Source organism: Streptomyces inusitatus (assembly GCF_014651115.1).
GTDB lineage: Bacteria > Actinomycetota > Actinomycetes > Streptomycetales > Streptomycetaceae > Streptomyces > Streptomyces amakusaensis.
Window position 1 is genome coordinate 308,519 of the sequence record NZ_BMWG01000003.1, and the last position, 57,283, is coordinate 365,801.

The 57,283-nt window shown below is 70.7% G+C and carries 48 protein-coding genes and 1 pseudogene (1 of these 49 only partly in view); 27 read left to right on the forward strand and 22 right to left on the reverse strand.

Going from position 1 to position 57,283, the window contains the following annotated elements; genetic code table 11:
- The first annotated feature begins 80 nt into the window (after positions 1-80).
- Positions 81-284 carry a DUF397 domain-containing protein gene (locus IE247_RS08860; RefSeq protein ID WP_190122399.1) on the forward strand — a complete coding sequence of 68 codons (204 nt, stop codon included), beginning with the start codon at positions 81-83 and terminating at the stop codon, positions 282-284.
- Between the two features lie 130 nt (positions 285-414).
- On the opposite strand, the gene IE247_RS08865 is transcribed toward IE247_RS08860, so the two are convergent.
- From IE247_RS08865 to IE247_RS08880, 4 genes are all read right to left on the reverse strand, one after another.
- The gene (locus tag IE247_RS08865; protein WP_190122400.1) at positions 415-3,021 is read right to left on the reverse strand and encodes an NACHT domain-containing protein; all 2,607 of its coding nucleotides are present in this window, start codon (positions 3,019-3,021) and stop codon (positions 415-417) included.
- A 66-nt stretch (positions 3,022-3,087) separates the two neighbouring features.
- A complete protein-coding gene (locus IE247_RS08870; RefSeq protein ID WP_190122401.1) occupies positions 3,088-4,203 on the reverse strand; it encodes an ADP-ribosylglycohydrolase family protein in 1,116 nt (371 codons plus the stop codon).
- Positions 4,204-4,383: 180 nt separating this feature from the next.
- On the reverse strand, positions 4,384-4,950 hold the full coding sequence (locus IE247_RS08875; RefSeq protein WP_190122402.1) for a hypothetical protein: 567 nt from the start codon (positions 4,948-4,950) through the stop codon (positions 4,384-4,386).
- A 350-nt stretch (positions 4,951-5,300) separates the two neighbouring features.
- Positions 5,301-7,883, reverse strand: coding sequence for a bifunctional FO biosynthesis protein CofGH (locus IE247_RS08880; RefSeq protein ID WP_190122403.1), 2,583 nt, complete (start codon positions 7,881-7,883; stop codon positions 5,301-5,303).
- Positions 7,884-8,025: 142 nt separating this feature from the next.
- Here IE247_RS08880 and IE247_RS08885 point away from each other — a divergent pair, with 142 nt between their 5' ends.
- Genes IE247_RS08885 through IE247_RS08895 form a run of 3 tightly spaced genes read left to right on the forward strand, consistent with a single transcriptional unit; the run spans position 8,026 to position 13,868 of the window.
- Entirely contained in the window at positions 8,026-8,523 is a 498-nt protein-coding gene (locus tag IE247_RS08885; protein WP_190122404.1) for an SseB family protein, read from the forward strand.
- Entirely contained in the window at positions 8,520-9,146 is a 627-nt protein-coding gene (locus IE247_RS08890) for a hypothetical protein (protein ID WP_190122405.1), read from the forward strand. The genes IE247_RS08885 and IE247_RS08890 overlap by 4 nt, the downstream gene beginning before the upstream one ends.
- A 30-nt stretch (positions 9,147-9,176) precedes the next feature.
- The gene (locus IE247_RS08895; RefSeq protein ID WP_190122406.1) at positions 9,177-13,868 is read left to right on the forward strand and encodes a putative T7SS-secreted protein; all 4,692 of its coding nucleotides are present in this window, start codon (positions 9,177-9,179) and stop codon (positions 13,866-13,868) included.
- 2 nt (positions 13,869-13,870) lie between these two features.
- Here IE247_RS08895 and IE247_RS08900 read toward each other — a convergent pair whose 3' ends face one another.
- The 3 genes from IE247_RS08900 to IE247_RS08910 all read right to left on the reverse strand — a co-directional run bounded on the left by IE247_RS08900 (position 13,871) and on the right by IE247_RS08910 (position 15,949).
- Positions 13,871-14,866, reverse strand: coding sequence for a DUF6000 family protein (locus tag IE247_RS08900; protein ID WP_190122407.1), 996 nt, complete (start codon positions 14,864-14,866; stop codon positions 13,871-13,873).
- A 187-nt stretch (positions 14,867-15,053) separates the two neighbouring features.
- Positions 15,054-15,467: a hypothetical protein gene (locus tag IE247_RS08905; protein WP_190122408.1), complete on the reverse strand. Its 414-nt coding sequence runs from the start codon at positions 15,465-15,467 to the stop codon at positions 15,054-15,056.
- A 47-nt stretch (positions 15,468-15,514) separates the two neighbouring features.
- Positions 15,515-15,949, reverse strand: a complete 435-nt coding sequence (locus IE247_RS08910; RefSeq protein ID WP_190122409.1) for an ATP-binding protein — start codon at positions 15,947-15,949, stop codon at positions 15,515-15,517.
- 137 nt (positions 15,950-16,086) lie between these two features.
- Between IE247_RS08910 and IE247_RS08915 the strand changes: the two genes are divergently transcribed.
- From IE247_RS08915 to IE247_RS08940, 6 genes are all read left to right on the forward strand, one after another.
- Entirely contained in the window at positions 16,087-16,953 is an 867-nt protein-coding gene (locus tag IE247_RS08915) for a helix-turn-helix domain-containing protein (protein WP_190122410.1), read from the forward strand.
- Positions 16,950-17,201 carry a DUF397 domain-containing protein gene (locus IE247_RS08920; RefSeq protein ID WP_190122411.1) on the forward strand — a complete coding sequence of 84 codons (252 nt, stop codon included), beginning with the start codon at positions 16,950-16,952 and terminating at the stop codon, positions 17,199-17,201. Before IE247_RS08915 ends, IE247_RS08920 begins: the two co-directional genes overlap by 4 nt.
- A 92-nt stretch (positions 17,202-17,293) precedes the next feature.
- Positions 17,294-17,884 (forward strand): GNAT family N-acetyltransferase, encoded by a 591-nt coding sequence (locus IE247_RS08925; RefSeq protein WP_190122412.1) that lies wholly within the window; start codon positions 17,294-17,296, stop codon positions 17,882-17,884.
- Positions 17,885-18,014: 130 nt separating this feature from the next.
- Complete coding sequence (locus IE247_RS08930; RefSeq protein WP_190122413.1) at positions 18,015-18,401, forward strand: VOC family protein; 387 nt, start codon at positions 18,015-18,017, stop codon at positions 18,399-18,401.
- A gap of 3 nt (positions 18,402-18,404) precedes the next feature.
- On the forward strand, positions 18,405-19,040 hold the full coding sequence (locus IE247_RS08935; RefSeq protein ID WP_190122414.1) for a DJ-1/PfpI family protein: 636 nt from the start codon (positions 18,405-18,407) through the stop codon (positions 19,038-19,040).
- A gap of 174 nt (positions 19,041-19,214) precedes the next feature.
- A complete protein-coding gene (locus tag IE247_RS08940) occupies positions 19,215-21,515 on the forward strand; it encodes an ATP-binding protein (RefSeq protein ID WP_190122415.1) in 2,301 nt (766 codons plus the stop codon).
- 53 nt (positions 21,516-21,568) lie between these two features.
- On the opposite strand, the gene IE247_RS08945 is transcribed toward IE247_RS08940, so the two are convergent.
- Positions 21,569-22,171, reverse strand: coding sequence for a hypothetical protein (locus IE247_RS08945; RefSeq protein WP_229868892.1), 603 nt, complete (start codon positions 22,169-22,171; stop codon positions 21,569-21,571).
- A gap of 340 nt (positions 22,172-22,511) precedes the next feature.
- Here IE247_RS08945 and IE247_RS08950 point away from each other — a divergent pair, with 340 nt between their 5' ends.
- From IE247_RS08950 to IE247_RS08965, 4 genes are all read left to right on the forward strand, one after another.
- Positions 22,512-22,730, forward strand: coding sequence for a hypothetical protein (locus tag IE247_RS08950; RefSeq protein WP_190122416.1), 219 nt, complete (start codon positions 22,512-22,514; stop codon positions 22,728-22,730).
- A 176-nt stretch (positions 22,731-22,906) separates the two neighbouring features.
- On the forward strand, positions 22,907-24,262 hold the full coding sequence (locus tag IE247_RS08955; protein WP_190122417.1) for an FG-GAP and VCBS repeat-containing protein: 1,356 nt from the start codon (positions 22,907-22,909) through the stop codon (positions 24,260-24,262).
- A gap of 105 nt (positions 24,263-24,367) precedes the next feature.
- Positions 24,368-25,765, forward strand: coding sequence for an FG-GAP and VCBS repeat-containing protein (locus IE247_RS08960; RefSeq protein WP_190122418.1), 1,398 nt, complete (start codon positions 24,368-24,370; stop codon positions 25,763-25,765).
- Between the two features lie 185 nt (positions 25,766-25,950).
- Complete coding sequence (locus IE247_RS08965) at positions 25,951-27,318, forward strand: FG-GAP repeat domain-containing protein (protein WP_190122419.1); 1,368 nt, start codon at positions 25,951-25,953, stop codon at positions 27,316-27,318.
- A gap of 22 nt (positions 27,319-27,340) precedes the next feature.
- On the opposite strand, the gene IE247_RS08970 is transcribed toward IE247_RS08965, so the two are convergent.
- Complete coding sequence (locus IE247_RS08970) at positions 27,341-28,135, reverse strand: alpha/beta fold hydrolase (protein WP_190122420.1); 795 nt, start codon at positions 28,133-28,135, stop codon at positions 27,341-27,343.
- 155 nt (positions 28,136-28,290) lie between these two features.
- Here IE247_RS08970 and IE247_RS08975 point away from each other — a divergent pair, with 155 nt between their 5' ends.
- Positions 28,291-29,280 carry an ArsR/SmtB family transcription factor gene (locus tag IE247_RS08975; RefSeq protein WP_190122421.1) on the forward strand — a complete coding sequence of 330 codons (990 nt, stop codon included), beginning with the start codon at positions 28,291-28,293 and terminating at the stop codon, positions 29,278-29,280.
- An 11-nt stretch (positions 29,281-29,291) separates the two neighbouring features.
- Here the strand turns inward: IE247_RS08975 and IE247_RS08980 are convergent, their stop codons facing one another.
- The gene (locus IE247_RS08980) at positions 29,292-30,119 is read right to left on the reverse strand and encodes a TIGR03619 family F420-dependent LLM class oxidoreductase (protein ID WP_190122422.1); all 828 of its coding nucleotides are present in this window, start codon (positions 30,117-30,119) and stop codon (positions 29,292-29,294) included.
- Between the two features lie 144 nt (positions 30,120-30,263).
- On the opposite strand from IE247_RS08980, the gene IE247_RS08985 reads away from it, so the two are divergent.
- A complete protein-coding gene (locus IE247_RS08985) occupies positions 30,264-31,787 on the forward strand; it encodes a CehA/McbA family metallohydrolase (RefSeq protein WP_373305527.1) in 1,524 nt (507 codons plus the stop codon).
- Here IE247_RS08985 and IE247_RS08990 read toward each other — a convergent pair.
- The 9 genes from IE247_RS08990 to IE247_RS09030 all read right to left on the reverse strand — a co-directional run bounded on the left by IE247_RS08990 (position 31,762) and on the right by IE247_RS09030 (position 41,870).
- Positions 31,762-32,109 carry an imine reductase family protein gene (locus IE247_RS08990; protein ID WP_308433211.1) on the reverse strand — a complete coding sequence of 116 codons (348 nt, stop codon included), beginning with the start codon at positions 32,107-32,109 and terminating at the stop codon, positions 31,762-31,764. The two genes, IE247_RS08985 and IE247_RS08990, sit on opposite strands and share 26 nt — an antisense overlap.
- 159 nt (positions 32,110-32,268) lie before the next feature.
- A complete protein-coding gene (locus tag IE247_RS08995) occupies positions 32,269-33,831 on the reverse strand; it encodes an APC family permease (protein WP_190122424.1) in 1,563 nt (520 codons plus the stop codon).
- A 336-nt stretch (positions 33,832-34,167) separates the two neighbouring features.
- Entirely contained in the window at positions 34,168-35,628 is a 1,461-nt protein-coding gene (locus tag IE247_RS09000) for an aldehyde dehydrogenase family protein (RefSeq protein ID WP_190122552.1), read from the reverse strand.
- A gap of 2 nt (positions 35,629-35,630) precedes the next feature.
- Entirely contained in the window at positions 35,631-37,373 is a 1,743-nt protein-coding gene (locus tag IE247_RS09005) for an N-acyl-D-amino-acid deacylase family protein (RefSeq protein WP_190122425.1), read from the reverse strand.
- A 65-nt stretch (positions 37,374-37,438) separates the two neighbouring features.
- Positions 37,439-38,554: an LLM class flavin-dependent oxidoreductase gene (locus tag IE247_RS09010; protein WP_190122426.1), complete on the reverse strand. Its 1,116-nt coding sequence runs from the start codon at positions 38,552-38,554 to the stop codon at positions 37,439-37,441.
- Positions 38,555-38,687: 133 nt separating this feature from the next.
- Positions 38,688-39,470, reverse strand: a complete 783-nt coding sequence (locus IE247_RS09015; RefSeq protein WP_190122427.1) for an SDR family NAD(P)-dependent oxidoreductase — start codon at positions 39,468-39,470, stop codon at positions 38,688-38,690.
- A 42-nt stretch (positions 39,471-39,512) separates the two neighbouring features.
- Complete coding sequence (locus IE247_RS09020) at positions 39,513-40,475, reverse strand: LLM class F420-dependent oxidoreductase (RefSeq protein ID WP_190122428.1); 963 nt, start codon at positions 40,473-40,475, stop codon at positions 39,513-39,515.
- Positions 40,476-40,760: 285 nt separating this feature from the next.
- Positions 40,761-41,348, reverse strand: coding sequence for a pentapeptide repeat-containing protein (locus IE247_RS09025; RefSeq protein ID WP_229868915.1), 588 nt, complete (start codon positions 41,346-41,348; stop codon positions 40,761-40,763).
- 135 nt (positions 41,349-41,483) lie between these two features.
- On the reverse strand, positions 41,484-41,870 hold the full coding sequence (locus IE247_RS09030) for a hypothetical protein (RefSeq protein WP_190122430.1): 387 nt from the start codon (positions 41,868-41,870) through the stop codon (positions 41,484-41,486).
- Positions 41,871-42,135: 265 nt separating this feature from the next.
- Here IE247_RS09030 and IE247_RS09035 point away from each other — a divergent pair, with 265 nt between their 5' ends.
- Complete coding sequence (locus IE247_RS09035) at positions 42,136-43,032, forward strand: glycosyltransferase family 2 protein (protein WP_190122431.1); 897 nt, start codon at positions 42,136-42,138, stop codon at positions 43,030-43,032.
- 8 nt (positions 43,033-43,040) lie between these two features.
- Here IE247_RS09035 and IE247_RS09040 read toward each other — a convergent pair whose 3' ends face one another.
- A complete protein-coding gene (locus IE247_RS09040) occupies positions 43,041-44,258 on the reverse strand; it encodes an amidohydrolase family protein (protein WP_190122432.1) in 1,218 nt (405 codons plus the stop codon).
- 544 nt (positions 44,259-44,802) lie between these two features.
- Here IE247_RS09040 and IE247_RS09045 point away from each other — a divergent pair.
- From IE247_RS09045 to IE247_RS09085, 10 genes and pseudogenes are all read left to right on the forward strand, one after another.
- Positions 44,803-45,600: a polysaccharide deacetylase family protein gene (locus IE247_RS09045; protein WP_190122433.1), complete on the forward strand. Its 798-nt coding sequence runs from the start codon at positions 44,803-44,805 to the stop codon at positions 45,598-45,600.
- 232 nt (positions 45,601-45,832) lie between these two features.
- Complete coding sequence (afsR, locus tag IE247_RS09050) at positions 45,833-48,775, forward strand: SARP-family global regulator AfsR (protein ID WP_190122434.1); 2,943 nt, start codon at positions 45,833-45,835, stop codon at positions 48,773-48,775.
- Positions 48,776-49,249: 474 nt separating this feature from the next.
- Complete coding sequence (locus tag IE247_RS09055) at positions 49,250-49,531, forward strand: hypothetical protein (protein ID WP_190122435.1); 282 nt, start codon at positions 49,250-49,252, stop codon at positions 49,529-49,531.
- 505 nt (positions 49,532-50,036) lie between these two features.
- On the forward strand, positions 50,037-51,626 hold the full coding sequence (locus IE247_RS09060; RefSeq protein WP_190122436.1) for an ATP-binding protein: 1,590 nt from the start codon (positions 50,037-50,039) through the stop codon (positions 51,624-51,626).
- The gene (locus IE247_RS09065; protein ID WP_190122437.1) at positions 51,623-52,054 is read left to right on the forward strand and encodes a roadblock/LC7 domain-containing protein; all 432 of its coding nucleotides are present in this window, start codon (positions 51,623-51,625) and stop codon (positions 52,052-52,054) included. The genes IE247_RS09060 and IE247_RS09065 overlap by 4 nt, the downstream gene beginning before the upstream one ends.
- Positions 52,051-52,203: pseudogene (locus IE247_RS35125) on the forward strand (DUF742 domain-containing protein); the annotation flags it as partial. The gene IE247_RS09065 and the pseudogene IE247_RS35125, both read left to right, overlap by 4 nt.
- 183 nt (positions 52,204-52,386) lie before the next feature.
- Complete coding sequence (locus IE247_RS35130) at positions 52,387-52,581, forward strand: DUF742 domain-containing protein (RefSeq protein WP_444545280.1); 195 nt, start codon at positions 52,387-52,389, stop codon at positions 52,579-52,581.
- Positions 52,556-53,221: a GTP-binding protein gene (locus IE247_RS09075; RefSeq protein WP_229868919.1), complete on the forward strand. Its 666-nt coding sequence runs from the start codon at positions 52,556-52,558 to the stop codon at positions 53,219-53,221. The genes IE247_RS35130 and IE247_RS09075 overlap by 26 nt, the downstream gene beginning before the upstream one ends.
- Positions 53,218-54,474 (forward strand): cytochrome P450 family protein, encoded by a 1,257-nt coding sequence (locus IE247_RS09080; protein ID WP_190122438.1) that lies wholly within the window; start codon positions 53,218-53,220, stop codon positions 54,472-54,474. The genes IE247_RS09075 and IE247_RS09080 overlap by 4 nt, the downstream gene beginning before the upstream one ends.
- Positions 54,471-55,745: a cytochrome P450 family protein gene (locus IE247_RS09085; RefSeq protein WP_190122439.1), complete on the forward strand. Its 1,275-nt coding sequence runs from the start codon at positions 54,471-54,473 to the stop codon at positions 55,743-55,745. Before IE247_RS09080 ends, IE247_RS09085 begins: the two co-directional genes overlap by 4 nt.
- On the opposite strand, the gene IE247_RS09090 is transcribed toward IE247_RS09085, so the two are convergent.
- The gene (locus IE247_RS09090) at positions 55,727-56,446 is read right to left on the reverse strand and encodes a response regulator (protein ID WP_190122440.1); all 720 of its coding nucleotides are present in this window, start codon (positions 56,444-56,446) and stop codon (positions 55,727-55,729) included. The genes IE247_RS09085 and IE247_RS09090 overlap by 19 nt on opposite strands.
- Positions 56,443-57,283, reverse strand: partial view of a sensor histidine kinase gene (locus IE247_RS09095; RefSeq protein ID WP_190122441.1) — the 3' portion only. The gene runs 287 nt beyond the window's last position; 841 of the gene's 1,128 nt are visible here — the last part of the coding sequence; its start codon lies off the right edge, out of view; it ends in the stop codon at positions 56,443-56,445. Before IE247_RS09095 ends, IE247_RS09090 begins: the two co-directional genes overlap by 4 nt.

Below are 57,283 nucleotides of genomic sequence, written 5' to 3' on the forward strand. Positions count from 1 at the left end.
TCGGTTGCGGCGAGTAGCGTCCATCGAGTCAACAAAAACGTTGGCGCAGTTCAGAACCACTCGCCCGAAGCGGAGCAAAAATGGCCATCATTCAGGGAGCCACGGAGACCTGGACCAAGTCCTCGTACTCCGGAGGCAACGGTGCGTGCGTCGAGGTGAAGTCGCCGGTCCGTCAGGCGATTTCGGTCCGGGACTCCAAGGTCCCGGCGGGCCCGAGCATCACCTTCGTCCCCGGCTCGTGGAATGTGTTTGTGAGCCAGATGGACGCGTTCGACCTCGGCTGAGTGCCGCGCCGAACCACCCGGATCCTGTGCGCGGCAGAGCCGGCGCGTCAGCGGATCCGGCGCACCACCTGACAGAGCCCTCTCGACCGGTCCGCCGTCCTGGCCGAGGGGGCTCGGCCATGCCCGGGGGTCAGTTCGCTTCCGGGTAGCGCCTCCGGTCCACGTACCGCTCCGGGACGATCTCGACGGTGATCCCCGGCGGGATCTCCGCTTCGGTCAGCGAATCGTAGGAGAGGGTGAGGGTCCGCAGCCGGGGGAAGGCACGGAGCCACTCGACGGGGCCGACGACGACGGCCCCACGGATCCAGAGATGGGTCAGCCGGTCGGTGTCGCTATTTTCGACCAGGTGCCTGAGGGCATGCGCCCCAGAGATCTGGATCCGCTCACGTCCGCCCATGGCACGCAGGGCCGCCAAGTGGTCGGGGCTGTGGGCGGCGAAGTACAGGTCCGTCTCATCGAGATGGGCGATGATCTCGTCCGCGTACTCCTGGGTGTCGAAGCGGTGCCAGGCCCAGGAGAGCTGTCGGCGCACATCGAGCGACGGATGGTCGCGGAAGCGGGCGAGGAAGGAGAGCGCCCCCTCGGTGCTGATGCGGGACGCGGTGATGACGACGTTCTTGGCCTGCTCCTCCGTCACTTCCCCGGGGCCGGGGAGCAGCCCCAGGACCAGGGGCCCGCCCATCTCGGCGAGGGCCCTGGCCCATGCCCCCTGCGGCGGCGGAATCATCTGCGAGGTGAGGTTCATGACGCGGCTGCGGATGTCCGGGGAGACCTCGGTGGCATGCTCCAGACAGCTCGCGGCCAGCAGGATCCCCCGGATGGATACCAGCTCGTGCTCGTCGACCTCGGCGTCGAAGATCTTCTCGACCTGCCCGATCAGCCCCCGAAGGATCCGCTCCCGCTCCATCGGCCGCCCCAGCGCGACCGCCATCCGCACCACGTCCTCCCACTGGTCCCGCTCCGCGTTCTTCAGCAGCAGCGGGAAGTCCCCCTCCTCGATCAGGGCCTTCGCGCCCAGATAGTCCTGGAAGGTGCGGTGGACGAAGTCGACGCGCCCGGCGGCCGGTTCGCGCAGCAGCCCCGAGCGTTCGAGGAGATGGCGCAGGACGCGCTCCGGCGGGGCCTGGATGTGGGACATGTGGACGAGGGCGCGTTCCAGCTGGGCGAGGGCGTCGGAGCGTTCCATCTCCGCGCTGTCGTTGCGGATCATCCAGTGGGCGAGCTTCTGGAGCAGCAGGATCTGGGTCTCGGAGGAGAGCCTCAGATCATCGCCGGCGAGGACTCCGCGCTCGGTGTCGCGGCGCTCCAGCAGCATGCGCAGCGCCGCGTCGTAGAGGTCTTTGCGGCTGTGCGGGAGGAAGCCGCGCCGTTCGCGGTGGAGGGCGCAGAGCAGCCCGCACATCAGGGGGTTGACCGCGAGGCGGCCGAGGTCGGGGTTGGTGCGTACGGAGGTGAGGAGCCGGTCGGCGAGTTCGGCGTCCGCTGCGGCGGCGGTGTGCCAGCGGCGGACGAAGCGGGTGACGTGGTCGCGGGTCATGGGGGAGAGCGTCAGCTCGGTGAAGCCCAGGTCGGCGAGCCACTCCTCGCCGACGGCGGAGGGGCGGGCGGTGACGACCCAGAGGTTGCCGGGGAAGTCGCCCATGAGGTCGCGCAGCCAGCGGCGGGTCTCCTCGCGTTCGCGCTGCGGGATCTCGTCGATGCCGTCGACCAGGACGAGGGCGCGGCCCGCGCTGAGCACCCGGTCGGCCCATCCTTCGGGCTCCGCGCCCGCGACGGTGCTGCGGACGGCGCGCAGGAAGTCGCCGGGGGTGGGCGGCAGTCCGTCGCGTACGACGCGGCGCAGCGGCAGGACGAACGGGATCCGGCCGATGAGCTGGGTGAGGTGTTCGTCGAACTCCTCGTACCGCTGGCGGGCGGCGGTGACGGCGAGCCACTGCACGAGGGTGGTCTTGCCGGAGCCCGCGCCGCCGCGCAGCAGTACGCGGTCGCGGCCGGCGAGGACGGCTTCGGCGGGCAGCGAGAGGGGTTCGGCGTCGTGGGCGCCGACGGCTTCGAGGGAGACGTAGGCGGTGTCGAGGCGCCATTCGCGGGCCTGGTTGAGGTCGAGGCCGTAGATGGTCAGCTCGCCGTGTTTGCGCGCGATGTGCTCGGCGTACCGCTGCTCGAAGCGGGTGTCCTCGGCGAGCCGGGAGGGGAGGCGTTCGAGGAGTACGTCGAGGTGGGCGACGAGGCGGTCGAGGGTGCGGGTCTGGTCGACCAGGGTGCGGGCGACGAAGGTGGAGCGCCGGGTGAAGAAGTTGAGGATGTGGAGCGAGGCGGTGTGGAGGAGGGGGCCGTAGTAGGGCTCGGCGGCGGCCGACAGGCCGGTGGGGCGGGCGAGCCGGGCGGCGAACTCCTCCGGGCCGAGGCGGACGGCCTGTATGTCGTCCATGTCCACGTCGCCGAGGCTGTGGAGGGCGAGGGTGAGGGCGTCGGTGAGTTCCTCGCGGATCTCGGCGGTCGGGGCCTCGTGGGGGCCGTACGACTGTGCCGCGCGGGTGACCAGTTCGGCGGCGAGCTTGCGGAGGTCCTTCTCGCCGAGGGTGCGCCGCTCGCCCCGGAAGGAGACCAGGGCGGATATCCGTACCGGTCTGTCGACCAGGCCGGCACCGGCGGGCTCCTGCCGGAAGAGCTTCTTGACCAGGGGGCCCATGACGCTGGACGCGAGCCGGGCGGCGAGGGCAGCGGTGGGGTCCATGGCCGTTGATGCTAAACGAACGGCGCGGTTCTTTCGGGTGGTTGCCCCGTGGAAGGGAGCGGGCGGTCAGCCCCGGGGGTAGCGGGCGAGCCAGCCGGGGGCGGCGGCGGTGGGGCTGTGCAGCGCGGGGCCCTGGGTCATCTCCATGGCGAAGTCGTCGGCCAGCTCCAGCAGGGTCGAGCGGCCCTCCAGTTCGGCGAGCCAGGCGGGCGGCAGGGCGGTCTCCCCGTGGAGCGCTCCGAGGAGGGTGCCGGTGGCGGTGCCGGTGATCTGCGAGGGCCCGTCGTGGTTGACGGCGAGGCGCAGGCCGTGCCGGATGTCCTCGCTGACGAGGGCGGAGTAGACGGCGACGGCGAGCGCGTTCTCGGAGTGTCCCTCGCCGCCGAGCCGGCTGACGCGGTCGGCGTCGGGGACTCCCTGGCGTACGGCGTCGAGCGCGTCCGTCAGCGCGTCGGTGACCGGCTGGTGTCCGGGGCGCGCGCCGATGAGGGTGAGGGCGCGGCGGGCGGAGGCGTCCAGGGTCTCGCCCCGGGCGAGGCCGTGGACGATGACGGCGAACGCGCCGGCCGAGAGGAAGGCGGTGGGGTGGCCGTGGGTCTGGGCCGCGCACTCCAGGGCGAGCTGGCAGACGAGCTGCGGTTCCCAGCCGACGAGGAGTCCGAAGGGCGCGGAGCGCGCGAGCGCCCCGGCGTCGCGCGCTTCGGGGTTCTTCGGGCTCTCCAGGGTGCCCATGCGTTCGTCGCCGAGGCCCAGCAGGGTGGCGCGCGGCGGGTCGCGGCGGGTGTACAGCCACTCCTCTCGGGCGAGCCAGCCGTTGTCCGTGCGGCGCTCGTCGGGTCCCCAGTGGTGCTGGGTGGCGGCCCAGCGCAGATAGGCGCGGTGGATGTCGGTGGGCGGGTGCCAGGCTCCGGTGTCGCGGCGCACCTGGGCGCGGATCAGCCCGTCGACGGTGAACAGGATCAGCTGGGTGGCGGCGGTGACGGCTCCCCGGCGGCCGTGGGCGGGCACCAGGTCCACGACGCCCTCGGGGCCGTGCGCTCCGCGTATCCGCTCAAGGCTGAGGGTCGCGACGCCCGCCCCGAAGGCGTCGCCGACGGCTCCGCCGAGCAGTGCGCCGCGCACCCGGGACCGGAAGTCCTGCTGCTCGGCCCGTCCCCAGACGACGGTGGCCGCTGTGCTCACGCTCGCCCTCCCTGGACGTGGAACCTGGTCCGTGTCTCTGGTCCGTACCTCTGGTCCGTACCTCTGCCGGGGCAGCACTGTAATCGAACGGGGGACGCCCGGCCCGGGCGGTGTTCCACAGCCGGGCGAGCGGTGTGGAGCGGGTGGAGAGAGAGTGCGGGGGCGGTGGATTCGGTGTTGTCAGCGGACGACGACGATGTCGCTGCCCTTCACGGTGAAGTCCCAGATCCTCTGGCCGTCCTCGGTGCCCACCCGTATCGCGCCGGTCTGCTTTCCGGGTATCGGCTTGGGGGACGAGCCGTCGACCGCCGCAGAGAAGGCGATGTTGACATTGCCCAGGGCGGAGAAGAAGACGACGTTCTCCACGGACACCCCGTCGGTGCCGGTGGCGGTGAGCGTCCGGGTGGTGACCTTGTGGATGCCGAGTGCGGGTTCCACATTGCCCGGCCACACGGTGAAGGTACGGAGTGCCTTCTCCGTGTGGTCGACCAGCCAGACGCGGTCCTGGCCCAGCGAGTACACGACCCGCTTCCCCTGCCCCGACTCGGCGGGCACGGCCGGCGGCTTCGGCGCGGTCTTGGGCTTCTGCGGCAACGGGGTCGGCCCGGGGCTCCCCACCGGCTTACCGGCGGCGGCGGGGTTCAGCGGAGCCGACTCGCCCGCCTGCACCGCGAGCAGGAGTACGCCCATGAGCGCCGCCGAGGTGAGCCCTGTCACCAACGCCCCGGAAGATATCTGACGGGCCATCGGGCAATTGTCTCCTCAGCGCGCTCCCAGCCCCCCTCGGAGGGCGATGACGCCGAGCAGCTTATCGGCTGATACCCGGGGAGCGGGGGTGCGGGAGCCCTCGCGGGTGCGCGGGAGAGGCCCCCGCGCGCATACGGCGGCCGGACCGGCGGGACGGCATGCCGGGTGCGGCGCCCCGGCATACCCCCGTTGTTCTCGCGTCCCACCGATCCGGAGCCGTTGGTTCCATCATGCGGGGCGGCGGGGGCGGAGCGCGTCATACGAGGGTCGCGGCCGGGAGCGACTTTCGTCTTGTGCCCGCTCCTCGCTCCCGGACGTGGCTCTCGGCCGTGGCTCTCGGCCGGGAGGGGTTACTCGGTGACGATCGGGAGCAGCTGGGGAAGGTGCCCGTCGGAGCCGTGGGCGGCGCGCATGCGCTCCTCGGAGACCTCCCCGTAGAGGGTGGTGCGGGCCTTGGCGGGGCGGCCCGCGAGATCGGCGATGGCGATGAGGTCCTTGATGGAGCGGTAGGAGCCGTAGCGCGAGCCGGCCATCCGGGAGATGGTCTCCTCCATCAGCGTGCCGCCGACGTCATTGGCCCCGGAGCGGAGCATCTCGGCCGCGCCCTCCGCGCCCAGCTTCACCCAACTGGTCTGGATGTTGGTGATGTGCGGGTGGAGCAGGATCCGGGCCATCGCGGTGACCGCGCGATTGTCCCGGACCGTCGGCCCGGGGCGGGCGATGCCCGCGAGATAGACGGGGGCGTTGGTATGGATGAAGGGGAGGGTGACGAACTCGGTGAAGCCGCCCGTCTCCTGCTGGATGCGGGCCAGGGTGCGGAGATGGCCGAGCCAGTGCCGGGGCTGGTCGACATGCCCGTACATCATCGTGGAGGAGGAGCGGATGCCCAGCCGGTGCGCGGTGGTGATGACCTCGATCCAGGTGGCGGTGGGCAGCTTGCCCTTGGTGAGGATCCAGCGGACCTCGTCGTCGAGGATCTCGGCCGCCGTGCCGGGCATGGAGTCGAGACCGGCCTCCTTCGCCGCCGTCAGCCACTCCGCGATGGACAGACCGGTGCGCGAGGCCCCGTTGACCACCTCCATCGGCGAGAAGGCGTGCACATGCATGCCCGGTACGCGCGCCTTCACCGCGCGGGCGATGTCGAAGTACGCCGTGCCCGGGAGGTCCGGGTGGATGCCGCCCTGCATGCACACCTCCACCGCGCCGACGTCCCACGCCTGCTCGGCCCGGTCGGCGACCTGGTCGAGGGAGAGGGTGTAGGCGTCGGCGTCGGTGCGCCGCTGGGCGAAGGCGCAGAAGCGGCAGCCGGTGTAGCAGACATTGGTGAAGTTGATGTTCCGGGTGACGACATAGGTGACGTCGTCGCCGACGACCGACCGGCGCAGCTCGTCCGCGATCCGCGTCAGCGCGTCGAGGGCGGGGCCGTCCGCGTGGAGCAGCGCGAGCGCCTCGTCGTCGCTGAGCCGGGTCGGGTCGTCGGCGGCCTGGCTCAGCGCCTGCCGGACATCGGTGTCGATGCGCTGCGGCACCATCCCCGGCACGGCGGCCTCCCGCAGCGCCTCCCAGTCCCCGTACACCGCGTCGAAGTCGTCCCTGCGGTCGTGCGTGCGGCCCTCGGTGTCGATGGTGCGGTGCAGATCGGTGCGCCCGCTCGCGGTGAAGCTCTCATCGGGCTCCTGCCAGGGCAGCCCCACCGGCATCGCGCCCGCGCGGGCGAGCCCCGTCTCCGGGTCGGCGAGCGCCCGCACATGCGGCAGCAGCCTCGGGTCAAGCCACGGCTCGCCCCGCCGCACGAACTCCGGATAGACGCACAGCCGCTCCTCCAGCCGGAACCCGGCGGCGGCCGAGTGCTCCGCCAGCTCGTCGATCCTGGGCCAGGGGCGCTCGGGGTTCACATGGTCCGGAGTGAGCGGCGAGACCCCGCCCCAGTCGTCGATCCCCGCGCCGATCAGCCGCGCGTACTCCGCGTCCACCAGATTCGGCGGGGCCTGGAGACAGGCCGAGGGCCCCATGATGTGCCGCGCCACGGCGACGGTCGCCACCAGCTCGTCCAGCTCCGCGTCCGGCATACCGCGCATCGCCGTGTCCGGCTTCGCCCGGAAATTCTGAAGGATCAGCTCCTGCACACCGTGGTACGAACGCGAGACCCTCCGCAGCGCGAACAGCGAATCCGCCCGCTCCTCATACGTCTCCCCGATCCCGATCAACAGCCCGCTGGTGAACGGCACCGAGCTGCGCCCCGCGTCCTCCAGCACCCTCAGCCGTACGGCCGGCTCCTTGTCGGGCGAGCCGTAGTGCGGGCCGCCGGGCTCGCTCCACAGCCTGGTCGCCGTGGTCTCCAGCATCATCCCCATCGACGGCGCGACCGGCTTCAGCCGCTGGAAGTCCGTCCAGCTCATGACCCCCGGGTTCAGATGCGGCAGCAGCCCCGTCTCCTCCAGGATCCGGATCGACATCGCCCGCACATACGCGATCGTGTCGTCATACCCCTCCGCCTCCAGCCACTCCCTGGCCTCGGGCCATCTGTCCTCCGGCTTGTCCCCCAGCGTGATGAGCGCTTCCTTGCACCCCATCTCCGCCCCGCGCCGCGCGACCTCGATCACCTCGTCCGGCGACATGAACATCCCGTGCCCGGCCCGGCGCAGCTTCCCCGGCACCGTCGCGAACGTGCAGTAATGACACTTGTCCCGGCACAGCTTCGTCAGCGGAATGAACACACTCTTCGAGTACGTGATCACCCCCGCCCGCCCCGCCGCCTCCAGCCCCGCGTCCCGCACCCGCCCCGCCGACCGACACAGATCCTCCAGATCACTCCCCCGCGCCTGCAACAGCACAGCGGCCTCGGTGACATCGAGCGCCACCCCGTCCCTCGCTCGCTTGAGGGCACGGCGCATCGCGTTCTCGGTAGGGCGCACGGGCATCTGATCCGTCATGAATCGAGCATACGAGCTGCCTCCGACACCTGGCGGTCCCCCACCCGGCGACATGGGGCGCGGACGGCGGGAACCGGCCGGGCCTGCGCCAGGTCGCCGCAATGGGCCTTCCCGTGGAACCCCTCGTGCCACGATGGCCGGCATGACGGACAACGGAGGGACCGTGCCGGAGCCGCGACGGCCATCGCGTCTTACGGAGTTCATCGATCCGCCATATGTTCCAGAGCCACCAGCTCCACCAGACCCGCCGGATCTCCGGGAGAACTCCCTCCGAGATCCGGCGGAGCGGGCGCGGCGGGAGTTCGCCGTGGCACTGGGCGAGTTCCGGCGTACGGCGGTGCTTGTGCCGTTCGACCCGTACGACAGCCTGTGGACGGCGGACCAGGGCGGGGTGCGCTGGATCTGTGCTTTCTCGGACGAGGAGGCTCTCGCACGGTTCGCATCGCTCCAGGGGGACGCCCGGCGACAGTGGACGTACCGAACGATTCTCGGTGCGCGGCTGCTGGACGTGATGGTTCCGATGCTGGGAATACCGGCCGGGGTGGCGCTGGACGCGGGCAGCGACGAGGGCATGCTCTTCCCGCCAGTGGCCGGGATCGTGCCCGACGCTTCGGCTGTCGGCCTTGAGGAGGCTCAGTGAGCGGAAGTGGGGATCTGGTCGCGCCGCCGGAAGCACTGGCGCAGATCGCGAAAGGCATCAATGAGGCACACGCGGAGCTGAAGGACCTTGGGATGATCGGCCAGGCCACGGCGGGCCGCGGCTTCTCGGAACTGGCACTGTCCGGGGTGGATCTGGGCCACGAAGGGCTCGCCGATCAGTTCAGGACTTTCTGCACCCGCTGGGAGTTCGGCGTCCGCACGCTGATGCAGAGGGGGAATGGCTTCGCCGAGAAGGTTGGCCTGTCGGCGGGCGCGTATGCCGAGCAGGAACGGTACGTGAAGGACACCATCAAGATTGGTGTCAACTCCGTCAACGGCAATCCGCATCTGAGCGAGGACGAGGTCAAGGCGAAGGGCTGGGACGAGATCCGGTCCCAAACTCCTTACGACGAAGCCGACTACAGCGCGGAGTCCTTCGAGCAGGCGCACCAGGAAGTGAAGCAGACCTGGAAGGACACGACGTACGACGTCCAGGACAGCCTGAACGACGCGTTGGAGGGTTCCGGGGTGCTCGCCCCGGAGGCTCGCGAGGCTATGGACAAGCAGATGCGGGAGAACCTCGATCCTTCCGAAGCCGCAGTCAAGCAGGCACGTGAAGGATAGGCGTCAAAGTTTCCAGCAGCGGGGGTTCGGATGGGGTTGGGCGACAAGTTCAAGGATGTCGGCGGCGCGATCTATGACGGTGTGCGGGATGGGGTCGACAAGGGCAAGGAGATCGTCGGTGAGGGCGTCGACTACGTCACCGACAAGGCCGGGGCTGCCCTGGAGAAGGTGGGGGCCGAGGACTGGGCGGACTCGGTCGAGGACTGGGGGGATTCCACCGCCTCCTCGCTGGGAGCCGATGTCGATGAGCAGCAGCTCGGGCAGACGAACGAGGCCAATGAGCTGATCCACGGAAGCCCGGGGAAGATCGAGGCCTCCGCGAAAAATCTGCGGGACTTCCAGAGGGCGTTCGACGCCGTGGGAGCGGGCATGCGAAAGCTCGACTCGACCAACTGGAAGGGTGAGGGAGCGAACGCCTTCCGGGACAAGTTCTCCGTCCTCCCGACAGACTGGCTACGGGCCGCCGACGCGTTCGAAGCGGCGGCGAAGGCCCTTGAGTCGTTCGCCAAAACGGTGACCTGGGCGCAGAGCCAGGCTCGCGAGGCGATCACTCTCCACAAGAAGGGCACCGAGACCTCCAAAGACGCGGTGGACGCGTACAACAAGCGCGTTGACGCATACAACGCGGCACGGAACGAGCCCAACCCACCTGCGAAACCAGAACCCTTCACCGACCCGGGGAAGGCGGAGCGCGAGCGCGCGAAGCAGATCCTCAAGGAGGCTCGCCGCCAGCGGGACGACGCAGCCGGCTTGGCGAAAGGGGCGATCTCCGGCGCTCTCGCCCACGCGCCGCAGGAGCCCGAGGGCTGGGACCGGCTGAAGATCGATGGGCTCGATCTCGCGATGGCGCAGAGCACCGAGGTCACGCACGTCGTGGGCGGCGTCGTAAAGGGCACCGCGGGCCTGCTCAACTTCGTCCGCAGCGTGAACCCTCTGGACGCGTACAACCTCACCCACCCCGCCGAGTACTACAAGAACGTCAATATGACCCTCGCGGGTCTGGCCTCGACCGCCGCCAACCCCGACCGGGCTCTGAAGAACGCGTGGGACGCGGCGAAGGGAGATCCGAGCGAGTTCCTGGGGCGGCTGATCCCCGAGATCGTCGGAGCCAAGGGCGCGGGTGTGGTCCGCGGGGCGGTGCGAGCGGGGGCGAAGGGACCCGGGGGCACGGTGCCCAACGCCCGAGGAGCGGTGCAGGACCCGGCAAAGCAGTCGCGGACCAAGAACGCGGTCAAGGAAGACGGCACGGACCCGGTGGACTTGGCGACCGGAGTGATGTTCCTGCCACAGACCGACATCGTTCTGCCGGGAGTACTGCCCCTGGTCTTCCGCCGCCGCGCCGCCTCCGACTACCGGGCGGGCCGCTGGTTCGGGCCCACCTGGACCTCCACCGTCGACCAACGCCTGGAGATCGACTCCGAGGGCATAGTCCTCGTCTGTGACGACGGCCTCCTCCTCGCCTATCCACATCCGGCCCCCGGAGTGCCGGTTCTGCCAAGTCACGGTCCGCGCCGACCACTGGACCGAACTCCGGACGGGGACTACACCGTCACCGACCCCGACACCGGGCGCGTCCACCGCTTCACCACTCGCCACGACGACCTCGCCCTCCTCACCCAGATCGAGGACCGCAACGGCAACTGGATCACCTTCGCGTACGACGACGAGACGGATGCCCCCGTCGAGATCGTCCACCACGGCGGCTACCACCTGACCCTCACTACAGAACAGGGCCGGGTGACCGCCCTCCACCTCGCGAACGCCGGGCAGCGCCTACTGGACTACGGATACACCGACGGCCACCTCACCGAGGTCACCAACTCCTCCGGCCTGCCGCTGCGTTTCAGCTACGACGAGCACGGCCGTATCACTTCCTGGACCGACACCAACGACAGCCGCTACGACTACGTCTACGACGACCAGAACCGCTGCGTCGACGAAGGCGGCACCGCTGGACACCTGGCGGTACGCCTGGAGTACGGCTTCGACCGGGCCACCGGTCTGCGGACCACGACCGTGACCGACACCCGGGGTGCGGTCCGCCGCTACCTGGTCAACGCGGCACACCAGATCGTCGCGGAGACTGACGCACTGGGTGCGGTCACCCGTTATGAGCGCGACCGCTACAACCGCCTGCTCTCCCGAACCGATCCCATGGGGCACACCACCCGGTACACGTACGACGACGCCGGGCGGATGACCGGGGTGATACGACCGGACGGCCGACAGCTGTCCGCCGAGTACAACGAACTGGGGCTCCCTGTCAGGGTGCGCAGCGCCAGTGGGATGCTCACCCGTCAGACATACGACAGCCGGGGCAACCGCACCGCCATCACCGATCCGTCCGGCGCGACGAGGACCTTCACGTACGACGCATCAGGCCACCTCAGCGGGGTGACCGACCCTCTCGGTCACTTCACCCTGCTCCGCTGCGACCGGGCCGGCCTGCCCATCGAAGTCATCGACCCGCTGGGGGCGGTCACCCGGCATGAGCGGGACGCATTCGGCCGCCCCGTCGCGATCACCGACCCTCTCGGCTCGGTCACCCGTATGGAGTGGACACCCGAGGGCCGCATAGCCCGCCGCACCGCGGCGGACGGTACTGAACAGTCATGGGTCTATGACGGCGAGGGCAACTGCGTCAGCAGCACCGACGCCACGGGTGCGGTGACCCGCTTCGAGTACACCCACTTCGACCTCCTGGCCGCCCGCACCGGGCCCGACCAAGTCCGCTACACCTTCGAACACGACGCGGAGTTGCGTCTCACTCAGGTCACCAACCCACAGGGTCTGACCTGGACCTACACCTACGACCCAGCGGGTCGCCTCACCGCAGAGACCGACTTCGACGGCCGCACCCTCACCTACGCCCATGACCCGGCCGGCCGCCTCATCGCCCGCACCGACGCGCTCGGCCAGACCATCCGCTATGAGCGAGATGCTCTGGACCGCATCACCACAAAGGATGCGGACGGCGCGATCAGCACCTTCTCCTATGACATTTTCGACCAACTCGCCGAAGCCACCGGCTCGGACACAGCCCTCACCCGCCTTCGGGACCGGTACGGCCGTCTGATCTCAGAGACCGTCAACGGTCGTACCCTCACCTACGGCTACGACGTCCTCGGCCGACGTGTCTCCCGTACGACTCCGTCAGGTGTGGTCAGCACCTGGGCCTTCGACCCGGCAGGGCGGCGCACCGCTCTCACCGCCTCCGGGCGCACTCTCACTTTCGAACGTGACGCAGCCGGTCGCGAAATCGCCCGCCACATCGGTGACACCCTCACCCTCGCCTCGGCCTTCGACCCCCTGGGCCGTCTCACCGACCAACACCTGACCACCGCCGGCGGCCGCAGCCTTCAGCGCCGGGGTTACACCTACCGCGCCGACGGCCACCTCACCGGCCTGACCGATCAGCTCACCGGCACCCAGACCTTCGATCTGGACACCACAGGCCGTGTCACCGCCGTGCACGCCGCCGGCTGGACCGAGACCTACGCCTATGACGAGGCAGGCAACCAGACCGACGCTTCCTGGCCAATCTCCCATCCCGGGCAAGAAGCAACCGGCCCCCGCGTCTACACCGGCACCACTCTCACTCGCGCCGGAGCCGTGCGCTACCAGTACGACGCCCTCGGCCGCGCCATCATCCGCCGCAAGCCCCGTCTCTCCCGTAAACCCGACACGTGGCATTACACCTGGGACGCCGAGAACCTCACCGCCGTCATTCCTCCCGACGGAACCCAGTGGCGTTACCACTACGACCCCCTCGGCCGCCGCACCGCCAAACAGCACCTCGCCGCCGACGGCCACACCATCCTCGAACAGACCACCTTCACCTGGGACGGTGCCACCCTCTGCGAACAGACCACGACATCGGGCACGCTGCCCAACCCTGTCACCCTCACCTGGGACCATGACGGCCTGCGCCCCCTTGCCCAGACTGAGCGCATAACAGCCGCCGCCGATCCTCAGCAGACGATCGACGAACGTTTCTTTGTAATCGTCACCGATCTCATCGGAACCCCGACAGAGTTGCTCACCGAAGCAGGCGAGTCGGCTTGGCGAAACCAGGCATCACTCTGGGGAATCACAACGTGGAATGTGAATGCGGCAGCATATACACCAATACGATTTCCAGGGCAATATGCCGATCCTGAAACGGGGCTTCATTACAACGTTCATCGTTACTACGACCCAGAGAGTGCGCGATATCTATCGCCCGACCCACTCCGACTTGCACCTGCACCGAACCCATCCACGTATGTGCATAATCCACATGTCGTATCCGATCCGCTGGGCCTCTCACCCTGCCCGAACGGAGGAAGCTGGGACCCTGATGAAGCACCGTACATCTATCGCGGAATAAGTTTTTCCGATGGATCGGCCCCGCAGCATTGGCAGACCATGTACCAGAATGCACTGTCAGGGCGAGCCGAACCTCTTGGCGGCCACTCGGACGTCCAGCGGCATGTAGGAGGCGACGAGGGGACGTGGAGTGTATTCACATCCTGGACAACAGATTTGGAGGACGTCGCACGAGAGTCGAGCCAATACGGAAATGGCCCCGGTGTCGTTCTGCGCATACCCAACGGAGATGGCACTGGGTACTCTCGGGTTCCGGGCGTCTCATACCCTTACGACGAGTCCGAAGTCACTCTCCTGGGTACCGTCCAGGGCGCCGAAATAAGCATCGCGGGGGGCCCTTGGCATCGACCGTGACCCTACCGATCAAGCCGCCCAGAAATCAGGAACTGCCAGACAGCTTCAATGTCCGAGAACATCTCGAAGGAAGGAATCCCGGCACCAATATTACTACCCATTCGAACTACAACCCAGTCGGCTTTTCCTGGACTTGTATTAAAGAGCACCTCACCAGTCACAGGATTGACCGCGACCGACAGTGGCACACTGCTGAACGGATCGCCGACTCGGCCGGTTCCAAACGACTGGAGCAGCATGTCCGTACGGACCCGTTCCGACTCCTGCTGCATGATCTCCCAGTTCTGCGGGAGCGCGTGAGAGCGCCACCCACGAAAGAGGGAAGCAATTGAATCGGGCTCGCATCTCGAAGGTTCGCGATTCAAACTTCCATATCGTTCCGAGAATTCACAAAGAAATGAAATAAGCCGCACTTCGTCAGGATCTCCGCCTGAGCCGGGCAAGCCATCCTCTCCCAAGAATTCTTGAGCATATGAAGTCCGCAGCCTGGAGTCAATAAAGAGAAGCCCACCAAGGGCCCATGATTTCGCATGCCCCCCGGCCCCGGGAGAAGGAGAAGACCTCAGGAAAGCCGAAAGAACAGCCGCGTCTTCATGCTCACCAAATCGACTCAGCGCGAAACAGTACCCCTTGGCCTTCTCGGGGCTTTCATTGAGAAAAAGCAGCTCCCCCACGATGTCGCGAAAATTTGTTCGCAAATCGATCCCTGCCAACCAGGAGCCAATAAGACTTGCCCGCCAGTCCGCCTTCAACAGAGCGATGATCTCCCTGTCCGTGCATTCTGAGGCAGCCTTCGCAAGCGATGCTCCAAATTCCCTCTGCCCAGCCTCGCTCATGTGTCTAATATTCCACCCTCGGAGCTTCATGTACCTCCTGTCCGGCAGCACATAGCGTCGAACAGCGGCGAGGATTTCGGGGTCGTCGTTGGGCATCAACACACGGTCATTCTGACGGACCTGAAGCGCGATGGCCACCACCTCGCCAGTTCCGATAGCCATCGGAGCAGTTATGCAGGAAAACCGGCCACGCATGTCCCCTTCGCCGCCGCCAGGACCCGTACGGGGGCGATGGTCGTGGGCACGCCTTCCTCGTCCGTCTCGCGGCCCGGGCCGAGGCGCTTCGTCTTCCGGAAGGGCTTCATGGCCGGTATGTGTCCGGGATCGGCCGGATTCTTAGGCGCTGCCGTCAGGCGACGCTTGCCCGGCGCTGCCTGCTCTCCGCCATCACCTTGACCACCGAGGAGACGGCGACCGTCGCGGCGATGCTCGCTGCCAGGACGATCGCCACGCCGATCGCGAAGAGCCCGCTGGTGTCGTCCGCCTGCCAGTCGTAGTAGGACGCGGCGGTCAGACCGATGGGGATGCCGACCACAGCGCCGATGTGGTAACGCCGGGTCGCCGCCCAGCACAGCGGCAGCAGCAGGGTCAGCACTAGGCCGATCACCTGCCATGCCTCGTACGGGCCGGTCGAGGAGCCGTCGGGAGCCTCGTCGCGGACCTGGTCCCAGCCGAGCCAGGAGGCCCATACGGCCGCCGTGGCCGCGATGACCGCCAGGGTGATCAGCAGGTGGAAGCCGAAAGTCGTCAGTCGCTGTCGCATGACTCAAGCGTCACGGCTCGCCGGACGGTCGAACAGAGTGCGCATACTCAGTTCTGCCCGAGTACCTGGGCCAGGCCGATGTCCGCCCAGACCGTCTTCCCCACGACTCTCTCCTTGGTTCCCCAGGAGGACGCCAGCACCTCGATCAGAAACAGCCCCCGCCCCGACTCGGCGTCGACCCCCGGATTCCGGGGCACCGGGGCACACTCGGCGCGCGCGTCCGAGACCTCGATGCGCAGGGTGTCGGCGGTACGGGACAGCCGCAGTTCGAACTCCCGCCCCGGGACCTTCGCGTGCGTCACCGCGTTCGCCGCGAGTTCCGCGACGATCTGCGCCGCCGCGTCGGACGGCCCGGTGCCGACAGCGATACCCCAGCCGTCGAGGGCGTGCACGGCGAGCAGTCGCGCCAACTGGGCACATTTGCGGGTGGCGGGGAAGCGCTGGGTGAATTCAACCGTGTGAGTGGGGGTTTGGGGATTCATGTCACAGAGCGTGGCCCCATCCGCATACTGCTGAACAGCAGTGACGCACGACGCTGGGTAGCGGTACGGGTGCGTGCGGTGCGCTGTACGGGATCCCGGCCGTGCCCATCGGGCACGCACACGAAGGCGGTACGGACATGGCAGACGCAGAGCACGAGCGGCGGCCCGAACTCCCGATCGAGCTGGACGGGACGGCTCTCCTCTTCAACACCCTGCGCCTACAGGTGCGGATCCTCCGCACCCTCGCCGGCATGAGCCAGAAGGACCTGGGCAAGGCGCTCAACTACAGCGAGGACCTCGTCTCCTCCGTCGAGCGGGGGGTACGTCCCACCCAGGCGGAGTTCCTCAACCGGGCCGACGTGGTCCTCAACGCGGGCGGGTTGCTCAAGGCAGCGGTGGACGACGTGGAGAAGGCGCTGGCGCAGGCGCGGAAGCGGCACCCGGACTGGTTCAGGGACTTCGCCGACGCGGAGGCGCAGGCGGTTGCGCTGCATGACTACAGCGTGCAGGCGATTCCAGGGCTGCTCCAGACCGAGGAGTACGCTCGGGCCAATTTCTTGCACTGGCGTCCGCTACTGAGCGAGCAGACCATGGAGAAGCGGGTCGCCGACCGAATGGCCCGCCAGGTGATCCTGGAGAAGTGGCCCGCCCCCACCTTCACCTTCCTCCTGGAAGAGGCACTGCTACTGCGGCCCACCGGCGGAAAAGCTGTTCATAAGAAGCAGCTACGGAAGCTGCTGGAAGCAGGACAGAAGCGCAATATCGAGATCCAGGTAATGCCAATCAGCTGCCCGGACCACCCTTCCCTGGATGGCTCGTTCACCCTGCTGACTCCCAAGGGTCGAAAGCAGGTGGCCTATATCGAAACACAGGGCTACCCCAAGCTGATCACCGACCAGGAAGAGGTGCGTGTCTTCAGCGAGCGCTATGGGATTATGCGATCGCGGGCCCTCCGCACCGACGAATCCCTGTCCCTCATCGAGAAGTTGCTGGGAGCACAATGAACGGCGAGCACCTCCACTGGGTCAAGAGCAGCTACAGCAGCGGCTCCGGCGGCAACTGCCTCGAAGTCGCTCTCACCTGGGAGAAGTCCAGCTACAGCGGTGGCTCCGGCGGCGCATGCGTCGAGGTCGCCACCTGCCCCACCCTCATCCACGTACGCGACTCCAAGCAGCCCACCGAGGGCCACCTCACCCTCCCCGCCCCCACCTGGTCCGCCTTCCTCACGTACGCGCGCACCCACACCGTCTGACCCCTCCCACCGCCACCCCACCATCGATCGAGTCCCGGGGTGGCGGACCAAATCCCTTTGCCTGCCGGGACGGCCGCGCGCGATCCTCTGACATGGACCTTCCCCAGCGGGTCATCGAACTCGACGACCTGACACTGCGCCCTTTCCGCCCCGAGACGGACCTCCCGGAACTCTTCCAGGTCATCGAAGAGTCCCTGGAACACCTGCGCCCCTGGATGCCCTGGGTCGCCGAACACAGCCTGGCCAAGACCACCGACTTCCTGGCGGGCCGCGCCGCGCTCTGGGAGAGCGGCGAAGAGTTCACCTACGCGATCGTGCTGAACGGGGCCATCGTCGGCGTCTGCGCACTGCTCCGGCGCGAGGACACCCCGGCCGACGTGCGGGAGATCGGCTACTGGCTCCACCCCGCCGCCACCGGCCGCGGCCTTGCCACCCGTGCCGCCCGCGCCCTGGTCGAACAGGGCTTCCGGCTCCCCGGCATCGACTGCGTCGAGATCGTCCACGACCCCGCCAACCTCCCCAGCGGCGCCGTCCCCACCCGCCTCGGCTTCACCGAACACCTCCGCCGCCCCGCCGAACGCCTCGCCCCGGCCGAGACCGGCGAGGAGCAGATCTGGCGGCTGTCCCGCCGCGTGGAAGCGGCGGATCAGCTCAGCAGCGAGAGAGCGTCCCATGGGACGTGATGGGGCGGCCTGAAGGACTCCGGCCGCAGGATCGGCCCCGTACAGCCGCGGCCACAGACCGCGCCCCTCCTCCTCCCCATGGCGTCAGCGCAGAAAAGGGCGCCGACATCGCCTGCGTACACTGCCGGGCATGGCATGCCGCATCAGTGAACTGGTCATCGACTGTGCCGATCCCGACCTGCTCGCCGCTTTCTGGAGCGAGGTTCTCGGGTACGTCGAACTCGGCCGGGACGAGGACGGAAGCATCGAGATCGGGCCGCCAGGGGTGGGGTTCGGCGGTCCGCTGCCCACGCTGGTGCTGAGTCCCAGCAGCGATCCCAGGCCGCCCGGGAAGCTCCGGCTGCACATCGATGTCAGCGCGACCGACCGCGCCCAGGACGCCGAGCTGGAGCGGCTGCTCGCGCTGGGGGCCAGGGCCGCCGACATCGGGCAGACGGGCGCGGAGAGCTGGCGGGTTCTGCTGGACCCCGAGGGAAATGAATTCTGTCTTCTGCGGAACCGGATCGAGAGGGTTTGACCCATGGACATCGTGATACCGCTCTTCGACCGGTTCGAGCCGCTCGACGCGATCGGACCGTACGAGATTCTCGGGTACGTGCCCGGTGCCACCGTGCGGTTCGTGACGGCCGAACCCGGTCTGGTGCAGGACGTATTGGGCTCCCTGCCGGTGCAGGTGCCGACGCGGTACTCCGAGGTGGAGCGCTGTGACGTTCTGCTGATCCCGGGCGGGGGCAGCTTCCTGACCATGGTGGACGATCCCGATTTCCTCGGCTGGGTGCGCCGGATGCATACGGGGACGCGGTTCACCACCTCGGTCTGCACCGGTTCGCTGGTGCTCGGGGCGGCCGGGGTGCTGGAGGGGCTGACCGCCACGACTCACTGGGACGCGGCCGCGGATCTGGAGTCGTACGGCGCGGTCTACACGTCCGAGCGGGTGGTCCGGCAGGACCGGGTGATCACCTCGGCCGGGGTCTCCTCCGGGATCGACATGGCGATTCAGCTCACGGCCCTGCTCACGGACGAGCCGACGGCCCAGGCGATCCAGCTCTACACGGAGTACGACCCGCAGCCCCCGTTCGACACCGGATCGGTGGCGAAGGCCCCGGCCGAGATCGTCGAATTGGCCCTGGCTCTGGGCCGGGCCGCCACCGCCTGATCTCGCCGACGGGTCCGTCCGACGGCGTGTTCCAGTACCGGGACACGGTCGTCACCAGGCACAATGTCCGTCACACGGACGAGCGCGGGTCCCGGCACAAGCACGCTGTGGTGCATGCCACTTGCGCCGGATCAACGCACCCTCTCCGGGGGCGGACAGCAGGGGAGCCCGAACATGACCCGCCCGATACCCGGGGAGTTCGGGCAGCGTCTGCGCGCCCTGCGTGCTGGTGCCGGGCTGAGTCAGGAGCAGCTCGCCCACAGCGCGGGGCTGAGCGTGCGGGCGCTGGCGAACTTGGAGCGCGGCCGGACCACAGGGCCGCAGCGCCACACTGTTCAGGCCCTGTCCCGTGCGCTGGGGCTGGACGCCGACGAGACCCGGTCGCTGGAGGCGGCGGCCGTACCCGGGCGGGCACGGCGCGGACCGGGGACGGCCGGGGGACCGACCCCGCCGGGGATTCTCTCGCTGCCGCGGGACGCGGGCGACTTCACCGCACGCGGCGCCGCGCTCACCGCCCTGGAGAAGCTGGCCGACGGTGCGGAGCCCGGCCGGCCCGCCGTGGTCGTGGTCGCGGGCGCGCCCGGTCTCGGGAAGACGGCGTTCGCGGTCCACGCGGCCCACCGCCTCGCCGCCCGCTTCCCCGACGGGCAGCTGTATCTGGACCTGCGCGCCATGGACCCCGAGCCCGTCCGGCCGGGCGACGCGCTGGCCCGGCTGCTGGCCGCTCTCGGCGTCGCAGCCCAGACCGTGCCCCAGGCGCTGGAGGACAGGGCCGGGCTCCTCCGCTCCCTCACCGCTGCCCGCCGTCTGCTGCTGATCCTCGACAACGCGGCCGACGAGGAGCAGATACGCCCTCTCCTCCCCGGCTCCGGCACCTGTCTCACCATCGTCACCAGCCGCAACTGCCTCAGCGGGCTCGAAGCCGTCCACCGCGTCGAACTGCCCCTGCTGCGCCGTGAGGAAGCCGTCGAACTGCTCACCAGGATCGTCGGCCCGGAGCGGATCACCCGTGAGACGCAGGCCGCACGCGACCTCGCGGACTCGTGCGGCCGGCTGCCGCTGGCCCTGCGGATCGCCGGGCAGCGCCTCGCCGCCCGGCCAGGGGAATCCCTCGCCAAACTCGCGGCCCTCCTCGACCGCGAGCATCGCCGGCTCGATCTGCTCCAGACCGGCGACCGCCAGGTCCGGTCCGCTTTCGCGCTCTCCTACCGGCAGCTCGACGAGGTCTCCCGCCTCCTCTGGCGACGCTGCGCGCTCGCCGCGGGCCCGGACGTGAGCCCCGAGACCGCCGGGCTCCTCGCAGGCATCCCGCTGCGGGACGCCCAACTCCGCCTGGAACGGCTCTGTGACCGGGGGCTGCTCCACGCGGACCCCGCGGCCGAGCGCTATCGCTTCCACGACCTGCTGAGGCTCTTCGCCGCCGAGCAGGCGTCCGCCGAGGACGATCCGCCGAGCCGGGACGCGGCCCTGGACCGGACCGCCCGCTGGATGCTCGACCGTGCCACCGCGGCGGCCCTCCACTTCGACGCCGAACCCCACAACGGCCCGTCCGGCGACCCCGACCCGGCCACCGCCCCCATCGGCCGCGACCCGGCCCGCGCCTGGCTCGAAGCCGAGCGGGCGCAGTGGCTCGCCGCCCTGCACCACGCCCGTACCACCGGCCGGCACCGGCAGGCCGTCGACGCCGCCCGTGCCATGTACTGGTTCTCCGACCTCACCCAGCACTGGCCCCAGTGGGTCGACGTCTTCCGGTGCGCCGCCGACGCCGCCCGTGCCCTCGGCAGCGGACACGAGGAGGCCACCCACCTCAACAACCTCGCCTGGGCCCACAACCGGTGCGCCCACGATCCCCGCGCCGCCCTCGGAGCCGCCGACGCCGCACTCTCCCTCGCCCGCGCCTGCCAGGACCAGCTTCAGACCGGCTGGGCCCTGGGGCACGGAGCCGGTGCGCTGCGCCGTCTCGGGCGGATGGACGAGGCGATCGCCCGGCTCCGCGCATCAGCCGCCTGTCACCACGACAACCCCACCCCCCAAGGCAGGCTCGCCGAACTGACCTCCCTCAACACCCTCGGTGAAGCCCTGCTCCAGCACGGCCGCCCCGATCGGGCTCTTGAAGCCCACCTCCACAGCCTGGAGATCCACAACAAGGGAATCCCCGGCCAGACACCCCATCTCCTCGCCATCTACCACGGCGTCATCCTGCAACACCTCGGCAACGACTACGCGGCCCTCGAACGATGGCAGGAAGCCGAAGCCGCCCTGCGTACGTCCTGGGACATCCTCGAAGAGCTGGACATACCGGCGTGGCTCGGACCCACCCAGCTCGAACTAGGGCGCGTCCTGCGCCATCTCGACCGCCCCGACGAGGCCCGCACGGCGCTGACCACCGCCCTGCACACCCTCACCGCCCACCACCACCCCCGCCGAGCCGAGGCCGCCGCCGAACTGCGCACCCTCGACAGCGCCCACCGCTGAGCCGGCGGGGGTGGCCCGCGGGCATGAGCCTCCGGGGCTCAGGCCCTATCGCCTCACGTCAGTCCCAGGGAACTGGCCCGATCGTTCATGGCGTGGCCGACGTACGGAGTGCTGGAGGTGTAGAGCTGGCGTGCACCCTGGAAGTAGGGGTCCGAGAACAGTTCGACGTGGCAGCTGTTCGCGGGGATCAGAGAGCTGACGCTGTCGTTCCACGTGCCTCCGAGCTTCTCGATCTCGCCGTCCCACTTCCCGTCGTTCTTGCACCACCTGGGGCCCCAGACCGTGAGGGAGGACCCTTCGTAGTGGGCGTGCTCGTACAGCACGACGCGCACGACACCGCTCGCCGCACGGGAGTGGGCGCCCGCGGTGCCCGCGCGGGCCGGCTCCCGGGAAGGCGCGTTCAGCTTCGCCAGGAACCGCTTGTCCTTGCCGGCCTTCTCCGGCGCGGGCGCGTCCGTGATCCGACCGCCGGTGGCAGCGGCGACACTCTCGCGGAAAGTGTCGTAGCAGGTGACGCTGCCGGTTTCGGCATTCATGGCGCAGTGGGAATCCGGCTTGGTCTCCGGCGCCTGGGCCGCGGCGGCGGGGGACGGCACCAGCAGGACGCTCGCGCACGCGGCGGCCATCAGCCCGGTCACACCTTTTCCGACTCTCACGTTCTTCCTCATCTCCAGCGAAGGGCGGGCGCTCAACCAGCCGCACCAGTAGCCCCGTTCATCCCCCGTCGGGGGGCTTCATCGCCCATCCCAACAGCCGGGCCACAGCCGTCACCAGGCACAACGACCGGCACAAGTACGGTGCGCGGTACTTGTGCCGGACCAGCGCGCCCCCTCCTCCGAGTCCGGACAGCGGCGGCTCCGCGTACTCCTCGTGGCTGATAAGTGGCCCCTTAGTTGCCCCTGTTGCCCCCTGAGTCATTTCTTGCACATAGTCACCTTCCGGAACACGTCGTTACGTTTGCTCCGGCAATCACCCCTCCCGAAATGGAGCCAATTGATGCGACGTCGTCTGCTTTCCCTCGCGGTGCTCGGATCCGCCCTCACCATGGGCTTCGCCGGTACCGCCTCGGCCGCCGCCCCCGCCGCCGCCGCTGTTCCCGCCATTCGCTACGTCAGCCCCCAGGGCTGCATCGACGGAGGCGGCAAGATCACCTTCCACTACATCTTCCTGGGTTGCAGTGGCGGCACGTACGACGGCTACCGCATCGGTGGCTGATCGGCAGCGGTGAGCCGAACGGCCGGGGAGCGCTCTTATTGGGGTAGGTCGCTCCCCGGCCGGACGGTTCGCGGCCCCATCACTCGAATCACGCGAATCGACTCGCGTGATGGGCACAACCGTTGATCAGATTCGCGGGTCTTCTCCTTAGCTTCCGTCCTCATCAGGAGATCCGCATGATCATGCGCAAGAACCTCGGCCTCGTCGTCGCGACGGCCACCGCCGCCGCCCTGACCGGCGGGCTGCTCGGCCTCTCGGCGGGGACAGCCGCCGCCGCGCCCGCGAAGCACGTGGACGACTTCAACGGGGACGGGTACAGGGACTATGTGACCGCGGAGAGGTACGCCTCGGTCACGGTGACGTACGGGACCGCTACCGGGCTCGGCAAGAAGAACACCTTCGACCAGAGCAGCCCCGGCATACCCGGCGCGCTGACCGGCGAGGACGCCTTCGGGGATGTGACGGCGACCGCCGACTTCAACAGCGACGGATACGCGGACCTCGCCGTGAGCGACCCGGTCGAGAAGGTCGGGAAGCACAAGGAGCGGGGGCTGGTCGTGATCGTGTGGGGGTCGAAGGCCGGGCTCGGCTCCAAGGCCACCACCCTCGCCGTCAAGTCGTCCTCCGGGAACCAGGCGTTCGGCCGGTCGCTCGCGGCCGGGGACTTCGACGGGAACGGCAAGCCCGACCTGGCCGTGGCCGACGGCAGGTCCGTCCACATCTACCGGGGCGGGTTCTCCTCCAAGAACGGCGGCACCGGCAAGGTCACCCACCACAAGCCGAACAGCGAGGCGCTGATCGAGACCAGTGAGCTGATCGCCGGGAAGGTCACCAAGGACAAGGCCACCGATCTGTACGTCCTCGGCTCGGGGTACGTGAACAGCGAGGTCGCGAGTACGTGGTTCCTGCGCGGCGGGTCGACGATCAAGGCCGGCAAGCCCAAGACGTACAACACCGCGAACCCCAACTACCTCGCCACCGGGGTCGTCGCCGACTTCGACAAGGACGGCTACGGCGACCTGGCCATCGGCGAGGGCTCGTACAAGGACTACGCCGGGGCCGTGCTCGTGGTGCGCGGCTCGGCGAGCGGGCCCGGCTCCTCGTCCCGGCTCACCCAGGACACCGCCGGGGTCGCCACCAAGATGACCAAGGACGACGCCTTCGGCTACACGGTCTCGGCGGGCGACACCAACCGCGACGGCTACCCGGATCTGGCCGTCGGCACCATGGAGACGATCGGCTCCGCCGAGGGGGCGGGCGGCGCGCACATCCTGCGCGGCGGCAAGAAGGGCCTCACCGGCACCGGATCGCAGTGGTTCACCCGCGCGACCCCGGGCGTTCCCGGCGACCCGCGCGCCATCGAGACGTTCGGGGCCGAGGTCCGGCTCCGCGACCTCGACCGGGACGGAGACGCCGATCTGCTGCTGTCCACCGGCTACCACGAGAAGAGCCTGCTGCTGAAGGGCGGCGCGACCGGCATCGTCACCAAGGCGTTCACCGAGCCGAATATGCGCCCGAACTTCCCGCAGTAAGCACTCTCGTACAACCGTTGATCATCTTCATGAGTCTCTTCTGTATTTGGACCAGTGCGTCCCGGCTACCAGCCGGGACGCACCCAGCAGAAGATCGGCACCCTCATGCGCACACACCTCCGTCTCGGCCTCGCGACGGCCACCGCCGCCGCCCTGACCGGCGGGCTGCTCGGCCTCTCGACGGGGACAGCCGCCGCCGCGCCCGCCAAGCCCGCGCAGACCAAGCCCGCCAAGCCCGCCAAGTACGCGGACGACTTCAACGGCGACGGATACCGCGACTACGCCACCACCGAGAGCGACGACGCGGTCAGGGTCACCTACGGGACCAAGAGCGGCATCGGGACCAAGACGAAGGTGTTCCACCAGAACAGCCCCGGCATCCCCGGCACACGGGATCGCGAGGAGGACATGTTCGGTGAGGCGATGGCGACGGCGGACTTCAACGGGGACGGGTACGCCGACCTCGCGGTGAGCGACCCGACCGAGACGGTGGGCAGCCGGGGCCTGGCGGGACTGGTGACGATCGTGTGGGGGTCGAAGTCCGGTCTCGGCTCCAAGGCCACCGCCCTCCCCCTCGCGAAGCCCTACGCCGACCAGTGGTTCGGCAGCCACCTCGCCACTGGGGACTTCAACGGCGACGGCAGGCCCGACCTCGCCGTCACCGACGCCACATCCGTCCACATCTACCGGGGCGGGTTCTCCTCGAAGAACGGCGGCACCGGCAAGGTCACCCACCACAAGCCGAGCGGCAATGTGCTGAACGAGCCCAGCGGGCTGGTCGCCGGGAAGGTCACCAAGGACAGGGCCACCGATCTGTACGTCCTGGGTGTGGGCGAGCTGAACGCGGACCGCAGCACCTCGGGGAGCTGGTTCCTGCGCGGCGGCTCCACGATCAAGGCCGGCAAGCCCAAGACGTACAACTCCTCCGCGCCGGACTTCGCGCCCGCCGGGGTCATCGCGGACTTCGACAAGGACGGCTACGGCGACCTGGCCGTCGGCGACACCGGGTACAAGGATGAAGCCGGGTCCGTGATCGTGATGCGCGGTACGGCGAACGGCCCCGGCAGCTCCTACCGGCTCACCCAGGACACCCCCGGGATCGCCACCAGGATGAGCATGCGGGACGGCTTCGGGGTTTCGCTCTCGGCCGGCGACACCAACCGGGACGGCTACCCCGACCTCGCGGCCGGCACCATGGAGACCATCGGCTCCGCCGAGTGGGCGGGCGGCGTCCACGTCCTGCGCGGCTCCAAGAAGGGCCTCACCGGCACCGGATCCCAGTGGATCACCCGCGACACCAAGGGCATCCCCGGTAAGCCCTCCGAGGTCGACATGTTCGCCTTCGACATACGACTCCGCGACGACGACCGGGACGGCGACGCCGACCTGTTCGTCTCCACCGGCTACCACGAGAAGACGAGCCTGCTGCTGAAGGCCGGCCCGACCGGCATCACCACAGGATCGCCGCGTGAGCTGAGGATTCGCACGGACTTCCCGCAGTAACGATTCTCCGCCGTGGCCCGCGCACTCCCGGCGGGCCACGGCGGGCCACGGCGGGCCACAACAGCGCGTTCGATATCGCGCGTATCACCCGGATATTTCGTACAACCGTTGATCAGATTCCGGGGTCTCCCTTGTATTCACACCGGCGCGGCCGTGGAAGCGTCCGCACTCAGCAGGGGAACGGCATGCTCACGCGCACACACCTCCGTCTCGGCCTCGCGACGGCCACCGCCGCCGCGCTCACCGGCGGGCTGCTCGGCCTCTCGACGGGGGCGGCCACCGCCGCGCCCGCCAAGCCCGCGCAGTACGCGGACGACTTCAACGGCGACGGATACCGCGACTTCGCCTTCGTGGAGTCGTCGGACACGGTGACGGTCACCTACGGGACCGCCACCGGCCCGGGCGGCAGGACCATGTCGTTCACCCAGGACAGCCCCGGCATCCCCGGCGACCGGGCGTCCGGCGAATTCACCCGTGCCATGGCCACCGCCGACTTCAACAGCGACGGATACGCGGACCTCGCCGTCAGCGACGCGCACGAGAAGGTCGGGAAGCACAGGGCCCGGGGCCTCGTCGTGATCGTCTGGGGCTCGAAGTCGGGGCTCGGCTCCAAGGCCACCACCCTCGCGGTCAAGTCGCCCTACGCCGACCAGAACTTCGGCATGTCTCTCGCCGCCGGGGACTTCGACGGCAACGGCAAGCCCGACCTGGCCGTCATGGACGACGACTCCGTCCACATCTACCGGGGCGGCTTCTCCTCCAAGGACGGCGGCACCCGCGAGGTCACCCGGCACAAGCCGGGCAGCGACACCCGGCTCATCCCCATGGAGCTGGTCGCCGGGCAGGTCACCAAGGACAAGGCCACCGATCTGTACCTCCTCGGCCAGGGCTCCAAGGAGGACAGGGACCAGGCGTGGGCCTGGTTCCTGCGCGGCGGCTCCACCATGAAGTCCGGCAAGCGCACGACGTACAACTCCGCCATCCAGGGCTACTCGGGCCTCAGGAGCGTCATCGCGGACTTCGACAAGGACGGCTACGGCGACCTCGCCCTCGGCGACTACCAGCACAAGGACTTCGCCGGGTCCGTGTTCGTTCTGCGCGGCGCGGCGAACGGCCCCGGCGGCTCCTACCGGCTCACCCAGGACACCCCCGGGATCGCCACCGGCACACGCACCATGGACGTCTTCGGGGTCTCGCTCTCCGCCGGGGACACCAAACGCGACGGCTACCCCGACCTCGCGGTCGGCACCGCCGAGACGATCGGCTCCATCGAGGCGGCGGGCGGCGTCCACGTCCTGCACGGCTCCAAGAAGGGCCTCACCGGCGCCGGATCCCAGTGGATCACCCGCGCCACCCCGGGCATCCCCGGCGACCCGGAGCGCGCCGACCGCTTCGGCAACGACATCCGGCTCCGCGACTTCGACCGGGACGGCATCGCCGACCTGCTGATCTCCAGCAGCGACTACAAGAGCCTCCTGATCACCGGCGGCTCGACCGTCCTCGCCACGGGCCGGTACACCGAACCGTTCCTGCGCGCGAACTTCCCGCAGTAAGCGACTCCCCCGCCGTGGCCCGCTACAGCTCCGCCAGGAACTCCGCGAGCAGCGGGCCGATCGCCGCGCCCAGGTCCTCCGCCGTGCGCAGTTCGGCCGAGATCGCGACCGGGGCGAGCCTGCCGTACGGAAGGGTCCTCGCCACCTCCTCGGCCAGTGCCGTGGGGTGGCGGGCGTCCGTGCCGGGGACGATCAGGGCGGGGGCGGTGATCGCGCGCAGCTCGGCGACCTCGCGGAAGGCGCGGTCCTCGCCGAGGGCGCAGAAGGCGGCGACGCTCGCCGGGTCGGAGCGGGGGACGGCCTCGCGGACCAGTTCGCCGATGAGCGGGGCGAGGGCGGGCAGGACCGGGGCCCAGGCGGCGGCCAGGCCCTCCGTGCGGACGCGGGCGGCGAAGCGCTCGAAGAAGAGGCGTTCGGCCTCCTTCGCCTCGTCGTCCTCGATGTCCTCGACGCTGATCACGGCGATCGCGCGGACGCGCCCGGGGTGTTCCAGCGCTGTGCGGAGCGCGATCGTGCCGCCGAGTCCGGTGCCGGCGAGGACCGCCCGCTCATGGCCGAGGGCGTCGAGGAGCGCGGTGACGTCGTCGGCGTACCGGGACCAGGTGTGGCGGGCCGGGTCGGCGCAGACGGAGCGGCCCCAGCCCCGGATGTCGGGCAGGATCGCGGTGTGGCCGGGCGGGAGCCGGGCGGCCAGCGGCAGCAGGCTCCGGTGGTCGGGGCCGCCGCCGTGGAGCAGGATCACGGGGGACGGTCCGGTGCCCGTCACCTCCGCGTGGAGAGGGCATCCGTCACTGCCCCGATAGGTCAACTCACTCACGGGCACTCCTCGTTCGGGTTATTCCCCCAGTGTCCGCGACGCGGCCTCGCGCCTGCCGTCGTACCGGCCGGGGCGGGGCCGCCGGAACCCCGACTTGACTTGGTGCACCCCTACTAGGGGTCCATTTCCCGTACCAATCATTTAGTGTGGACTGAATGGTGCGAGTGGGGCGTGCTCAAGGCGGCGCTGTCGAGATCGAATTCACGGCCGAGGACATGGCGCGTACGCGATTCGCCGTCTCCCCCCTGTGGGAGGTGGTCGCGAGTGTACGGGTCCTCATGGAGACCGACGATCAGGGAATGCACCGTCAATGGTGCGAACAGGTAAGGCCCTTGCTCGCGGCGGCGAAGCTCGACCTCACCCCGCTGGCCCGGCTGATCACCACCCCGGTGGAGAGCATCCCGTCCTTCCTGGTGCCCCCGCCGACCACCCCGCAGCCCTCCCTCGAAGTGGAGCTGGCGACGCTGCGCGCCACCCCGCCGGAGCTGTTGCGCACCTCGTGCCCGGGGGCGCAGGAGTACGCCGCCGAGCTGCGGTCCGACCCGGTGCGGGAGCTGGGGCGGCTGACGGAGCTGATCGCCGCGTACTGGGAGATCGCGATCGCGCCGTACTGGCCCCGGATGCTCGCCCTCTTCGAGGGGGACATCCTGCACCGCGCCATCCACTTCGCCGAGGGCGGGGCGCGCCGCCTCTTCGACGACTTCGGCCCCCAGCTCCGCTGGGACTCCGGCACCCTCCAGCGGGTGCGCCGCGCCAGCCGCGCGACCCAGCGGCTCGGCGGACGGGGGCTGCTGCTGGTGCCGTCCGCCTTCGCCTGGCCGCAGATCTTCTCCAACCTCGGCCGCGAGGACTGGCAGCCGACCCTGCGCTATCCCCCGCGCGGCATCGGCGCGCTCTGGAAGCTGAGCCCCCAGCCCTGCTCCGACGCCCTGGCCGGAGTCCTCGGCCGCACCCGCGCCCGCCTCCTCGCGGAGCTGACCGCCCCCGCCTCGACGACCGACCTCGCCCGGCGGATCAGCCTCTCGGCCGGGGGCGTCTCCCAGCATCTGACCGCCCTGCGCGCGGCCGGCCTGGTGAGCGCGCACCGCACCGGGCGGGTGGTGCTCTACGCCCGGACGAGCGTGGGGGAGGCGCTGGTGCGATGAGGCCCGGAGGTCTACAGATACTGGGCGTACTCGTCCAGGGCCCGCAGGATCTCCGGCTCGGGCGCGGACGGGAGCCGAAGGACGATCTCCTCGATGCCGAAGTCCGTGTAGTGGGCGAGCTTGTCGGCGTCGGGGGTGGGGCCGAACGGGACGATCCGGAGGGTTTTCGGGTCGCGGCCCGCCGCCTCCCAGGCCGTGCGCAGCGGGGGAAGGGTCTCGGTGAGGTCGGTGTCGCCGAGGGGGAACCAGCCGTCGGCGTGGGCGGCGATCGCGGCGAAGAGCTTGGGGCCCGCGCCGCCGCCGAGGAGGACGGGCGGGGCGCCGCCGGAGGGCTTGGGGTGGGCCCGGGAGGCCCGGACGGAGCCGTACTCCCCCTCGTACGCGGTGGGTTCGGGGGCCCACAGGGCGCGCATCAGTGTCAGGTGGTCGTGGACGCGGGCGCGGCGGGTGGCCCACTCGACGCCGTGGTCGGCGGCCTCCTCGCGGTTCCAGCCGTACCCCACGCCGAAGGTGAAGCGGCTGCCTGAGAGATGGTCCAGGGTCGCGACCTGCTTGGCGAGGACGATCGGGTCGTGCTGGGCGACGAGGGTGACGCCGGTGCCGAGGGTGATGCGGGTGGTGACGGCGGCGGCCTGGGCGAGGGCGGCGAAGGGGTCGAGGGTGCGGCCGTACTCCTCGGGGATGTCGCCGCCGAGCGGGAACGGGGAATTCTGCCCCACCGGGATATGGGTGTGCTCCGGGATGTAGAGCCCGGCGAAGCCCCGCTCCTCCAGCGCACGGGCGAGGCGTACCGGTGTGATGGTCCGGTCGGTCAGGAAAATCGAGGTGGACAGGCGCACAGAGACCCTCTCGTCGACGGTGGGTGTCCTTCTTCCCCGGTTTACCCTCTCCGAGGCGGTTCGCTCCCGGTCTTGCGCGCCTGTTCATCGGTCGGTAACAGAGTCATCAGTGCACGCACCGCTTCCGCCGAGTGGAGACCCTTCATGTGCGATATGCGCGATACAAGCGATTCCATGGGAAGGCGCGGGCTGCTGATGACGGGCGCCGCCTCGGCCCTTACGTTGGGAAATGTGAGCTTCGCCCGTGCCGCGCCCCGCGAGGGCGAGGAGACCAGGGTCGTACGCGGGGTGCTGCCGCCCGGCGCGCCCGACTATGTCCATCTCCCGGTGGAGGTGCCCCCGGGGGTGCGCGAGCTGGCCGTCTCGTACACCTACGAACGGCCCGCCGTACCGGCCGGGACGGCGGGCAACGCGCTCGACATCGGCGTCTTCGACGAGCGCGGCACCGGCCTCGGCGGGGCGGGATTCCGGGGGTGGTCGGGCGGGGCGCGCTCCTCCTTCTTCCTCCGCGCCGACGAGGCCACGCCCGGCTATGTGGCGGGGCCGGTACGGGCGGGCACCTGGCACATCGTCCTCGGGCCGTACACGGTCGCGCCCGGCGGACTCCCGTACGAGGTGACGATCACCCTGCGGTACGGGGAGCCCGGCCGCACGCCCGAACGGGTCTATCCGCCCGAGCGGGCCAGAGGGCGGGGGCGGGCCTGGTACCGGGGCGACTGCCACCTCCACTCATGGCACTCGGACGGGCGGCGCACCCCGGCGGAGATCGCGGCGCTGGCGCGGGCCGCCGGGCTCGACTTCATCCAGGCCTCCGAGCACAACACCCACGCCGGGCAGCCCTTCTGGGCCGACCACGCGGGGGACGACCTCCTCATCCTCACCGGCGAGGAGGTCACCACCCGCAACGGGCACGTCCTCGCCCTGGGGACGGACCCCGGCACCTTCGTCGACTGGCGGTACCGGGCCCGGGAGAACCGCTTCGGGCGGTTCGCCCGGGAGATCCGGCGAGCCGGTGGCCTTGTGGTGCCCGCACACCCGCACGCCAACTGCGTCGGATGCGCCTGGAAGTTCGGAATGGGCGAGGCCGATGTGGTGGAGGTGTGGAACGGCTCCTACACCGCCGACGACGAGGTCTCCCTCCAGGCCTGGGACGCGGCCCTGGCCCGGGGCCGCTGGGTGCCCGCTATGGGCAACAGCGACGCCCACCGGGACCCCGATCCGGTCGGCAGCCCGCAGACGGTGGTGCTCGCCGACGATCTGACCCGTACAGCGGTACTGGAAGGGCTGCGGCGAGGGCACAGCTATGTCGTCCAGTCGTCGGCGGTGACTCTGTCACTGTCGGCGGCGGACAGGCGGGGCCGGCGGCGGGCGGGGATCGGCGAGCGACTGCGGGTGGGGGCGGAGGAGCCGGTGGTGGTGCGGTTCGGGGCGGCGGGGGTGGAAGCGGGGTGCTCGCTGCGGCTGGTGACGGATCAGGGGGTGCTGAGGACGGAGAAGGCGCCGGGGGACGGGTCGGGGAGCGGGTCGGGGGACGGGTCGGGGGACGGGTCGGACGGTGGCGAGATCGAGTGGGGGACGACGGCGGGGTACGCGGGGTATGTGCGGGGGGAGGTGAGGGGGGCCGCCGGGGGGCTGGTGGGGTTCACGAACCCGGTGTTCCTGGGGTGAGGGCGCCCCCCGGCCCAGCCCCCTTCAGCACCTCGGTCAGCGCCGCGATGCTGTGCTCGCCGTGCCCCGCGTCGACGGCGCGTCTCACCAGGTCGTTGAGGGGGGCGAGCCAGTCGGTCTCGACTCCGGTCTCCTTCCGGAACTCGTCGTCGTGGGCCGCGCCCGCGAGGAACAGGTTCACGGAGGACGCGGCGTCGGTGTAGTCGCCGCTGCAATACAGCAGAGTGTCCGGCTCCCCCACCGCCGAGGGCACATTCTTGACCGCCCCCGCGAGAAACCGCGCACCGTGCCCGGCGGCCCAGGCCTCCGTAGCCATGGCCATGCCTCGCTCCAGTACTCACGCGTCTACTCGCGCATCACGAATGGGCACGTCAGCGCCGGTCCTGTTGGTCTCGGCGGGACGCTCACTCACTCCATGCTGGGCGGTCGCATTCGTTCCCTCAAGTACCCACCTTTCAGTAAGTGGGGTGAGGGCGTTGCCCTACTCGGGGACGATCAGCGACGGGGTGTCGCGGGTGAGGGTCTCGCCCCGGAAGAAGGCGGGGCTGCGGCGGGACAGGACGGTCATGAGGACGAGGCCGAGGAGGAGCAGGCCGACGCCGATGACGAAGACGGAGCCGAGGCCGAGGACGGCGGAGCCGCTGCCGTAGGCGGGGTCGCGCATGTCGTAGAGGGTTTTGGCGAAGACGGCGGCGAGGAGGGTGCCGCCGGTGAGGGGGAAGAGGCCCTTGAAGAAGAGGTCGCGGGAGGAGCGGGTGAGGTCGCGGCGGAAGTACCAGGCGCAGGCGAAGGCGGTGAGGGAGTAGTAGAAGCAGATCATCAGGCCGAGGGCGTAGATGGTGTCGATCAGTACGTTCTCGCTGATGAGGGTCATCGCGGTGTAGAACGCGCCGGTGGCGACGCCGGCCACCACGGTGGCGCGGCCCGGGGTCTTGAAGCGGGTGTTGACCTTGGCGTAGGAGGGGGGCAGCGCCGCGTAGGCGGACATGGCGAGGACGGTGCGGGCGACGGGGATGAAGGTGGTCTGGAGGCTGGCGGCGGCGGAGGCGAGGACGGCGACGAAGAGCAGGATGCCGAGGGTGGGGCCCATCAGCGGGCCGGCGAGGGCGGCGAAGACGTTGTCGGAGGTGTCGGGGTTGGCGAGGCCGAGGCCGCTCTCGCCGGAGCCGACGGCCATCTGGGCGGCGATGCCGGTGGCGAGGTAGGCGCCGACCAGGACGACCATGGCGATGAGGGCGGCGCGGCCGGGGGTGCGGTCGCTGGCGGCCGTCTCCTCGTTGGCGGCGAGGGAGGCGTCCCAGCCCCAGTACATGAAGATCGACAGGGAGAGGCCCGCGGTGAAGGCCGCGAAGGACTCCACGGCGAACGGGTTCAGCCACTCCATGGAGAAGGAGATCGAGGTCTCGAAGGAGTCCGCCTTGCCGAACGCCATCGCGACGAAGAGGGCGAGTACGAGGAGTTGCAGGCCCACCAGGGCGTACTGGAGGCCCTTGGTCGCGGTCATGCCCCGATAGCTGATCGCCGTGGCGATCGCGATGAGCACCAGCACGGTGAGGATGTGCACGGCCTTGTTGTCGTCCAGCGCCGCGACGGACTCGCTGCCGGTGATCTCGCCCGCGAGCAGCCAGAAGAAGGAAGTGGCGACGCCCGCGAGATTGGAGAGCACGATGATCGAGGCGATCACCAGACCCCAGCCGCACATCCAGCCGACGCGCGGGCCGAACGCCTTCACCGTCCAGGTGAAGGAGGTGCCGCAGTCCGGCATGACCCGGTTCAGCTCGCGATAGGCGAAGGCCACCAGCAGCATCGGCAGAAAGCCGGCCAGGAAGACGGCCGGCATCTGGAGTCCGACCTCACCGGCCGTGGAGCCGAGGGTGGAGGTCAGACAGTAGACCGGGGCGACGGTGGAAATGCCGATGACCGCGCTGCCGGTCAGACCCACGGAGTTTCCGCCGAGACCCTTGGCCCGTACGCCGCCTCCGCGCACGCGCGGGGCCGCCCCGGCGCTGTCTCCGGCCGGCGGCCGCGCATCCAACTGAGTCATGAACAGGACGTTAAATGCTGCGGTTTCCACATATGGAGAGGAAGCACCTCCACGCCGAACCTTAGATTCATCGGCAGATGCCGCACAGAACCTGCACTCGAAAGACCCAATGGCAGTGTCGCGATCCCCTTACAAGGAGAAAGCCACATTTCCCCAGGTGCGATAACCGCAACAGTGTCCGCTATCAGGTGATTTTAATTTTCCCGCGTCCCGACCCTCCCCCACCTCGGCGGCCTCATCTCCGCGAGACCGCCCCGGCCGACGAGCCGCACAGGAGAGCGAGTGAGCCGCCCGGGCAGGGGCTCCGGACCGGCGCCCCCGGCCCCCGCCCCCGGCTCACCCCGGCCAGGTCAAGGACTGGAGTTCCGAGTAGGCGTGCAGGGCGAAGGAGCCGCAGTCGCGGCCGAGGCCGCTGTGCTTGAAGCCGCCGAAGGGGGCTTCGAGGTTGCGGGCGACGGTGTTGACGGCGACGCCGCCGGTGCGGAGGCGGGAGGCGAGGCGGAAGGCGCGGGGGACGTCGGCGGAGAAGATGTAGTCGATGAGGCCGTAGTCGGTGCCGTTGGCGAGGGCGACGGCCTCGTCCTCGGTGTCGAAGGGGAGGACGGCGACCACCGGGCCGAAGATCTCCTCGCGGACGATCCGCATCCCGCCGTCGCAGTCGGCGAAGAGGGCGGGCGCGACATGGAAACCCCGGGGTGAGTCGGGGCGGACCCCGCCCGTGACGAGGCGGGCGCCCTCCTCGCGGCCGAGGGCGATGAAGGATTCGACGCGGTCGCGGTGGGCGGCGGAGATCAGCGGGCCGACGACGGTGTCGGGGTCGGCGGGGTGGCCGACCTTCAGCCGGGAGGCGTGGGCGGCGAGCCGGGCGATCAGCTCCTCGTACACCCCGCGCTGGGCGAGGACCCGGGTGGGCGCGGTGCAGATCTGGCCGCTGGCGAAGGAGAAGGTCGTCCCGATGCCCAGGGTGGCCGCGCCGAGGTCGGCGTCGTCGAAGACGAGCGCCGCGCCCTTGCCGCCCAGCTCCATCAGCGGGCGCTTCAGGTCCCGGCCGCAGACCTCGGCGATGCGGCGGCCGACGGCCGTGGAGCCGGTGAAGCTGACCATGTCGACGTCCGGGGAGCCGACGACGGCCTCCCCCACGGCGGGAGAGGAACCGCTGACCACATTGACCACCCCGGGCGGAACGCCCGCCTCCGCCAGTGCCTCGGCCATCCGGTAGACGGAGAGCGGATCCTGCGGCGCGGGCTTCACGACGACCGTGTTGCCCATGGCGAGCGCCGGGGCCACCTTGCCCGCCGCGTTGGCCCAGGGGTTGTTGTACGAGGTGACGCAGGCGACCACCCCCACCGGCCGGCGCACGGCGAGCGACCCGACCACGCCCGCCCGGCCCAGCGGCCCCGCCGGGGTGAGCTGCGGCGGCAGCGGCTGCTCCACCGGCTCCAGCGCGCCCTTGGCGTACCGCCGGAAGCGGGCGGCGGCCACCCCGATGTGCAGGGCGCGGGCGGTGGCGGCGGTCGCGCCGCTCTCGGCGCGGGCGAGGTCCGCGTACGGGCCCGCGTTCGCCGCGATGACACCGGCGGCGGCGCGCAGGATCCGGGCGCGCTCCTCCGGCTCGGTCCGCGACCAGGCGTCGAAGGCGGTACGGGCGGCCCGGGCCGCCTCAAAGGCCTGGGCGCGGCTCGCCTCGGGCGCGAGGCCGACGCTCTCCTCGGTGGCCGGGTCGACCACCTCGTAATGGCCTCCGTCGGGCTCGACCCACTCACCGCCGATGAAGAGCCGCTGAGGCCGGCGTTCCATGGTCATCGGGTCGACACCGTTCTCGTGTCGCGGCCGGAGCGCAGCACCGTGCCGGGGAGCGCGCCGGTGGCCCGGTCCTCGCGGACGGTCTCCACTCCGTTGACGCGCACGGAGACGATCCCGACGGCCTTCGCGTCCAGCCGGGGGCCGCCGCCGGGGAGGTCTCGTACGAGGGTGGCGGGGCCCGCGTCGATCCGGGCGGGGTCGAGGAGGACGAGGTCGGCGTGGCAGCCGGGCTCGATCCGGCCCCGGTCGCGCAGCCCGAAGAGCCGGGCGGGGTCGTCGGTGAGCATCCTGACCGCCGTCTCCAGCGGGACGAGTCCACGGCCGCGCAGACAGTCGCCGAGGAAGCGGGTGGTGTACGGGGCTCCGCACATCCGGTCGAGATGGGCCCCGGCGTCGGAGCCGCCGAGGAGTACGTCGGGGTGCTCCCAGGTGCGGCGGCGCAGCTCCCAGGAGGCGGGGTCGTTGTCGGTGGGCATGGGCCACAGGACCGTGCGCAGTCCGTCGTTGGCGCAGATCTCGGTCAGGCAGTGGAAGGGGTCCTGGCCGCGCTCGGCGGCGATGTCCCGCACGACGCGCCCGGTGAGGCCCGCGTTCTCCTTCGTATAGGTGTCGCCGACGACGTAGCGGCCGAAGTCGGCGAGCCTGCGGAAGACTCCGGCCTCCTTGGAGCGGGCCCGGCGCAGCAGTTCGGCGCGGACGGCGGGGTCGCGGAGCCGGGCGATCCGCTCGGGGACGGGAAGGGCGAGGGTCTCGCCCCAGCCGGGGATGAGGTTGAGGGCGCAGAAGGTGCCGAGGGACATGTTCATCGGGGTGAGGATCGGCATGGTGAGGGCGACGATCCGGCCGCCCGCCGCGCGGGCGCGCTCGCCGGCGAGCAGCTGGCGGGGGACGCGTTCGGGGACGGCGGCGTCGATGGTGAGGACGTTCCAGTTGAGCGGCCGTCCGGCGGCGGAGGTCATCGCCACGAGAAGGTCGATCTCGTCGTCGGCGAACTGGTCGAGGCAGCCCGCGACGATCGCCTCCAGCTGGGTTCCCTCGTGTTCGCCGACCGCCTCGGAGAGGGCGATCAGTTCGTCCGGGGCGGCGTGCCGGGAGGCGACGGGCGCGCCGTCGCCGTCGGAGTGGGTGGCGGACTGGGTGGTGGAGAGGCCCCAGGCTCCGGCGTCCATCGCGTCGTGGAGGAGGCCGAGCATCCGGCGGAGCTGTTCGGGGGTGGGCCGGCCGCCGATGGCGTCGGGGCCCATGGCGTGGCGGCGGAGCGCGCAGTGGCCGACCATGAAGCCCGCGTTGACGGCGGTGCGGCCCTCCAGGGCGTCGAGGTACTCGCCGAAGGTGTGCCAGTTCCAGGGCGCGCCCCGCTCCAGGGCGGTCAGGGACATGCCTTCGACCCGGGACATCATCCGGCGGGTGTAGTCGGCGTCCTCGGGGCGTTCGGGGTGGAGCGGGGCGAGGGTGAAGCCGCAGTTGCCGCCCACGACGGTGGTGACGCCGTGGTTCATGGAGGGGGTGGCGCGGGGGTCCCAGAAGAGCTGGGCGTCGTAGTGGGTGTGCGGGTCGACGAATCCGGGGGTGAGGACGAGTCCGGCGGCGTCCTCGGTGGTGGCGGCGGGCCGGTGGTGGAGGGCTCCCGGTTCGGTGACGGCGGCTATCCGGCCGTCGCGGATGCCGACGTCGGCGACGCGGGCGGGGGCTCCCGTGCCGTCCACGACGGTCGCGGAGCGAATGAGGTGGTCGAGCATGGGGGTCCTTTCCCCTGGGATCAGCCCTGTGCCCCGGCTTCGGGCCCCGGCTTCAGGCCCCGGCTTCAGGCCTGGCGGAAGCGGGTGGTCCGGTGGATCGGGTCGGTGTCGATCTGGGGGATCACGTGCTCGCCGATGAGCCTGATCGTGTTCAGGGTGTCCTCGTAAGGGATCCCGGCCGGCAGTCCGAACGACAGCTGGTCCGCCCCCGCCTGCTCCCACCTCTTGCACTGCTGGAGCACTTCGTCCGGGTCGCCGCAGATCAGCAGCTCCTCGGCGATCAGCAGCTCGACGATCTCCGCCGTGTACCCGGGCACCAGCTCGGGCCACTCGGGGATGCCGTCGGGCCGGGGGAAGGTGTCGTGGTAGCGGAAGAGCAGCGACTGGAGGTGGTTCAGCTCCCCGGCGGCGGCGATCGCGACGGCCCGCTCGTGGGTCTCGGCGCAGACGGCGGTGGTGGTGACCATGACGTTGTCGTTGACGAAGCCGCCGACCGGCCGGGCCCGCCCGATCGCCGACTTGTACGAGTCGAGGACCCACTCCATGTCGGAGACGCGCTGGACGCTGAAGCCGAGGACGCCGAGGCCCTTGCTCCCGGCCATCGCGTACGAGGAGGGGGACCCGGCGGCGTACCACATGGCCGGGTGGGACTTCCCGTACGGCTTGGGGAGGATCTTGCGCGGGGGCAGGGACCAGTGCTTGCCCCGGAAGCCGGGGTACTCGTCCTGGAGCCACATCTTGGGGAACTCCGCGATGGTCTCCTCCCAGATCTCCTTGGTGCGGTTCATGTCGGTGACGCCCGGCAGGAACCCGAGGATCTCGTGGCTGCCCGCTCCCCGGCCGGAGCCGAATTCGAAGCGGCCCTCGGAGAGGTGGTCGAGCATGGCGACCTTCTCGGCGACCTTGACCGGGTGGTTCACCGGGGCGAGCGGGTTGAAGATGCCCGAGCCCAGATGGATGCGGTCGGTGGCGTGGGCGAGGTAGCCGAGGAAGACGTCGTTGGCGGAGAGGTGCGAGTACTGCTCCAGGAAGTGGTGCTCGGAGGCCCAGGCGTACTTGAACCCGGAGCGGTCGGCCAGGATGACGTACTCGGCCTCCTCCATCAGCACCCGGTGCTCGGCGAGCGGGTCGGTCTCGGCGCGCCTGCCGACGTATCCCTGCACGAAGATCCCGAATTCCAAGGGGGTTCACCGTCCCTATTTTTCTGACGCATCGTCAGATCGTGATGCGGCCGACTGTTCCACCGGGGGGGTTGGACCGTCAAGAGCTGACGCACCGTCATATATAGAGGGTGCGGGCGGCGGGTCCCGGCGGTCAGAGCACGCTGATGCCCGCCAGCCAGCCGCCGTCGATGACGAACGGCTGCCCGGTGATGTACGAGGAGTCCTCGCAGCTCAGGAAGAGCGCGAGCTTCGCGACCTCCTCGGGGCGGCCGATCCTGCCGAGCGGGACGACCTTCTCGTACATCCGGTCCATCCCCTCGCGCACCGCCCGGGGGTCGACGCCCGGGCGGAGGGACTCGGGGGCGGCCATCGGAGTGTCCACCGCACCCGGGCAGATCGCGTTGACGCGGATGCCCTGGGAGGCCAGCTCCAGGGCGGCGACCTTGGTGAGGCCGAGGACAGCGTGCTTGGAAGCGGCGTACGCGCCGAGCAGGGCCACGCCGGTCAGTGCCGCGTACGAGGCGGTGTTGACGATCGTGCCGCCGCCGGACGCCGCCAGTTCGGGCGCGAGGGTGCGGATGCCGAGGAAGACGCCGGTCTGGTTGACCTCGGTGATCCGCCGGTACTCCGCGAGCGCGGTGGCGGTCAGGGCGTTGAAGCGCAGGATGCCCGCGTTGTTGACCAGCCCGTCGACCTTGCCGAAGCGCTCCTTGGCGGCGGTGAGGGCGGCGGCCCAGTCGTCCTCCCGGGCGACATCGAGACGGACGTAGAGGGCGTCGGGGCCCAGATCGGCGGCGACGGCCTCGCCGGGCCCGTCCAGGACGTCGGCGAGGACGACCTTCGCGCCCTCGGCCGCGAAGAGACGGGCCTCCTGCTCGCCCTGGCCCCGGGCGGCGCCGGTGATCAGGACGACCCTGCCGTCGAGCTTTCCCATGGATGTCTCCTTCGACTGGCTTCGGTCAACGGGGTACGGGGGTCAGCGGGCGGGGTTCAGATGCGGGGCGACCCCGGCGGCGAAGGCAGCCATCTGGTCGGTGAGTTCGGTCCGGCTCCGGCTGCGGAACCGGACCTGGATCTGGTGCACGCCCATGGCGGCGTACTCCCGCAGCGACTCGGCGATCTCCTCGGGGCCGCCCGAGAGGGTCCGCCGGTCGGCATACCGGCGGGGCTCGCCGATGTGGATGGGCTCCGCGACGGCCCCGATCACCAGCGGCTCGGCGATTCCGGCGGCCTCGCGCAGCGCGGTCAGCCGGCCGATCAGAGCGGGGAGACGCCCGCGCGGGTCCCCCTGGGGCAGCCAGCCGTCACCCCGGACGGCGGCCCGGCGCAGGGCGGCGGGCGAGGAGCCCCCGACCCACAGGGGGACGCGCGGCTGGGCCGGCCTGGGACGCTGTCCGAGATCGGCGAAGGAGAACCGCTCCCCGGTGAACTCGGGGTACTCCTCGGGCCCGAGCGCCGCCCGCAGCGCGTCGACGCTCTCGTCGAGCAGAGCACCGCGCCGGGCGAAGTCAGCCCCGACGGCGGCGAACTCCTCGGGGACATGCCCCGCGCCGACCCCGAGGATCAGCCGCCCGCCGGAGAGATGGTCGAGGGTCGCGTACTGCTTGGCGGTCAGCAGGGGGTGGCGCAGCCCGACGACGGCGACATGGCTGAGCAGCCGCACCCGCCGGGTGATCGCCGCGAGGTAGGCGAGGGTGGCGACGGGGTCGTACCAGACCGTCGACATGGTCGCGGCGAGCCTTCGCGGGATCGCGACATGGTCGCAGACCCCGACATAGGCGAAGCCACCCCGATCGGCGGCCCTGGCGACCTCGGCCAGATCCTCGGCCCCGGCCCCGGCCTCCCAGTCCTCCGCGAAGAGGGCGGACTGCGACTGAACGGGCAGCTGCATCCCGTACGACAGCCGCCCCTCGGGCAGGATTCGCGCGGATGGTGGCATACGAGCGGCCTCCTCGCCTCGATCCGGCCGAACGCCGGAGGTACTGCCGTGGCCGACACCCGACATCCCCGGCCCCTCGTACCGGATGCGGCAGGACGGCTCCGACAGCTCCGACAGCTCCGAGGGCAGGCGGGGAAGAGCCCGTGTGCCGGGAGGCACACCGGGGCACGGCCCGGAGCCCATCGTGATAGCTGACACACCATCAGACAAGCCCGCGCACGCGGCGCATCGACGGAGACACCGGCCCCGCGCGGCCTTCACACTCCGGGTCGGGCTCCCGGCCGGTCAGCCCACCTCGAAGCCGAGCGCCGCCGCGATCACGGCCGCCTGCCCCAGATCGATCCTGGCTCCCTCGATCCGCACCGTCAGCGGATCGAGCGAGGACAGCTCACTCCCCCGCAGATCCGCCCCGGCCAACCGCGCGCTGTGCAGCATCGCCCCCGACAGATCCACCCCCGTCACCGCCGCCCCCTCCAGCCGCGCCCCCGTCAGATCGCACTCCCGCATCCTCACCCCCTCGAACACCGCCCCCCTCAGATCCGCCCCCGGCAGCCCGGCGAAGGACCAATCCCCTCCGACCACCTTGAACAGCCCGAAGGTGCACCGCTGAAACAGGCTCCCGACCCCCTTGCACTGCTCGAAGGCCGCGTCGAAGAAGCCGCACCCCTTGAAGACACAGTTGGTGAACGCCGCGTTCACATGCCGCGACGCGTTGAACTTCACCCCGGAGAAAGTGCACTCGTCGAAAACCGCCCCGTCATTCACCACCTCCGTCCAGTCCATGTCGTAGAACGTGTACCGAACAAACCTCTCCCCCGACAGCTCCCTCCCGTACCAGTCCTCCCCCCTGACGATCCGCTCCTCATCGGGCACCTGAGCCTCCGCCCGCACCCGGATCGCCATTCGCCCTCTCACGCCTGATCGCCATACCCCCGATTGAACACCCGCCCACTGACAACCCCCCGCGACCAGGCCGGAAGCCCGCCGCCCGGACCCCGGTCCGAGCCCTCACGCCCTCGCGACCGCCAGCAGGTGCGAGCTGGACGCGAGCAGCGCGGGGTACGGATCCGCGAGCCGTGCGGAGGCCAGTGCGGCGGTGAACATCGGGGAGTCGATCAGGCTCTCCCCGCTGTGCCGCTCGGCGGCCTTCAGGCAGGCCCAGGCCGGTCCCTCGACGCCGTGGAGGGCGATTCCGCCGAATCCGGCGGCCGTGAGTTCCTCGGTGAGGCCTTCCGCCGTGTGGAAGTACGCGGCCGTGAATCCTTTCCGCCCCGGTTCATGGCGTCCGGTCCGGAGGATGTCGGCCACGGCCTCGCCGACGGCTTCACCTCCGAGGAGCGTGGTCGCCACATGCTCGTACAGCGAGGCATAACGCCCGATGGCGGCGGCAGCCACCAGACCGCCCGGCCGCAGGACCCTTCGGGCCTCGGCGAGTGCCCGATCCCGCTCGGCGCGCTCCAGCAGGTGACGGACGGGGGCTGCTCGTCGTCCGCGGGCTCGGCGCTCGCGTCTCCTGGAGCCTCAGGCCGCAGGTCGGCAAGACCGTGCGGGCCGCCCTCGCGGCCCGCAGGCCCTGACGCACGCCCGGTCGGAGCGGGTGCGGGCCGCCGGAGCAGCGGCAGGTGGCCAGTGGGTAGCATCGCGGCTTCGGGACGGACAAATGGTGGAGTGGAGTCGAGTCGTGACGCGACCGCGTGTGGGTGTGGCCGTACTGACCATGGGGAACAGGCCCGTCGAGCTCCGGGCCTTGCTCGACTCCGTCGCGATGCAGGACGAGCCCCCCGCCCGTGTCGTGGTCGTGGGCAATGGAGCGCCGTTGCCGGAGCTGCCGGAGGGGGTGACGGCGGTGGAGGTGCCGGAGAACCTGGGGGTGTCCGGGGGGCGGAATGTCGCGATGGAGCGACTCCGGGAGTTCGGCGACGTCGACGTGCTGGTCGATCTGGACGACGACGGGCTGCTCGTGGAGCGGGATGTCTTCACGCGGATCGCGGATCTGTACGAGACGGATCCGAAGCTGGGGATCGTGTCGTTCCGGATCGCGGACGAGCATGGGGAGACGCAGCGGCGGCATGTGCCGAGGCTGCGGGCGAAGGACCCGATGCGCGGGGGGCTGGTGACGACGTTCCTCGGAGGCGGGCACGCGCTGTCCATGCCGATGCTGGAGCGGACCGGGGGGTGGCCCGAGGAGTTCTTCTTCACGCACGAGGAGACGGATCTCGCGTGGCGGGCGCTGGACGACGGGTGGAAGGTGCTCTACGAGCCCCGGTTGCTGCTCCAGCACCCGAAGACCTCGCCCGCGCGGCACGCCGTGTACTACCGGATGACCGCGCGCAACCGGGTCTGGCTGGCGAAGCGGAACCTTCCCGCGCCGCTGGTGCCGCTCTATCTGGGGAGCTGGACCGCGCTGACGCTGCTGCGGACGCGGTCCGGGGAGGGGCTGAAGGCGTGGGCCGGCGGGTTCGCGGAGGGGGTGCGGGAGCCCTGTGGGGAGCGGAAGCCGATGAAGTGGTCGACGGTGTGGTGGATGGCGAAGCTGGGACGGCCGCCGGTCATCTGAGAAGCGGCTCAGCCCGCCCAGAGTCCTTCCGGGGTGAGGCCGAGGAGGTCGATGGCGTTGCCCCGGACGATGCGGTGGACGGTCTCCGGGGGCAGATGCGCCATCTGCTCCTCGCCGACCCGGCGGGAGTCGGGCCAGGTGGAGTCCGAGTGGGGGTAGTCGGTCTCGTAGAGGACGTTCCCCGCTCCGACGGCGTCGAGGTTGCGCAGGCCGAAGGCGTCGTCGAAGAAGCAGCCGTATATGTGCCCGGCGAACAGCTCCGACGGCGGGCGCAGCACCTTCTCGGCGACGCCGCCCCAGGCGCGGTTCTCCTTCCATACGGCGTCGGCGCGCTCCAGGATGTAGGGGATCCAGCCGATCTGACCCTCGGCGTACATGATCCGGAGCTTGGGGAAGCGCTCGAAGACGCCGCTCATCAGCCAGTCGACCATCGAGAAGCAGCAGTTCGCGAAGGTGATGGTGGAGCCGACGGCGGGGGGCGCGTCGGCGGAGGTGGAGGGCATCTTCGAGGATGAGCCGATGTGCATGGCGATGACGGTGCCGGTCTCGTCGCAGGCGCGCAGGAACGGGTCCCAGGCGTCGCCGTGGATGGAGGGCAGCCCGAGGAAGGGCGGTATCTCGGAGAAGGCGACCGCCCGCACGCCGCGCGCCGCGTTCCGGCGGACCTCCGCCGCCGCGAGGGAGGCGTCCCACAGGGGTACGAGGGTGAGCGGGACGAGCCGGCCGCCGGCCTCGGGGCCGCACCACTCCTCGACCATCCAGTCGTTGTAGGCGCGGACGCCGAGCAGGGCCAGTTCGCGGTCCGCGGCCTCGGTGAAGGTCTGGCCGCAGAAGCGCGGGAAGGTCGGGAAGCAGAGCGCGGACTGCACATGGTTGACGTCCATGTCCGCGAGCCGGTCGGGCACCCGGTAGGAGCCCGGCCGCATCCGCTCATAGGTGATGATCTCCAGCTTGATCTCGTCGCGGTCGTAGCCGACGGCGGTGTCGAGCCGGGTGAGCGGACGGCGCAGATCCTCGTACACCCACCAGTCGCCGACCGGGCCGTCGTCGCCGCGCTCGCCCATGACGGGGGCGAAGCGTCCGCCGAGGAAGGTCATTTCCTTGAGGGGGGCGCGGACCACACGCGGGGCGACGTCCCGGTACTTCGACGGGAGCCGGTCCCGCCAGACATGAGGGGGCTCCACCGTGTGGTCGTCCACCGAGATGATCTTCGGGAAGGTCTCCATGGATTTCACGGTAGCGCCGATCTGACGGCACGTCAGCTACGCGAGAGGGAGCACGCACGCGGAGGGGCCGTGCAGGGCGGGGGCAGGCGCGGGCAACCCCAGCGGACGGAAACACGCACGCGGAGGGGCCGCGCAGGGCGGGGGCAGGCGCGGGCAACCCCAGCGGACGGAAACACGCACGCGGAGGGGCCGCGCAGGGTTCGGGTCCGGGACGTAAAGCGGCGCAGCTCGCGCGGAGCGCGGTGAGGAAAGCAGTCCCGGACCCGAACCCGGAGCGGACCCGCACCCCGACCACCGACCCACACCGACCCACGGGCCGCACCAGCCACACGGGCCGCACCGGCCGCCACCACCACCGCCGACCGCCACCGCCCCCGAAACCAGCACCAAAGCCCCCCGCCAGTGAACCCCGATCCCCCTTTTCCCCTCTTGGTGACCGGCGAGTCGAGTAGCTATACACCATGTGTATAGTCGGCAGAGCCCGCCGGTGGCCACGGTGAGAGCACACTCCAGCCCATCGCGAACCACCCAGGGGGAACCCTTCATGCCCGCTCGCCCCAGGAGGCTCAGGGTCGCCGCCGCCGTCGCGGCAGCCGCGGCGCTGACCCTCGCCCTCGGCGCCTGCGCCGGCTCGACCGCGCCGGCCGACGCCCGCGCCGACGCGCTGGAGGGCGGGAAGTCGCTCGCCGACACCGCCGTCCCCGCCACCGACGTCAGCCCCGCCGACCCGGTCGACTGCGAGCAGGAGAAGTGCATCGCCCTCACCTTCGACGCGGGACCGGGCAAGGACACCCCCGAGCTGCTCGACACCCTGAAGAAGGAGAAGGTCCCCGCGACCTTCTTCCTGCTCGGCAAGAAGCACATCACCAAGTACCCGGCCGTGGTGAAACGTCTCTCCGACGAGGGTCACGAGGTCGCCAACCACACCTGGACCCACAAGCGCCTCGACCGCCTCAAGCCGGACAAGATCCGCGAGGAGCTGGAGCTCGCGCAGAACGCGATAGCAAAGATCACCGGCAAGAAGCCCACCCTGATGCGCCCGCCGCAGGGCCGGATCAACGACGACGTCACCGCCGTCACCAAGGAACTGGGGCTGGCGCAGGTCCTGTGGAGCGCCACCGCCAAGGACTACTCCACCAATGACTCCGCCCTGATCACCAAGCGAATACTGAAGCAGGCGTCACGCGACGGAGTCATCCTTCTGCATGACATCTACGACGGAACCGTCCCCGCGGTCCCGGGAATCATCAAGGGACTCAAGGACCGCGGCTACACCTTCGTCACCGTTTCCCAGCTCCTCGCACCGGCAAAGGCCAACCCGGGCGAGATCTATCGCCCCTGACCCCGCAGGGCCCGGAACAGCCGATACGCCGCTGTCCGGCCCTGCCCGCCCCCGGGGGAACCAGCCCCTCGGGGAAGCCCGCGCACAGAGCCGTGCCGGGCCCCGGACGGGCGAGGCGGCCCCCGTCCCACAGCGACAAAACGCGATCTGCAAGCATCCCGTTACTGACGGGGCCGCCATGCACAAGGCAGACTGTCGGGTGCGAATCGGCAGTTCGGGGCAGGGGGCAGCAATGGACCGTGACAACGGGCCACGCGTACCGGAGCAGCGAGTTCCGGCGCCCAGTGAGGTTATTGAGCTGTACTTCAGCGTGCTCGGTCCGGTGCGGGCCCGGCGAAGAGGCGAAGTGTTGCCGTCCGGTTCACCTCAGCAACGCGCCCTGCTGGCCGCGCTGCTGATGCGCGACGGCCGCACCGCGACCGCCTCCGAGCTGATCGACGCGATCTGGGGCGAGGACCCACCGTCCCAGGCCCTCGCCGCCGTCCGCACCTACGCCTCCAGACTCCGCAAGATCCTCACCGCGAACGCGCTGGTCAGCGAGTCCGGCGGCTACGCCATAAGGATCCGGCGGGACAGCGTCGACCTCTTCGTCGCCCAGGAACTGGCGCTGGAGGCGGAGAAGGCCCGCGCGGCCGGGGACCGCAACCAGGCCCGGACCCTGATCGACAGATCGCTCGGGCTGTGGGACGGCGAGGCGCTGGCCAACGTCCCGGGGCCGTACGCCGAGAACCAGCGCACCCGGCTCGACGAATGGCGGCTCCAGCTACTGGAGACCCGTCTCGAACTCGACCTGGAGACCGGCTGCCACGCCGAGGCCGTCTCCGAGCTGACCGCGCTCACCGCCGCCCACCCGCTGCGCGAACGGCTGCGCGAGCTGCTCATGCTGGCGCTCTACCGCAGCGGACGGCAGGCCGAGGCCCTCGCGGTGTACGCCGACACCCGCCGGCTCCTCGCCGAGGAGCTGGGCGTCGACCCGCGCGCCGAACTCTCCCAGCTGCAGCAGCGCATCCTGCGCGCCGACGAGGAGCTGGACCGCCCCAGCGAGGACCAGGCCCCCGGCCCCCAGATCGCCCGCCCGGCGCAGCTCCCGGCGACCGTCCCCGACTTCACCGGCCGGGCCTCCTTCGTACGGGAGCTGGGCGCGCGCCTCGCCGGTTCCGACGGCTCGGTGATGGCCGTCTCCGCGCTCGCGGGCATCGGCGGCGTCGGCAAGACCACGCTCGCCGTCCATGTCGCCCACGAGGCCCGCCCGCACTTCCCGGACGGCCAGCTCTACATCGACCTCCAGGGCGCGGGCAGCCGGGCCGCCGAACCGGCCGCCGTGCTCGGCTCCTTCCTGCGCGCGCTCGGCGTCCAGGACACCTCCATCCCCGACTCGCCCGAGGAGCGGGCCGCGCTCTACCGCTCCACCATCGCGGGCCGCCGGATCCTGATCCTGCTCGACAACGCGCGCGACGCCGCCCAGATCCGCCCGCTGCTGCCCGGGGCCTCCGGCTGCGCCGCGCTGATCACCAGCCGGGTCCGGATGGTCGACCTCGCGGGCGCGCATCTGGTCGACCTCGATGTGATGTCCCCGGACGAGGCGCTTCAGCTCTTCACCCGGATAGTGGGCGAGGAACGCGTCACCTCCGAGCGGAAGGCCGCCCTGGACGTCGTCGCCGCCTGCGGCTTCCTCCCGCTGGCGATCCGCATCGCCGCCTCCCGGCTCGCCGCCCGCCGCACCTGGACCGTCTCCGTGCTCGCCGCCAAGCTCGCCGACGAGCGCCGCAGGCTCGACGAGCTCCAGGCGGGGGACCTCGCCGTCAAGGCGACCTTCGAACTCGGCTACGGCCAACTGGAGCCCGACCAGGCCCGCGCCTTCCGGCTGCTCGGCCTCGCCGACGGCCCCGACGTCTCTCTCGCGGCGGCCGCCGCCGCGCTCGCGCTGCCCGTCCAGGAGACCGAGGACCTGCTGGAGGCGCTGGTCGACACCTCCCTCCTGGAGTCCGCCGCGCCCGGCCGGTACCGCTACCACGACCTCGTACGCCTCTACGCGCGCTCCTGCGCCGAGCGGGACGAGAGCCCCGAGGCCAATGAGACCGCCCTCTCCCGGCTGCTGGACTTCTACCTCGCCACCGTGACCCGGGTGTACACGATCGAACGCCCCGGCGACCGGCTGCCGGACCATCTGGAGGCCACCGAGCACGAGGGGCTGCCCTTCGACGGCCGTCAGGAGGCGCTCGACTGGCTCTACACCGAGGCGCACTGCCTGCTGGCCTGCGCCCAGCAGGCCGCCGCCGGCGGCCGGCTCAGGCGCGCCGTCGACCTGCTGTGGGCCGCGAAGGACCTGGCCGAGTCCGGGGCCAATTCCAAGCAGTACGAGTCCGCCGCGCTCGTCACCCGCGACGCCGCCCGGACGGCGGGCGACGCCCGCGCCCAGGGCCGCGCCCACACCACGCTCACCCATGTGTGCCTGATCGCCGGGCGGTACGAGGAGGCCGACGAGCACGCCAGGCAGGCGGATCTGCTGGCCACCCGGGCCCAGGACCCCACCCCGGTCTTCTGGTCCCACAACGACCGGGGGATCATCGCCCTGAGCATGGGCCGGCACGCCGAGGCCGACCGCTTCCTCCAGCAGGCCATCGAGGAGGCGCGGGCCGACGACAACGGACCGGGCGAGGCGAGCGCCCTGTGCAATCTCTCCCGCCTCTATCTCTCCATGGGCCGTACCGAGCAGTCGATAGACCTCGTCCAGCGCGGCATGGACATCTACGACCGCAACGGGCTCACCATGCGGCTCGCCAACGCCCGCTACGCGCTGGGCATCGCGCTGACCCAGGCGGGACGGCTCACCGAGGCGCTGGACCAGCTCGTGGGGGCGCTGAACGGCTTCGAGACCAACCGTCAGCGGCTGTGGGAGGGAACCACCCTCTACCGGATCGCCCAGGCCCATCTGGCCGCCCGCCGCCCGGCCCGCGCCGCCCAGCACGCCGAACAGGCCCTCGCGATCGGCTGCATCGGCGGCGACCACACCCGCGCCAACGTCCTCATCACCCTGGGCCGCGCGCTGGCCGCCCTCGGCCAGGCGGACCGGGCCCGCGCCTGCTGGCGCGAGGCGCTCGCCGTGCACGAGGCCTCGGGGGCGGCGGAGGCGGCGGAGGTACGAGGGCTGCTCGCCCCGCTCAACGCCGCCTGAGGGCCCCTGAGCGGCCTCCGGGGGCCTCCGGGACCCCATCCGGGGGCAGGGCCTCCGGAAAGGTCGCGCGGAAGCCGGTGAACCGCTCGGCGCTCCGGCGCGTTCTGATGGCCGACGGCGTCGTACGCCCGGCCCCGGGGCCCCGCCGGGAACCCCCCGCCGGGAGCCCCGCGCCGGAGCGGAGCGGCAGGGCCGGAATCGGGCCCCGGCCCACCGCCGAATCCGGCCACCCGTAGGCTGATACAGCCCGCTGCCTGGACGTTCATCGAATGTTTATGCCTGTCGGAGATGCTCAGGCACACAACGATCCGTCGCGTCGGGGGGCAGACGGATCACCTGGGACTCTCACCTCTCCGGGGGGAAGGTCGAGATCCCACGGCCTTTCGTCCGGCGACCCTCGGGGGAGTCTCCGGGCGGAAGGCCGTACCCAGTTCAGGTACGAAACGTACGACACGCACGATCCATGGGGGAACCATGAACAGCACCGACCAGAAGACCGACGAGTTCATCACGCAGGACAACCACGCGCCCGCGCCGCCCTTGAACGGCCTTCTCAGCGGGTCGCCCGTCCGGACTCAGGACAACCACGCGCCCGCGCCGAAGTTCCTCGGCGAGGCCGTCCTCAAGCCCCTGGACAACCACGCGCCCCCGCCGCCCGTCGGCGGCGGCAGCGGCGGCGGCGGTCCGAAGAAGAAGCTCACGGACTCCGTGGCCAAGCCCCAGGACAACCACGCGCCCGCGCCGCCGCGGCCCTGAGAAATCCCGCCGGGAAGCCCGCCCGGAAGCCCGCGGACGGATTCCCCGAACCGATCTTCGTACGGTATCCCCGAGCCGGATCCGCGGACAGATCTCCAGGCGGAAAAAGACCTGAAATGACAAGGTCCTGAGCTGAATATCCACTCTCCAGGTCCGGTCCTGACACCAAATCAAAGGCCGGGAAATAACCCTGAGTGAGGAACTCGCATACGAAGGACTGAGCGGGGCTTCACCCGAAGGTGTAAGGCCGCGGTGGCGCGGAAGACCGCCCGCCGCGGCCTTTTTCCGTCCCCGCCCGACCTCGTACGCCCTCCCCCACCATGCCACCTCTGCCCAAACGGGCCACCGAAGCACCGTCGGTCACTCGAAGCGCAAGTGATCGGTCGGCGGCACAACTTCAGAATTACTTCGGCCAAAACCCCCCGCGATCAGTCGATGACGGTGTGTACTTGGGCGGGTCGTTTCCAAAACGACTCTCACCACCGCCCTCCCCGAGGTCTATTCGATGATCGAGATACCGGATCTGGCCATCGTCGCCGCCGGGACCATGACCGCCTTCTATATCGGAAACGAACTATTGCGCTCCCGCCGCCAACGGGCGAGACAGCGCGAAGAGATCGATTCCCTCCAGACCCAACTCGACGCCGCCCGGCGGAGAACCGACCACACCTCACGAGCCTGTGTCGCCGAAGTAGTCCATCTGGCACAGGACCGCATCCCCGCCGCGGCCACCCGCGCCGCCCACCCGCATGTGCAGGTGCCCGGGCCGCTGGACCCCACCCTCACGGACAGCGAACTCGGCACCGCCCTGCACACGGCCCTCGAAGGCGTCGCCACCGCGATGCTCCAGGAACGCAAGCGCGTCGACGCCGCAGCCCGGGCCGGAATGCGCGGCGCGACCAGGGAGATCCAGGCCGGCCTCTACCGGCTCCAGGACGTACTGCGCGGCCTCCAGCAGCGCTACGACGACCCGGAGCTGTCCCAGACCCTCTACTCACTCGACCACGAGAACGAACAGTCGCTGCGCCGCGCCCAGGTGGCCGCCGTCGTCTGCGGAGCCTGGGTGGGGCTCGCCCGCGAGGAGTCACACCTCGTGGACGCGGTGACCGGCGGGCAGTCCCGCATCATCGGCTATCAGCGCGTCCACATGAGCAACCATCTGGAGCCCGGCACCGCACTCGTCTCCCACGCCGTCGAACCGGTCGCGATCATCGTCGCCGAACTGCTCGACAACGCGCTGCGCCACTCCTCGCCGGACACGACCGTCACAGTGAACCTGGAACGCGCCCACCACGGCGTCACCGTCACCGTGGACGACGCGGGCGTGGGCATGGCCGCCGACGAACGGGCCTACGCGCAGCGCATGGTGGCGGGCCGCGAACCGATCCTCCTCTCCGAACTGGGCGACCCGCCCAGGATGGGACTGGCCGCGATCGGCCAGCTCACCCGGCAGTTCGACCTCTCGGTCGATCTGTCGTCGCCCTCTCCCTACGGCGGGGTCCGGGCGGTGCTGCTGGTAAAGAACCATCTGCTGAGCCACATCGACCCGGCCGAACGGCCGCAGGCGGCGAGCGCGCCCCACTCCACCCGGGGCGGCAACGCCCCCGACCCCTTCTTCCCGGCGGCCCCCGGACAGCCCGGGTTCCCCGCCGTCCCCCCGCCCCACCCCGGCGAGCGGGACACCCCCGTCGCCGAGCACCACGGCGCGTTCCAGCCGTCCGCCCCGGCCGACCCCGGGCACTCCTGGCCCGCACCGCCCGTCCGGTCCGAAACCCCCGCCCCGGCCGCACCGGCCGTCCCCCTCCCCCCCGCCCGTACCCCCCCGTCCCCCGCCCTCCCCGTCCGTACGGCCCCCGACCCCACCCGTACCGTCTCCGAGGCCATCACCCACGACCCCGTCCCCGGCCCGGACGACGAGTCGCTGCCCCGCCGGCGCCGCCGGGTCCATGCCGCCGGACACCCCGGCGAGGTCCCGTCCCGCCCCCGGCCGCCCGCGCGCTCCCCGGAAGAGGCCGCCGCGGCCCTCGGGGCGCTCCAGGCCGGGACCGCAGCCGCACGCAACGCCGCCGACCCCGAAGGGAACGACCCCCGATGACCAGCCGCACCTCCCGCGACACCGGCGATACCGCGTGGGTGCTCGATCCGATCCTGGAAATCCCCCATGTCCGAGCCGCCGTCCTGCTGACCAGGGACGGCCTTGTGTCCGGCTACTCCGACCGGCTCTCCCAGGCGTCCGCCGAACGCGTCGCCGCGATCACCAGCACCGTGCAGGGGGCCTGCCGCACCGCGGCGGCCGCCTTCGCGGACCAGGACGGCGCGGAGGTGCGCCAGGTGGTCGTCGAGTCCGACCACGGATACATCCTGGTCGCGCCCACCACCCATGGCACCTGTGTGGCCGCCTATGGCGATCCCGAGGTACGGCTCGATCTGCTCGCCCACCGGGTCCACTCCCAAGTGGCCCGGCTCGGTGAGAAGGCGATGGCGGCCGCTCCCCGGGGAGCCAGCGGCCACACTCCGCTGTGAGCGGGCGGAGGGCCGGCCGGCCACTCGTCCCCGCCTATGTCTCCACCGGCGGCAAGACCCGGCCGAGCCGCAACAGCCTGGAACGCCTCTCCGTACTCACCGGTCTGACGGTCTGCCCCGCCGAGCAGTCGAGCGGCGCGGGGCCGCCCATACCGCTCCACGGCACGGGACACGACGTACGCCGGGCACGTCATAACGCGCCGCCGCCCGCCCCTCCGTCGCACACCCCTGCCGCACCGCCCGTACCGGCCGCGTCCCCCATCCCGTCCGCACCGTCCGCACCGTCCGTCCCACCCGGTCTTCCCGCCGCCCAGCGCACACTGCTGGGCACCCTGGACGGCGGGTCGCTCACCGTGGTGGAGACGGCCGCCGTCCTCGAACTGCCCGTCTCCGCCGTCCGCGTACTCGCGGCGCACCTCATCGACCTGGGACTGGTGAGCGCCCGCCCGCCGATCCCGTTCGCCGCCCAGCCCGACCTTGATCTGTTGGAGAGAGTCGCCGATGGCCTCCGCGCCCTCAAGCTCTAACGGCCTGCACCTGCCGGACAGCGCTCGCGAACTGGTGAAAATCCTGGTCGCCGGCCCCTTCGGAGTCGGCAAGACCACCCTGATCGACTCCGTGTCCGAGATCCGCCCGCTGCACACCGAGGAACAGCTCTCCGAGGCCTCCGTCGCGGTGGACGACCTCGCGGGGGTACGGGACAAGACCACCACGACCGTCGCCATCGACTTCGGGCGGATCTCCCTGAACGGGGGGATCGTGCTCTATCTCTTCGGCACCCCCGGCCAGGAGCGGTTCCGCTCGCTCTGGAAGGACATCGCCTACGGGGCGCTCGGCGCGCTCGTCCTGGTCGACACCCGGCGCATCGACGACTCCTTCGAGGTGCTGGGGCTGGTGGAGGACGCGGGGCTGCCGTACGCGGTCGCGCTCAACACCTTCCCGGACGCGCGCCAGTACACCGAGGAGCAGTTGCGCACCTCGCTGGATCTGGAACCCGGCACCCCCATGATCGCCTGTGACGCCCGGGACACCCGTGCCTCCATCGACGCGCTGATCTCGCTGGTGCAGCATCTGCTGACCCGGATGGGCCACCGGTCCCAGGGACCGGCGGCCGACAGCGCCGAGCCCTTGCCGTACGACACCGTGCCCAGTCCGGAGGTCCGGTGAACGCCCCGGTCAACGCCACGCCCGTGCCCTCGATCGCCTCCCCGGTCCGGCTCTGGGAGGACGGCTTCGCCGCCGACCCGCGCGCCTACTACGAGATACTGAGGGCCCAGGGCCCGGTCGGCTGGGCCGAACTGGCCCCCGGGATCTTCGCGTACGTCGTGGTCGACCGGCGGGCCGCCCTCGATCTGCTGCACGACTCCGAGATCTGGTCGCACGATCCCCGCCCCTGGGAGGCCACCGTCGCCGAGGACTCACCGGTCCTCGGGATGATGCGCTGGCGGCCCAACACCCTCTTCGCCGACGGCCAGTCGCACATCCGCTACCGCCAGACCCTCGTCGACGCCTTCAGCCTGGTCGAACCGCACGATCTGCGGGAGCGGGTGCACCGCGCGGCGGACATCCTCGTCGGCCGGTTCGGCCCCCGGGGCCGCGCCGATCTGGTCTCCGACTTCTGCCGCCCGCTGATGGGGCTGATCTTCAACAATCTCTTCGGGCTGCCCGACAGCGAGAGCGACCGGCTCACCGACTCCATGGCCCAGATGATCGAGGGCTCCGAACGCTCGGCCCAGGCCGAGGTGGAGTACGGGCGGTACGTCCTCGAACTCATCGCCGCCAAGATGGCCCGCCGGGGCGACGACCTCACCAGCTGGCTCCTCGACCACCCGCTGAATCTGACCCCCGAGGAAGTGACCTGGCAGGTCTTCCTCACCCTCGGCGCGGGCCACGAGCCCACGGCCAATCTGGTCTCCAACGCGCTCTCGCGCATCCTGGGGAACCCGGCGTACTACACCACCCTCACCAGCGGTTCCCGTCCCGTGATGGACGCCGTGGTGGAGGTGCTGCGCTTCGAGACCCCACTCGCCAACTACGGCATCCACTACGCCCGAAGACCACTGAGCTTCCACGGGGTGTGGATACAGGCCGCCGTGCCGGTCGTCGTCTCCTACGGCGCGCTGGCCTACTTCGCCGAGAAGGAGTCCCGGTCCACCCACCGTACGAACGACGCCTCGCATCTGTCCTGGTCGGCGGGGCCGCACGCCTGCCCGGTGAAACAGCACACCCTCCTGATCGCGACCGAGGCGATCGAGCGGCTCACCCAATGGCTGCCCGACCTCAGCCCGGTGCTCCCCCGGGAGCGGCTGACCTGGCGTCCGGGCCCCTTCCACCGGTCGCTGACGGCGTTCCCCGTCCAGTTCACCGCCCGTACGCCCGATCAGGCCCGTATCCCCGAGCAGTCAGGAGACCTTGGATGACCGTGTCCACTCCGGTGGCCATCGACCCGTTCGGCACCGACATCCCGGGAGAGACCGCCCGGCTGCGCGCGCTCGGTCCGCTGGTGCCGATCGTGCTGCCCGGCGGGATACCGGCATGGGCTCCGACCGGCTACGCCACGCTGAAGGCCCTGATCCTCGACCCCCGGGTCAGCCGGGATCCGCGCCGCCACTGGTCGCTCTTCGCGGAGATCCCCCGGCGGCCGGAGTGGAGCTGGATCCTCAACTGGGTGGGCGTCGTCAATATGCTCTCCGCCTACGGCACAGACCACACCCGGCTGCGCAAACTGATCGCCCCGAGCTTCACCGCCCGGCGCACGGAGGCCATGCGGGCCAGGGTCGAGGCGATCACCGAGGAGCTTCTCGACGAGCTGGCCGCCGCCGGGGAGGGCGGAAGGCCGGTCGATCTGCGGACGGGGTACGCGCACCCCCTGCCGCTGCGGATGATCTGCGAGCTGTTCGGCGTCCCGGACGGGTTGCGCGAGGCCACGGCCCGGATGGCCTCGACCATCATGGACACGTCGGACCCCAGCCCCGAGCACACGGCCTCCGCGCAGCAGCAGGTCGCCACGGTGCTGCCCGCCCTCATCGCCCACAAGAGCGAGCACCCCGGCGACGACCTCACCACCGAGCTGCTCCGGGTCCGCGACCAGGACGGCGACCGGCTGAGCGACGAGGAGCTGCTGTCGACCCTGCTGCTGGTGATCGGCGCGGGCTTCGAGACCACGGTCAATCTGATCGGCAACGCGGTGGTCGCCCTGCTGCGGCACCCCGCCCAGCTCTCGGCGGTACGGGTCGGGGACCTCTCCTGGGAGGCGGTCATCGACGAGGTGCTGAGGGTCCAGCCGTCGATCGCCAATCTGCCGCTGCGGTTCGCCGTCTCCGACATCACCGTCGCGGGGGTGACCATCCCCGCCGGGGACGCCATTCTGACGACCTACGCCGCCGCCGGTCTCGACCCCGAGCACTACGGCCCCGACGCGAGCGACTTCGACCCGGGGCGCAGCGCCGACGACCATCTCTCCTTCGGCATCGGCGTCCACCGCTGCATCGGCGCTCCGCTCGCCCGGATGGAGGCCCGTACCGCTCTCCCCGCCCTCTTCGAGCGCCACCCCGCCCTGCGTCTCGCCGTGCCGCCCCGCGAGCTGCGCCAGCTCCCCTCCTTCATCGGCCTCGGCTGGCAGGAGATCCCCGTACTGCTGGATCCCAGCCCGACCGAGCCGGCCCCCCGGGGCTATCCCCAGCCGGGCTGAGGGGCCCGGGTCTCTTTCGGTACGGGCCCGGCGAGGCCGTTCTCCCAGGCCCAGGCGGCGATGCCGACCCGGTTGCGGGCCTTCACCTTCGCCTGGACGTTGGCGACATGGGTCTTGGCGGTGCCCGCCGAGATGAAGAGCTTCGCGCCGATCTCGGCATTGGTGAGGCCCTCGGCGACCAGCCGGGCGATCTCGCTCTCCCGGGCGGTGAGCGGCGAGGCGCCCATGGGCGCTGCGGGGGCGGCGGCAGGGGCCAGGGTCCGGAGCAGCCGGACCGTGATCTGGGGGCTGATGAGGAGGTCCCCGGCCATCGCCGCCCTGACCCCCTCGATCAGCAGCCCGGGGCCCGAGCGCTTGAGCAGAAACCCGCACGCGCCGTCGTGCAGTGCCGTGCGTACGTAGTCGTCGTGGTCGAAGGTGGTGACGACCAGGACACGCGTCGGATCGGGTACGCCGGGGCCCGCGAGCCGCCGGGTGAGTTCCAGGCCGTCCAGGCCCGGCATCCGGATGTCGGCGAGCACCAGATCGGGGCGGAGGGCGCGGGCCAGTTCGAGGGCGGTGAGGCCGTCCGCCGCCTCGCCGACGACGGTCATGTCGGGCTGCGAGCCGAGGATCAGCCGGAAGCCGCTGCGTACATCCTCCTGGTCGTCGGCGATCAGGATGCGGGTCGGGCCGGGGGCCTGGCCGGGGGCCTGCGTCATGGCGTCTCTCCCGGGAACGTGGCGGGCAGGACGGCGGTGAGCTGCCAGCCGCCCTCGCCGTGCGGCCCCGCCGAGAGGGTCCCGCCGAGGGCCCGTGCGTGCTCGGTGAGCGCGGGGATGCCGAGGCCGCCCCGGGAGCCCTTGCGGCGGGCCGGGGCCTTCGGGTGGTCTCCCCGGTCGTTGGTGACTCTGATCTCCACGGCGGCGGCCGTGGGAGTGAACACGACCGTGGCGCGGGAGGCCCCGGGGGCGTGCCTGCGGATGTTCGTCAGCGCCTCGACGACGATGCGGTACGCGGCACAGCCCGCCTCCCGCTCCCGCTCCCGGGAGAGCGCCTCCGCGACCGGGGCCGGCAGCTCCAACCGCGCCTCGGTGCCTCCCGCCGAGGTGAAGTCCTCGATCAGGGACGGCAGCCGGGACACATCGGGGAGCGCCTCGGTGACGGCCCCCTCCGGGCCGTGCAGCATCCGCACGGTCCGGTCCATCGCGGCCAGCGCGCTCAGCCCCGCCCTCTCGATGCGCTCCAGCGCGAGCAGCGCCTGCGCGGGGTCGGCTTCGGCGACAAAGCGGGCCGCCTGCGCCTGGACCACGATTCCGCTGATGTCGTGCGCGACGAAGTCGTGCAGATCACGCGAGAGCTGAAGCCGCTGGACGCTCCGGGCCTCGGCCACCGCGTTCCGGCGGCGGCGCGCCTGACGGCGGGGGTACGCCCCGACGGCCACCGCGGCGGCGGCCGGAAGCAGCCAGAAGGCCGCGATCCCGACGGCTTCCAGGAAGGATTCGCCGTCGACCAGCGGCAGCGGCCAGAGCGCCACCGCGAGAACAGTCGGCGGGAGG

What these genes read in the sequence shown, in the direction of transcription:
- IE247_RS08860 (WP_190122399.1), top strand. Translation starts at nt 81, where the DNA reads ATGGCCATCATTCAGGGAGCCACGGAGACCTGGACCAAGTCCTCGTAC.
- IE247_RS08865 (WP_190122400.1), bottom strand. Translation starts at nt 3,021, where the DNA reads ATGGACCCCACCGCTGCCCTCGCCGCCCGGCTCGCGTCCAGCGTCATG.
- IE247_RS08875 (WP_190122402.1), bottom strand. Translation starts at nt 4,950, where the DNA reads ATGGCCCGTCAGATATCTTCCGGGGCGTTGGTGACAGGGCTCACCTCG.
- IE247_RS08880 (WP_190122403.1), bottom strand. Translation starts at nt 7,883, where the DNA reads ATGACGGATCAGATGCCCGTGCGCCCTACCGAGAACGCGATGCGCCGT.
- IE247_RS08885 (WP_190122404.1), top strand. Translation starts at nt 8,026, where the DNA reads ATGACGGACAACGGAGGGACCGTGCCGGAGCCGCGACGGCCATCGCGT.
- IE247_RS08895 (WP_190122406.1), top strand. Translation starts at nt 9,177, where the DNA reads ATGGGGTTGGGCGACAAGTTCAAGGATGTCGGCGGCGCGATCTATGAC.
- IE247_RS08900 (WP_190122407.1), bottom strand. Translation starts at nt 14,866, where the DNA reads ATGGCTATCGGAACTGGCGAGGTGGTGGCCATCGCGCTTCAGGTCCGT.
- IE247_RS08905 (WP_190122408.1), bottom strand. Translation starts at nt 15,467, where the DNA reads ATGCGACAGCGACTGACGACTTTCGGCTTCCACCTGCTGATCACCCTG.
- IE247_RS08910 (WP_190122409.1), bottom strand. Translation starts at nt 15,949, where the DNA reads ATGAATCCCCAAACCCCCACTCACACGGTTGAATTCACCCAGCGCTTC.
- IE247_RS08915 (WP_190122410.1), top strand. Translation starts at nt 16,087, where the DNA reads ATGGCAGACGCAGAGCACGAGCGGCGGCCCGAACTCCCGATCGAGCTG.
- IE247_RS08920 (WP_190122411.1), top strand. Translation starts at nt 16,950, where the DNA reads ATGAACGGCGAGCACCTCCACTGGGTCAAGAGCAGCTACAGCAGCGGC.
- IE247_RS08925 (WP_190122412.1), top strand. Translation starts at nt 17,294, where the DNA reads ATGGACCTTCCCCAGCGGGTCATCGAACTCGACGACCTGACACTGCGC.
- IE247_RS08930 (WP_190122413.1), top strand. Translation starts at nt 18,015, where the DNA reads ATGGCATGCCGCATCAGTGAACTGGTCATCGACTGTGCCGATCCCGAC.
- IE247_RS08935 (WP_190122414.1), top strand. Translation starts at nt 18,405, where the DNA reads ATGGACATCGTGATACCGCTCTTCGACCGGTTCGAGCCGCTCGACGCG.
- IE247_RS08940 (WP_190122415.1), top strand. Translation starts at nt 19,215, where the DNA reads ATGACCCGCCCGATACCCGGGGAGTTCGGGCAGCGTCTGCGCGCCCTG.
- IE247_RS08950 (WP_190122416.1), top strand. Translation starts at nt 22,512, where the DNA reads ATGCGACGTCGTCTGCTTTCCCTCGCGGTGCTCGGATCCGCCCTCACC.
- IE247_RS08955 (WP_190122417.1), top strand. Translation starts at nt 22,907, where the DNA reads ATGATCATGCGCAAGAACCTCGGCCTCGTCGTCGCGACGGCCACCGCC.
- IE247_RS08960 (WP_190122418.1), top strand. Translation starts at nt 24,368, where the DNA reads ATGCGCACACACCTCCGTCTCGGCCTCGCGACGGCCACCGCCGCCGCC.
- IE247_RS08965 (WP_190122419.1), top strand. Translation starts at nt 25,951, where the DNA reads ATGCTCACGCGCACACACCTCCGTCTCGGCCTCGCGACGGCCACCGCC.
- IE247_RS08975 (WP_190122421.1), top strand. Translation starts at nt 28,291, where the DNA reads ATGGTGCGAGTGGGGCGTGCTCAAGGCGGCGCTGTCGAGATCGAATTC.
- IE247_RS08985 (WP_373305527.1), top strand. Translation starts at nt 30,264, where the DNA reads ATGTGCGATATGCGCGATACAAGCGATTCCATGGGAAGGCGCGGGCTG.
- IE247_RS08990 (WP_308433211.1), bottom strand. Translation starts at nt 32,109, where the DNA reads ATGGCCATGGCTACGGAGGCCTGGGCCGCCGGGCACGGTGCGCGGTTT.
- IE247_RS08995 (WP_190122424.1), bottom strand. Translation starts at nt 33,831, where the DNA reads ATGACTCAGTTGGATGCGCGGCCGCCGGCCGGAGACAGCGCCGGGGCG.
- IE247_RS09000 (WP_190122552.1), bottom strand. Translation starts at nt 35,628, where the DNA reads ATGGAACGCCGGCCTCAGCGGCTCTTCATCGGCGGTGAGTGGGTCGAG.
- IE247_RS09005 (WP_190122425.1), bottom strand. Translation starts at nt 37,373, where the DNA reads ATGCTCGACCACCTCATTCGCTCCGCGACCGTCGTGGACGGCACGGGA.
- IE247_RS09015 (WP_190122427.1), bottom strand. Translation starts at nt 39,470, where the DNA reads ATGGGAAAGCTCGACGGCAGGGTCGTCCTGATCACCGGCGCCGCCCGG.
- IE247_RS09020 (WP_190122428.1), bottom strand. Translation starts at nt 40,475, where the DNA reads ATGCCACCATCCGCGCGAATCCTGCCCGAGGGGCGGCTGTCGTACGGG.
- IE247_RS09035 (WP_190122431.1), top strand. Translation starts at nt 42,136, where the DNA reads ATGGTGGAGTGGAGTCGAGTCGTGACGCGACCGCGTGTGGGTGTGGCC.
- IE247_RS09040 (WP_190122432.1), bottom strand. Translation starts at nt 44,258, where the DNA reads ATGGAGACCTTCCCGAAGATCATCTCGGTGGACGACCACACGGTGGAG.
- IE247_RS09045 (WP_190122433.1), top strand. Translation starts at nt 44,803, where the DNA reads ATGCCCGCTCGCCCCAGGAGGCTCAGGGTCGCCGCCGCCGTCGCGGCA.
- afsR (WP_190122434.1), top strand. Translation starts at nt 45,833, where the DNA reads ATGGACCGTGACAACGGGCCACGCGTACCGGAGCAGCGAGTTCCGGCG.
- IE247_RS09055 (WP_190122435.1), top strand. Translation starts at nt 49,250, where the DNA reads ATGAACAGCACCGACCAGAAGACCGACGAGTTCATCACGCAGGACAAC.
- IE247_RS09060 (WP_190122436.1), top strand. Translation starts at nt 50,037, where the DNA reads ATGATCGAGATACCGGATCTGGCCATCGTCGCCGCCGGGACCATGACC.
- IE247_RS09065 (WP_190122437.1), top strand. Translation starts at nt 51,623, where the DNA reads ATGACCAGCCGCACCTCCCGCGACACCGGCGATACCGCGTGGGTGCTC.
- IE247_RS09075 (WP_229868919.1), top strand. Translation starts at nt 52,556, where the DNA reads ATGGCCTCCGCGCCCTCAAGCTCTAACGGCCTGCACCTGCCGGACAGC.
- IE247_RS09085 (WP_190122439.1), top strand. Translation starts at nt 54,471, where the DNA reads ATGACCGTGTCCACTCCGGTGGCCATCGACCCGTTCGGCACCGACATC.
- IE247_RS09090 (WP_190122440.1), bottom strand. Translation starts at nt 56,446, where the DNA reads ATGACGCAGGCCCCCGGCCAGGCCCCCGGCCCGACCCGCATCCTGATC.